64 protein-coding genes, 2 tRNA genes and 1 other RNA gene (2 of these 67 cut by a window edge) are annotated in these 55,910 nt (G+C 49.7%); 50 read left to right on the top strand and 17 right to left on the bottom strand.

Annotated features, from left to right (window positions below):
* The 8 genes from EDM60_RS23295 to EDM60_RS23260 all read left to right on the top strand — a co-directional run.
* Positions 1-1,003, top strand: partial view of an ABC transporter substrate-binding protein gene (locus EDM60_RS23295; protein WP_122966079.1) — the 3' portion only. Its footprint begins 95 nt before the window's first position; 1,003 of the gene's 1,098 nt are visible here — the last part of the coding sequence; its start codon lies off the left edge, out of view; it ends in the stop codon at positions 1,001-1,003.
* Positions 993-1,832 carry an alkaline phosphatase family protein gene (locus EDM60_RS23290; RefSeq protein ID WP_122966078.1) on the top strand — a complete coding sequence of 280 codons (840 nt, stop codon included), beginning with the start codon at positions 993-995 and terminating at the stop codon, positions 1,830-1,832. The genes EDM60_RS23295 and EDM60_RS23290 overlap by 11 nt, the downstream gene beginning before the upstream one ends.
* Before the next feature lie 36 nt (positions 1,833-1,868).
* Positions 1,869-2,714, top strand: coding sequence for an ABC transporter permease (locus EDM60_RS23285; RefSeq protein ID WP_122966077.1), 846 nt, complete (start codon positions 1,869-1,871; stop codon positions 2,712-2,714).
* A complete protein-coding gene (locus EDM60_RS23280) occupies positions 2,711-3,499 on the top strand; it encodes an ABC transporter permease (RefSeq protein WP_063230261.1) in 789 nt (262 codons plus the stop codon). Before EDM60_RS23285 ends, EDM60_RS23280 begins: the two co-directional genes overlap by 4 nt.
* Complete coding sequence (locus EDM60_RS23275; protein WP_122966076.1) at positions 3,499-4,521, top strand: ABC transporter ATP-binding protein; 1,023 nt, start codon at positions 3,499-3,501, stop codon at positions 4,519-4,521. Before EDM60_RS23280 ends, EDM60_RS23275 begins: the two co-directional genes overlap by 1 nt.
* On the top strand, positions 4,505-5,305 hold the full coding sequence (locus tag EDM60_RS23270) for a DeoR/GlpR family DNA-binding transcription regulator (protein WP_122966075.1): 801 nt from the start codon (positions 4,505-4,507) through the stop codon (positions 5,303-5,305). Before EDM60_RS23275 ends, EDM60_RS23270 begins: the two co-directional genes overlap by 17 nt.
* Positions 5,299-6,297 (top strand): histidinol phosphate phosphatase domain-containing protein, encoded by a 999-nt coding sequence (locus tag EDM60_RS23265; protein ID WP_122966074.1) that lies wholly within the window; start codon positions 5,299-5,301, stop codon positions 6,295-6,297. The genes EDM60_RS23270 and EDM60_RS23265 overlap by 7 nt, the downstream gene beginning before the upstream one ends.
* A 287-nt stretch (positions 6,298-6,584) precedes the next feature.
* A tRNA-Arg gene (locus tag EDM60_RS23260) sits at positions 6,585-6,661 on the top strand.
* A gap of 86 nt (positions 6,662-6,747) precedes the next feature.
* Here the strand turns inward: EDM60_RS23260 and EDM60_RS23255 are convergent.
* From EDM60_RS23255 to EDM60_RS28815, 3 genes are all read right to left on the bottom strand, one after another.
* Positions 6,748-8,130 carry an ABC transporter permease gene (locus EDM60_RS23255; protein WP_141254194.1) on the bottom strand — a complete coding sequence of 461 codons (1,383 nt, stop codon included), beginning with the start codon at positions 8,128-8,130 and terminating at the stop codon, positions 6,748-6,750.
* Positions 8,131-8,354: 224 nt separating this feature from the next.
* Positions 8,355-9,236 carry an ABC transporter ATP-binding protein gene (locus EDM60_RS23250; protein ID WP_122966072.1) on the bottom strand — a complete coding sequence of 294 codons (882 nt, stop codon included), beginning with the start codon at positions 9,234-9,236 and terminating at the stop codon, positions 8,355-8,357.
* Between the two features lie 313 nt (positions 9,237-9,549).
* Entirely contained in the window at positions 9,550-9,810 is a 261-nt protein-coding gene (locus tag EDM60_RS28815; protein ID WP_167470368.1) for a hypothetical protein, read from the bottom strand.
* A 40-nt stretch (positions 9,811-9,850) separates the two neighbouring features.
* Between EDM60_RS28815 and EDM60_RS28810 the strand changes: the two genes are divergently transcribed.
* Positions 9,851-10,990 carry a hypothetical protein gene (locus EDM60_RS28810; RefSeq protein ID WP_167470367.1) on the top strand — a complete coding sequence of 380 codons (1,140 nt, stop codon included), beginning with the start codon at positions 9,851-9,853 and terminating at the stop codon, positions 10,988-10,990.
* 88 nt (positions 10,991-11,078) lie between these two features.
* Here EDM60_RS28810 and EDM60_RS28805 read toward each other — a convergent pair whose 3' ends face one another.
* The gene (locus EDM60_RS28805; RefSeq protein ID WP_167470366.1) at positions 11,079-11,246 is read right to left on the bottom strand and encodes a hypothetical protein; all 168 of its coding nucleotides are present in this window, start codon (positions 11,244-11,246) and stop codon (positions 11,079-11,081) included.
* A gap of 48 nt (positions 11,247-11,294) precedes the next feature.
* Between EDM60_RS28805 and EDM60_RS28800 the strand changes: the two genes are divergently transcribed.
* Positions 11,295-11,951: a hypothetical protein gene (locus EDM60_RS28800; RefSeq protein ID WP_233454141.1), complete on the top strand. Its 657-nt coding sequence runs from the start codon at positions 11,295-11,297 to the stop codon at positions 11,949-11,951.
* Positions 11,952-12,005: 54 nt separating this feature from the next.
* Here the strand turns inward: EDM60_RS28800 and EDM60_RS23230 are convergent, their stop codons facing one another.
* On the bottom strand, positions 12,006-12,416 hold the full coding sequence (locus EDM60_RS23230; protein WP_122966069.1) for a DoxX family protein: 411 nt from the start codon (positions 12,414-12,416) through the stop codon (positions 12,006-12,008).
* A 200-nt stretch (positions 12,417-12,616) separates the two neighbouring features.
* On the opposite strand from EDM60_RS23230, the gene EDM60_RS23225 reads away from it, so the two are divergent.
* Complete coding sequence (locus EDM60_RS23225) at positions 12,617-12,964, top strand: winged helix-turn-helix transcriptional regulator (protein ID WP_122966068.1); 348 nt, start codon at positions 12,617-12,619, stop codon at positions 12,962-12,964.
* 120 nt (positions 12,965-13,084) lie between these two features.
* On the opposite strand, the gene EDM60_RS23220 is transcribed toward EDM60_RS23225, so the two are convergent.
* Positions 13,085-13,447 (bottom strand): helix-turn-helix domain-containing protein, encoded by a 363-nt coding sequence (locus EDM60_RS23220; RefSeq protein ID WP_122966067.1) that lies wholly within the window; start codon positions 13,445-13,447, stop codon positions 13,085-13,087.
* A gap of 167 nt (positions 13,448-13,614) precedes the next feature.
* Here EDM60_RS23220 and EDM60_RS23215 point away from each other — a divergent pair, with 167 nt between their 5' ends.
* Positions 13,615-13,833 carry a helix-turn-helix domain-containing protein gene (locus tag EDM60_RS23215; protein WP_122966066.1) on the top strand — a complete coding sequence of 73 codons (219 nt, stop codon included), beginning with the start codon at positions 13,615-13,617 and terminating at the stop codon, positions 13,831-13,833.
* A gap of 371 nt (positions 13,834-14,204) precedes the next feature.
* On the opposite strand, the gene nagE is transcribed toward EDM60_RS23215, so the two are convergent.
* The 6 genes from nagE to EDM60_RS23180 all read right to left on the bottom strand — a co-directional run bounded on the left by nagE (position 14,205) and on the right by EDM60_RS23180 (position 20,196).
* Positions 14,205-15,644, bottom strand: coding sequence for an N-acetylglucosamine-specific PTS transporter subunit IIBC (gene nagE, locus EDM60_RS23205; protein WP_122966064.1), 1,440 nt, complete (start codon positions 15,642-15,644; stop codon positions 14,205-14,207).
* Positions 15,645-15,795: 151 nt separating this feature from the next.
* Positions 15,796-17,505: a phosphoenolpyruvate--protein phosphotransferase gene (gene ptsP, locus EDM60_RS23200; protein ID WP_122966063.1), complete on the bottom strand. Its 1,710-nt coding sequence runs from the start codon at positions 17,503-17,505 to the stop codon at positions 15,796-15,798.
* A 27-nt stretch (positions 17,506-17,532) separates the two neighbouring features.
* Positions 17,533-17,796, bottom strand: coding sequence for an HPr family phosphocarrier protein (locus EDM60_RS23195; RefSeq protein WP_063230279.1), 264 nt, complete (start codon positions 17,794-17,796; stop codon positions 17,533-17,535).
* Positions 17,797-17,836: 40 nt separating this feature from the next.
* Entirely contained in the window at positions 17,837-18,334 is a 498-nt protein-coding gene (locus EDM60_RS23190) for a PTS sugar transporter subunit IIA (RefSeq protein WP_063230280.1), read from the bottom strand.
* Positions 18,335-18,480: 146 nt separating this feature from the next.
* Positions 18,481-19,341, bottom strand: coding sequence for a glucose PTS transporter transcription antiterminator GlcT (gene glcT / locus EDM60_RS23185; protein ID WP_122966062.1), 861 nt, complete (start codon positions 19,339-19,341; stop codon positions 18,481-18,483).
* A 351-nt stretch (positions 19,342-19,692) separates the two neighbouring features.
* Entirely contained in the window at positions 19,693-20,196 is a 504-nt protein-coding gene (locus EDM60_RS23180; RefSeq protein WP_217365347.1) for a ribonuclease H-like YkuK family protein, read from the bottom strand.
* A 279-nt stretch (positions 20,197-20,475) separates the two neighbouring features.
* Between EDM60_RS23180 and tadA the strand changes: the two genes are divergently transcribed.
* Entirely contained in the window at positions 20,476-20,955 is a 480-nt protein-coding gene (gene tadA, locus EDM60_RS23175) for a tRNA adenosine(34) deaminase TadA (protein ID WP_208715245.1), read from the top strand.
* A 61-nt stretch (positions 20,956-21,016) separates the two neighbouring features.
* On the opposite strand, the gene EDM60_RS23170 is transcribed toward tadA, so the two are convergent.
* Positions 21,017-21,736: a pseudouridine synthase gene (locus EDM60_RS23170; protein ID WP_122966061.1), complete on the bottom strand. Its 720-nt coding sequence runs from the start codon at positions 21,734-21,736 to the stop codon at positions 21,017-21,019.
* 159 nt (positions 21,737-21,895) lie between these two features.
* Between EDM60_RS23170 and EDM60_RS23165 the strand changes: the two genes are divergently transcribed.
* The 11 genes from EDM60_RS23165 to EDM60_RS23110 all read left to right on the top strand — a co-directional run bounded on the left by EDM60_RS23165 (position 21,896) and on the right by EDM60_RS23110 (position 31,207).
* Positions 21,896-21,984: transfer RNA gene (locus EDM60_RS23165), tRNA-Ser, on the top strand.
* Positions 21,985-22,483: 499 nt separating this feature from the next.
* Positions 22,484-23,182 carry a hypothetical protein gene (locus tag EDM60_RS23160; RefSeq protein WP_122966060.1) on the top strand — a complete coding sequence of 233 codons (699 nt, stop codon included), beginning with the start codon at positions 22,484-22,486 and terminating at the stop codon, positions 23,180-23,182.
* Positions 23,183-23,243: 61 nt separating this feature from the next.
* Positions 23,244-24,878: a prenyltransferase/squalene oxidase repeat-containing protein gene (locus EDM60_RS23155; protein ID WP_122966059.1), complete on the top strand. Its 1,635-nt coding sequence runs from the start codon at positions 23,244-23,246 to the stop codon at positions 24,876-24,878.
* A gap of 1,004 nt (positions 24,879-25,882) precedes the next feature.
* A complete protein-coding gene (locus tag EDM60_RS23145; protein ID WP_122966057.1) occupies positions 25,883-26,467 on the top strand; it encodes a sulfurtransferase TusA family protein in 585 nt (194 codons plus the stop codon).
* A gap of 14 nt (positions 26,468-26,481) precedes the next feature.
* Positions 26,482-27,633: an MBL fold metallo-hydrolase gene (locus tag EDM60_RS23140; RefSeq protein ID WP_122966056.1), complete on the top strand. Its 1,152-nt coding sequence runs from the start codon at positions 26,482-26,484 to the stop codon at positions 27,631-27,633.
* Between the two features lie 22 nt (positions 27,634-27,655).
* The gene (locus EDM60_RS23135; protein ID WP_122966055.1) at positions 27,656-27,880 is read left to right on the top strand and encodes a sulfurtransferase TusA family protein; all 225 of its coding nucleotides are present in this window, start codon (positions 27,656-27,658) and stop codon (positions 27,878-27,880) included.
* 324 nt (positions 27,881-28,204) lie between these two features.
* Positions 28,205-28,993: a sulfite exporter TauE/SafE family protein gene (locus EDM60_RS23130; protein ID WP_122966054.1), complete on the top strand. Its 789-nt coding sequence runs from the start codon at positions 28,205-28,207 to the stop codon at positions 28,991-28,993.
* Between the two features lie 92 nt (positions 28,994-29,085).
* Positions 29,086-29,568 carry a DsrE/DsrF/DrsH-like family protein gene (locus EDM60_RS23125; RefSeq protein ID WP_122966053.1) on the top strand — a complete coding sequence of 161 codons (483 nt, stop codon included), beginning with the start codon at positions 29,086-29,088 and terminating at the stop codon, positions 29,566-29,568.
* Positions 29,569-29,663: 95 nt separating this feature from the next.
* The gene (locus EDM60_RS23120; RefSeq protein ID WP_063230289.1) at positions 29,664-29,930 is read left to right on the top strand and encodes a metal-sensitive transcriptional regulator; all 267 of its coding nucleotides are present in this window, start codon (positions 29,664-29,666) and stop codon (positions 29,928-29,930) included.
* Between the two features lie 21 nt (positions 29,931-29,951).
* Positions 29,952-30,341, top strand: coding sequence for a rhodanese-like domain-containing protein (locus tag EDM60_RS23115; protein ID WP_063230290.1), 390 nt, complete (start codon positions 29,952-29,954; stop codon positions 30,339-30,341).
* A 230-nt stretch (positions 30,342-30,571) separates the two neighbouring features.
* The gene (locus tag EDM60_RS23110) at positions 30,572-31,207 is read left to right on the top strand and encodes an NAD(P)-dependent oxidoreductase (RefSeq protein WP_122966052.1); all 636 of its coding nucleotides are present in this window, start codon (positions 30,572-30,574) and stop codon (positions 31,205-31,207) included.
* A 91-nt stretch (positions 31,208-31,298) separates the two neighbouring features.
* Here the strand turns inward: EDM60_RS23110 and EDM60_RS23105 are convergent, their stop codons facing one another.
* Positions 31,299-31,607 (bottom strand): DUF4870 domain-containing protein, encoded by a 309-nt coding sequence (locus EDM60_RS23105; protein WP_122966051.1) that lies wholly within the window; start codon positions 31,605-31,607, stop codon positions 31,299-31,301.
* Between the two features lie 241 nt (positions 31,608-31,848).
* Here EDM60_RS23105 and EDM60_RS23100 point away from each other — a divergent pair, with 241 nt between their 5' ends.
* Both EDM60_RS23100 and EDM60_RS23095 read left to right on the top strand, forming a co-directional pair.
* Positions 31,849-32,436, top strand: a complete 588-nt coding sequence (locus EDM60_RS23100) for a class I SAM-dependent methyltransferase (RefSeq protein ID WP_122966050.1) — start codon at positions 31,849-31,851, stop codon at positions 32,434-32,436.
* A gap of 25 nt (positions 32,437-32,461) precedes the next feature.
* Positions 32,462-33,118: a DedA family protein gene (locus tag EDM60_RS23095; RefSeq protein ID WP_122966049.1), complete on the top strand. Its 657-nt coding sequence runs from the start codon at positions 32,462-32,464 to the stop codon at positions 33,116-33,118.
* Positions 33,119-33,172: 54 nt separating this feature from the next.
* Here EDM60_RS23095 and EDM60_RS23090 read toward each other — a convergent pair whose 3' ends face one another.
* A complete protein-coding gene (locus EDM60_RS23090; RefSeq protein ID WP_122966048.1) occupies positions 33,173-34,063 on the bottom strand; it encodes an EamA family transporter in 891 nt (296 codons plus the stop codon).
* 226 nt (positions 34,064-34,289) lie between these two features.
* Between EDM60_RS23090 and EDM60_RS23085 the strand changes: the two genes are divergently transcribed.
* The 10 genes from EDM60_RS23085 (at position 34,290) to EDM60_RS23040 (ending at position 42,999) form a co-directional block, all read left to right on the top strand.
* Positions 34,290-36,068 carry an HD domain-containing phosphohydrolase gene (locus tag EDM60_RS23085; RefSeq protein WP_122966047.1) on the top strand — a complete coding sequence of 593 codons (1,779 nt, stop codon included), beginning with the start codon at positions 34,290-34,292 and terminating at the stop codon, positions 36,066-36,068.
* 45 nt (positions 36,069-36,113) lie between these two features.
* An RNA gene (gene ffs, locus EDM60_RS23080) (signal recognition particle sRNA large type) lies at positions 36,114-36,378 on the top strand.
* 249 nt (positions 36,379-36,627) lie between these two features.
* A complete protein-coding gene (locus EDM60_RS23075; RefSeq protein ID WP_122966046.1) occupies positions 36,628-38,058 on the top strand; it encodes a PAS domain-containing sensor histidine kinase in 1,431 nt (476 codons plus the stop codon).
* A 129-nt stretch (positions 38,059-38,187) separates the two neighbouring features.
* Positions 38,188-39,912: a DNA polymerase III subunit gamma/tau gene (gene dnaX / locus EDM60_RS23070; protein ID WP_122966045.1), complete on the top strand. Its 1,725-nt coding sequence runs from the start codon at positions 38,188-38,190 to the stop codon at positions 39,910-39,912.
* 40 nt (positions 39,913-39,952) lie between these two features.
* Complete coding sequence (locus EDM60_RS23065; RefSeq protein WP_063230366.1) at positions 39,953-40,264, top strand: YbaB/EbfC family nucleoid-associated protein; 312 nt, start codon at positions 39,953-39,955, stop codon at positions 40,262-40,264.
* A 28-nt stretch (positions 40,265-40,292) separates the two neighbouring features.
* Complete coding sequence (recR, locus tag EDM60_RS23060; RefSeq protein WP_005830525.1) at positions 40,293-40,889, top strand: recombination mediator RecR; 597 nt, start codon at positions 40,293-40,295, stop codon at positions 40,887-40,889.
* A 67-nt stretch (positions 40,890-40,956) separates the two neighbouring features.
* A complete protein-coding gene (locus EDM60_RS23055; protein ID WP_122966044.1) occupies positions 40,957-41,451 on the top strand; it encodes an SRPBCC family protein in 495 nt (164 codons plus the stop codon).
* A gap of 50 nt (positions 41,452-41,501) precedes the next feature.
* A complete protein-coding gene (locus EDM60_RS23050; protein ID WP_122966043.1) occupies positions 41,502-42,476 on the top strand; it encodes a CPBP family intramembrane glutamic endopeptidase in 975 nt (324 codons plus the stop codon).
* A gap of 13 nt (positions 42,477-42,489) precedes the next feature.
* The gene (locus EDM60_RS23045; RefSeq protein ID WP_063230301.1) at positions 42,490-42,720 is read left to right on the top strand and encodes a DUF2508 family protein; all 231 of its coding nucleotides are present in this window, start codon (positions 42,490-42,492) and stop codon (positions 42,718-42,720) included.
* A 12-nt stretch (positions 42,721-42,732) separates the two neighbouring features.
* Positions 42,733-42,999, top strand: a complete 267-nt coding sequence (locus EDM60_RS23040) for a pro-sigmaK processing inhibitor BofA family protein (protein WP_063230302.1) — start codon at positions 42,733-42,735, stop codon at positions 42,997-42,999.
* Positions 43,000-43,008: 9 nt separating this feature from the next.
* On the opposite strand, the gene EDM60_RS23035 is transcribed toward EDM60_RS23040, so the two are convergent.
* A complete protein-coding gene (locus EDM60_RS23035; RefSeq protein ID WP_122966042.1) occupies positions 43,009-43,536 on the bottom strand; it encodes a hypothetical protein in 528 nt (175 codons plus the stop codon).
* Between the two features lie 235 nt (positions 43,537-43,771).
* Here EDM60_RS23035 and EDM60_RS23030 point away from each other — a divergent pair, with 235 nt between their 5' ends.
* The 12 genes from EDM60_RS23030 (at position 43,772) to rsmI (ending at position 52,580) form a co-directional block, all read left to right on the top strand.
* Positions 43,772-44,794, top strand: coding sequence for a hypothetical protein (locus tag EDM60_RS23030; RefSeq protein ID WP_233454142.1), 1,023 nt, complete (start codon positions 43,772-43,774; stop codon positions 44,792-44,794).
* A 60-nt stretch (positions 44,795-44,854) separates the two neighbouring features.
* On the top strand, positions 44,855-45,037 hold the full coding sequence (locus tag EDM60_RS23025) for a sigma factor G inhibitor Gin (protein ID WP_005830511.1): 183 nt from the start codon (positions 44,855-44,857) through the stop codon (positions 45,035-45,037).
* Positions 45,038-45,166: 129 nt separating this feature from the next.
* A complete protein-coding gene (locus tag EDM60_RS23020) occupies positions 45,167-46,639 on the top strand; it encodes an aminotransferase class I/II-fold pyridoxal phosphate-dependent enzyme (RefSeq protein ID WP_122966040.1) in 1,473 nt (490 codons plus the stop codon).
* A gap of 47 nt (positions 46,640-46,686) precedes the next feature.
* Positions 46,687-47,328: a dTMP kinase gene (tmk, locus tag EDM60_RS23015; RefSeq protein ID WP_122966039.1), complete on the top strand. Its 642-nt coding sequence runs from the start codon at positions 46,687-46,689 to the stop codon at positions 47,326-47,328.
* Between the two features lie 128 nt (positions 47,329-47,456).
* Positions 47,457-47,786, top strand: a complete 330-nt coding sequence (locus EDM60_RS23010; RefSeq protein ID WP_007719896.1) for a cyclic-di-AMP receptor — start codon at positions 47,457-47,459, stop codon at positions 47,784-47,786.
* A gap of 137 nt (positions 47,787-47,923) precedes the next feature.
* A complete protein-coding gene (locus EDM60_RS23005; protein WP_122966038.1) occupies positions 47,924-48,370 on the top strand; it encodes a YaaR family protein in 447 nt (148 codons plus the stop codon).
* Between the two features lie 16 nt (positions 48,371-48,386).
* Positions 48,387-49,367, top strand: coding sequence for a DNA polymerase III subunit delta' (gene holB / locus EDM60_RS23000; RefSeq protein WP_063230308.1), 981 nt, complete (start codon positions 48,387-48,389; stop codon positions 49,365-49,367).
* A 3-nt stretch (positions 49,368-49,370) separates the two neighbouring features.
* A complete protein-coding gene (locus tag EDM60_RS22995) occupies positions 49,371-50,186 on the top strand; it encodes a PSP1 domain-containing protein (RefSeq protein WP_063230309.1) in 816 nt (271 codons plus the stop codon).
* Positions 50,187-50,214: 28 nt separating this feature from the next.
* A complete protein-coding gene (gene yabA, locus EDM60_RS22990) occupies positions 50,215-50,586 on the top strand; it encodes a DNA replication initiation control protein YabA (protein WP_122966037.1) in 372 nt (123 codons plus the stop codon).
* A 95-nt stretch (positions 50,587-50,681) separates the two neighbouring features.
* Positions 50,682-51,449, top strand: a complete 768-nt coding sequence (locus EDM60_RS22985; RefSeq protein ID WP_122966036.1) for a tRNA1(Val) (adenine(37)-N6)-methyltransferase — start codon at positions 50,682-50,684, stop codon at positions 51,447-51,449.
* On the top strand, positions 51,424-51,699 hold the full coding sequence (locus EDM60_RS22980; RefSeq protein WP_233454143.1) for a GIY-YIG nuclease family protein: 276 nt from the start codon (positions 51,424-51,426) through the stop codon (positions 51,697-51,699). The genes EDM60_RS22985 and EDM60_RS22980 overlap by 26 nt, the downstream gene beginning before the upstream one ends.
* Positions 51,696-52,580, top strand: coding sequence for a 16S rRNA (cytidine(1402)-2'-O)-methyltransferase (gene rsmI, locus EDM60_RS22975; protein ID WP_122966034.1), 885 nt, complete (start codon positions 51,696-51,698; stop codon positions 52,578-52,580). Before EDM60_RS22980 ends, rsmI begins: the two co-directional genes overlap by 4 nt.
* 115 nt (positions 52,581-52,695) lie before the next feature.
* On the opposite strand, the gene EDM60_RS22970 is transcribed toward rsmI, so the two are convergent.
* Positions 52,696-52,947 carry an AbrB/MazE/SpoVT family DNA-binding domain-containing protein gene (locus EDM60_RS22970; protein ID WP_007776347.1) on the bottom strand — a complete coding sequence of 84 codons (252 nt, stop codon included), beginning with the start codon at positions 52,945-52,947 and terminating at the stop codon, positions 52,696-52,698.
* Between the two features lie 742 nt (positions 52,948-53,689).
* Between EDM60_RS22970 and metG the strand changes: the two genes are divergently transcribed.
* A complete protein-coding gene (gene metG, locus EDM60_RS22965) occupies positions 53,690-55,714 on the top strand; it encodes a methionine--tRNA ligase (protein WP_122966033.1) in 2,025 nt (674 codons plus the stop codon).
* Positions 55,715-55,741: 27 nt separating this feature from the next.
* Positions 55,742-55,910, top strand: the beginning of a protein-coding gene (locus EDM60_RS22960) for a TatD family hydrolase (RefSeq protein ID WP_063230315.1). Its footprint extends 602 nt past the window's final position; the window shows 169 of its 771 coding nt (coding positions 1-169); the start codon lies at positions 55,742-55,744; its stop codon lies beyond the right edge, outside the window.

Below are 55,910 nucleotides of genomic sequence, written 5' to 3'. Positions count from 1 at the left end.
TGCTCTGGATGCGTCGCAATTGACCCTGGATCAAATCGTAGAAAAAGCGAAGAAGGAGGGCGAAGTCAACTCTGTAGGGATGCCGGACACGTGGGCAAACTGGGGGGAGACTTGGGGCAATCTCCAGAAGGAATACGGCTTGAAGCATATGGATACCGACATGTCGAGCGCAGAAGAATTGGCCAAGTTTGAAGCAGAAAAAGATAATGCCACAGCAGACATCGGCGATGTGGGCATCGCTTTTGGACCGTTAGCCAAGCAAAAAGGGCTGACGCTGCCTTACAAAACCTCTTACTGGAACGACATTCCCGCCTGGGCAAAAGATGACGAAGGGCATTGGGTGCTAGGCTATACCGGAACGCTGGCTTTTCTCACCGACAAGACAAAAGTGCAAAATCCTCCGAAATCCTGGGCTGATTTGAAAAGTGGAAACTACAAGATCGCGATCGGCGATGTCATGAAGGCGAATCAAGCGCAGTTTGCCGTGCTGGCTGCTGCTTATGCCAACGGGGGAGACGAGAAAAATATCCAACCAGGCGTCGACTTTTTCGCTGAACTTGCCAAAAACAAGCGACTCAGCACGAGCGACCCTAGCCTGGCCAACCTGGAGAAGGGCGAAGTCGAAGTCGCTATCTTGTGGGACTTCAACGCACTCGGGTATCGGGACAAAATCGACAAAAACCGTTTTGATGTCCTCATTCCGGAAGAAGCATCGGTCAGCAGCGGGTACGCTACTTTGATCAATAAATACTCCAAGCATCCGCACGCTGCCATGCTTGCTCGTGAATACATCCTCTCCGACGCAGGCCAGTCCAATTTGGCTCGTGGCTACGCCCGACCTATCCGCGCGAACGCCAAGCTCGATGAATCTGCCAAAGCGAAACTGCTCCCGGAAGATATGTACAAAAATGCCCGTCCTGTGGGTGATCTGGCTGCGTGGGAAGCGACGGCCAAAAAACTGCCGCAGCTTTGGCAAGAGCAGGTGTTGATCCATGTCCGCTAACAACAAGCTGGCCATGATTGTGCTGGACGGACTGAGATTCGACACAGCTGTCTCGCACATGGGGTATATGCATCATCTGGTCGAGTACGGCATCGCGGCCCGCTTTCAGGTACGCTCGGAATTGCCGAGTCTCTCTCGTCCTTTGTACGAAGTGCTGTTGACGGGAACTCCTGCGTGGAAAAATGGAATTTCCAGCAATCAGGCGGCGCGGCTTTCGCACCAGGAGAGCCTTTTTCACCTGACGCGGAAAAACGGGATGTCCAACGCGGCTGCCGCTTATGGCTGGGTAAGCGAGCTGTACAACAAAGCGCCGTTCAGTCCGTTTCACGACCGAATCCAGCTGAACACGGACAGTCCGATCCAAAACGGGATGTTTTACTGGGAGGATCATTACCCGGATACACACTTGTTTGCTGACGCCAACTTTTTGCTGAATGGATACCGTCCGGATTTTCTCTACGTCCACTCCATGAATATCGATGATGACGGTCACAAGTATACGGCTGATTCTGCGCAATATCGTAACCGCGTTCTGGCGGCAGATTCCATCCTGGCAAATGTGCTTCCTGCGTGGATGGATGCGGGTTATCAAATCATCGTGACAGCCGATCACGGGATGACAGCGGATGGGAATCACGGCGGCACCTCCAGCGCTGACCGGGACGTCCCTCTGTTTGTCATCAGCAACCAAGTATCTCCCGGCATTCGCGAGGAGGTCATCCCGCAATTGCAGGTGGCTCCGCTTGCCTGCCAATTGCTAGGCATCTCCCCTTCGGAAGCGATGCAGCCATTGACCGTATGCGGGCAGAGTAGTAAGACGTCTCCCTGAGGGGGCGTCTTTTCCTCTCAGAAAGGAGCTTTTGCGATGAAACGATTTGCCAGCATGCTTTTGGTCACGACAATTCCGTTCTTTGCGATGATCGCTCTGTTTCTGCTCGTCCCGTTGCTTTCCATGATCGAGGGGAGCTTTCAGGCCGAGGGGGGCGGCGGTTTTACGATCAGTCACTATCAGGAGATTTTTTCCAATCCATATTACTTGCAGGCTTTTGAAAACAGTGTGCTCATCTCGTTCCTGTCGTCTCTTATCGGAATCATCGCTGCTGTTTTCGCTGCCTATGCGATTACCCGTTTCCCGCAGTCTCTGCAACAGCGAGTGCTTGTCATTACCAATCTAACCTCGAACTTTGCGGGGATTCCGCTCGCTTTTGCCTTCATTGTTCTGTTGGGGAATAGTGGTCTGTTTGTATTGCTTGCGAAGCAGCTGGGGATTGATTTTGGCCAGTCCTTTACTCTGTATTCGTGGAGCGGTTTGACGCTTGTTTATGTTTATTTTCAACTGCCTTTGGCAGTGATGCTTTTGTATCCCTTGTATCACGTCATTCAGAAGCAGTGGATGGAAGCGGCCGAGCTGCTCGGGGCAAGTCCCTGGCATTTTTGGCTGCGAATCGGTTTCCCGGTACTGTTTCCGGGCATCGTCGGCACATTCAGCATTTTGTTTGCCAACGCAATGGGTGCCTATGCTTCGGCCTACGCGCTCACGGGCAGCAACTACAACCTTGTGCCGATTCGGATTGGCGCGCTTGTCTCCGGCGACATTTTTGCCAGACCGGAGCTGGGTAGCGCTCTCGCCGTACTGCTCGGCCTGACGCTTGCCGCCGCCCTGGTCGTGAACGAGTGGCTGACGCGGAAGATTCGGAGGGATTTGTCTTGAAGCGAATTGGTTTGCCATCCTTGTCGTTTGCGTTGGTCATGCTGTATTTGTTTTTGCCTGTAGCGGCTACCGTACTTTATTCGCTGGCAACCGAGTGGAACAGCACGGTTTTGCCGGAAGGGCTCACGCTAAAATGGTTCGCGGAGCTGTATGGCGATCCCCGATTTTTGCAGGCATTCGGGCGCTCTTTTGTGCTGAGCTTTTTGACGACAGTTGTTGCTGTCGTGATTATCGTCCCGGCCGTTTTCTCCATTGTCGTTTACGCTCCCCGGATGGAGAAACTGGTTCAACTTTTTGTGATGCTGACCTACGCTGTACCTGGCGTCATTATGGCGGTCGGCTTGATTCGTACTTATTCAGGCAACGGGATTCCGATGATCGTTATTACAGCCGGGGCGTATCTGGTCGGTCTGCTTCCGTATCTTTATCAAGGAACGCGAAACAGCCTGCTTGCCCTGCACGCCCGTTCGTTGATGGAGGCGGCCGAGCTGCTGGGTGCGAGTCGCTGGCAGGCGTTCGTCCGGATTATCGTGCCGAATATTATGTCTGGAATTTTCGTATCGGCGCTCCTGTCGTTCTCCATCCTGTTCGGTGAATTTGTCCTGATCAACATTCTCGTGGGAGGAAGATACGAGACCCTGCAACTGTATTTGTACAACAAGCTATCGGCAAGCGGGCATGTCGCCAGCGCGATTACTGTCACTTATTTTGTCCTGATGGCGATCATCACCAGCCTGATTGTCAGATTCACACGCCGAAGCTTCGCACGCAAGGAGGTCTCCTGATGAGCTACGTCCAAATCGAACACATGTCCAAAACTTTTCACGGCCAGCACGTGTTGAAGCAACTCGACCTTGCGATTGAAAAAGGCGAGCTGGTTACGTTGCTTGGCCCTAGCGGGTGCGGCAAAAGTACGCTGTTGCGCATCCTCAGCGGTCTGACTGCCCCTGACACGGGCAAGATTTACATTGACGGCAAAGATGTGACTGACGTGTCGCCAAAAAACAGGGAGATCGGCATGGTGTTCCAATCGTATGCGCTTTTTCCCAATCTTACGGTCAGTCAAAACATTGCCTTTGGCCTGGAAATGAACAAAGTCCCGAAAGCGGATATTCGGCTGCGTGTCCAGGAAATGATCGAGCTGGTCGGGCTTGCGGGAAAAGAGCAAAACTATCCGCGCGAACTGTCTGGCGGCCAGCAGCAGCGTGTAGCCCTCGCCCGTTCGCTGGTTACCCGGCCAAAAGTGCTTTTGCTCGATGAGCCGCTCAGTGCCCTGGATGCCCAGATTCGCAAAAACTTGCAAAAACAGCTGCGCACCATCCAACGCGAGCTGAACATGACGACTGTGCTGGTTACGCACGATCAGGAAGAGGCCATGGCTGTCAGTGACCGCATCTACATCATGAACGGCGGCCGTATCGTGCAGCACGGCAGTCCTCATGAGATTTACACCCAGCCACACTCTGAATTTGTCGCTCGCTTCATTGGAAATTACAACGTGCTGAGCGCCGAGCAGCTGAACCAAATCGCGCCTGATCTGTCCATTCGGGAGGTAGCCGAGCGGTTCGCCATCCGGCCCGAGACATTTCGTGAACAGCCTGTAACTGCGGAAGACATCCGCTTGACCGGGAAGATTGCTCATGTATCCATGCTCGGCAACGTTACCCGTTACGAACTGAACATTGGCGATGTTTCTGTACTGGTGGACACGCTGCACATGTCCTTCGAGTCCGAGCAGACAGGCACAACCAAAACATTGTATTTATGTCCCAAGGATGTGATTCCGCTCTATGACACTATTGCCTGAAGAACGACAGCAAGTGATTCTGGACGAACTGAACCGACACGGTAAAATTCAGGTGATGAATCTGGCAAAAAGCCTGGCAGTAACACCAGAGACCATTCGACGCGATCTGGACCAGTTGGAACAGCAACGCATGCTAAAACGGGTGTACGGCGGAGCGATCCCTTATCATTTGCCAAAACGAGAGCCGCATTTTGAAAAGAAACAAGCGATCCAACAGGCGGCAAAAACGAAAATCGGCCAAATCGCGGCAGAGCTTTTGGCTGACGGAGACACGATCGCGCTCGATGTCGGAACGACAACACTGGAGCTGGCACGTGCCATCAAGGGCCTCAACCAACTGACGATCGTCACCAATTCGCTCCCTGCTGCCGCTTTGTTGAACGAGTTGCTGGAAGCAAATCAATTCAACGGCCAGGTGATTATGCTGGGGGGTCTGACCCATCCGGCTCAACAATCGGTTGCCGGGGCGTTTACTTGCGAGCTGCTCTCGCGCTTTCATTTTGACAAAGCTTTTATTTCCTGCGGAGGAATCACCGCTGATGGCTTCACCGACTACGACATGGAAGAAACTTTGTGTTCGACCATGATGGTACAGCGCTCGGAGCAAGTTTATGTTTTGGCAGACACATCGAAAATCGGTCAAACGCAATTTTCCCGTATATGCGGCTGGCCGGATGTCAGCGCGGTCGTTTGTGACCAGCCGATGCCGGATGAATGGCTTTCGTCAGGCATTCAAACTACCTGGATAAGCGAACATCCGCTAAGGAGAGACTTCACATGCTGATTGACTATCATCTTCATCTGGAAGAAGGGCCCTATTCACTGCGCTGGCTCGACCGCACCAATGCGGCCCTCGATCACTTTCATCCATTAACCCAACCTCGACATACCCGTGCCTGGCTGCTGGACAGCATGGCGCGATTAAATAACCGCTTGTCTCGCGGGGCATACGACCCGGCCTGGATCGATCTGTATTTGCGTGAGGCACTGAACAAAGGCTTGAAAGAAGTAGGGATTGTCGATCATTTATACCGTTTCCGCGAAGCGCGCCCTTACTTTGAACGGTACATGGAGCTGGGCGATACCGATTTGGGTCGCTTGCAGCGCACTTGGCTTGATCAGGTATGCACGGAGAGCCTCAGCGACTTTTGCGCGGCGATTGAGGCAGCAAAGCCGCATTGGTCGGCAAGCGGCGTGGAGTTGCGGCTGGGGATCGAAGCGGATTATTTTATCGGCGGGGAAAAAGAGTTGGAAAGCTTGCTGACTGGCGCTTCGTGGGATTATGTGATCGGCTCTGTCCACTTTTTGCACGGGTGGGGCTTTGATAATCCCGAGACTCGCCAGTTGTTTGAGCAGCATGACCTGAAACAGCTGTACGCGGACTTTTTCCACACGGTTGAATGTATGATCAGGAGTGAGCTGTTTGATTTTGTCGCCCATCTGGACAATTTGAAAGTGTTCTCCTATCGGCCTGTGGAAGCGGAGCTTGTGCCCCATTACAACAGGATCGCGACTGCTTTGAAAGAAACGAATACAGCGACCGAAATCAATGCGGGCTTGTATTACCGCTATCCCGTTCAGGAAATGTGCCCCAGCCCGGCTTTTCTGGACGTTCTGGTGGCGCATGACGTGCCGCTGACGCTCTCGTCCGATGCGCATTTTCCCGACGATATTGGAAAGTATGTGGCAGCGAATTTGGATACGATTCGTTCGCTGGGGGTGGCGGAGGTTGCTACTTTTTCTGGGCGTCGACGGATTATGAAGGCGATTAGGTAAGTGGCAGGTATTGCAGGCTGCAGGTGAGAGTTGCTTGTAGGAGTTGGAATGGGACAGATGGGATAGGTTGGTGTTTTGGGTTTGGGGTGGTCGCTGGTCGTATATATTGTCTGGATATGACTGGCGGCATGTTTTGATCAGGATCATTTTCGGGATGCGAAAAAACCTTGGAAAGCCAAGGTTTTTTTGCATGGAATTTGCCAAAAGATGTGTACCTGCATATAATAAGAAGGTAGGTGAGGCGTCAGAAGAAGGCTCTTTGCCGCTTTTTGAAACAGTCCATACTTGTCCCCGTAGCTCAGCAGGATAGAGCAACGGTTTCCTAAACTGTAGGTCGGAGGTTCGAATCCTCTCGGGGACGCCATGCAGATGAAAAGCCTTGATTTCTCAAGGCTTTTTCTTATTGAACATGCTATGCCGGTTAAATGCTCACTTCAACTCCTGTAAAACCTACCGCCTAACCTGCCTTCCCCGCCCCCAAACAACCAACACAAGAAGCCCAACCGTCACCATCAAAAAAACATAAGGCACCCCCGCCTCAATCGTCCCGTCAACAACGCCCATGAAATCCATCCACATCTCCTTGTTCAACGTACCAGTAAACATAATCAGCAAATAAAACGCCTCAAATGCCTTATTACTGCGGGTCCAGACACCCATTGCAAGAGCAAGCGAGGGAATAAACAATGCACCAATTCCCCAGGCCAACAACCCGCTCGCATCGCCTTCCACCATATACCGCACGGCAAGACCGCTGCCTGTCAAAACAGCAACGATCAACCCCGCCAGCCACGAAACAGGGATTTGCCTTTGCAGAGGGGCTGGGCTGGAAAAAATGATATCCCTCGTGTTGTAGCGTATCTCTCTAACCCCCATGTTCGACCAAAGCAACACGGGCCAAAGCCAAGCGAGGGGAGCGATGATTCCTTTTGCCAATGGAAGCGGTGCAAACAGCGTAAGAACAATGAACAAAAAGGCAATGGCATACCACCACAGCGGTTGGCCTTTGAGCATGAGCTTTAATTCTACCTTCAACATATCCCATGCATGAAACCGCATCGTTACCTTGCTTAAAGCAGCCACGCGCCCATTTGACGATTCAATCCATTTATTTTTGTCATTTTCCACATCGCTGCTGACTTCCTTGCGAGAGAAAAAGCCAAGCTGCCATTTGCCCGATTTTCTTATTGGTTTATCGAAGCCACGAAATGCCACAGCAGCCAGCAGGAGCAACGGAATGGCGATGATGATCCAAAAAATCCGGCTGATAAAAATATCCCAACTCCAGTTCACGCCGCTCCAGAGGAATGTTTGTAGCGGCTCCTCTACTAACACGACGCCGTCTGACAGAACTCCTGGCGCTTGGGGAAACAAGTGCTTATAAGATTCACTGATGCTGTCTTTAAAAATTTCTCTTCCGGTAAAGCTGCTGACAGGGAGGCCGAAAATATCAAAGGTGGGGATGCTGATCAGCACAGTAGGAGCCCAGATGCAGAAGAAAAACAAGATGTTCCCAAAGCCGGTTCGAAGCACGGGGAGTGTTTCGAAAAGTACGGCAAGTGCGGATAAAGCAAACATGCCAGGCAAAATGATAATGACCATCGGCAAAACAAACGAACCAAGGTCGATAGTCAGGTCTTCCTGACGCAGCAGCTGCATGACGATGGCCATCGTAAACGTCAAAATGACAATGATCGTCAGTATCGCAAAGTTGCTCAGAAACTTGCCAGCCATATAGTCAAGCTTGCGGAGCGTTGTCGTTGAAATGATTTGGCCGACTCTAGTTTGCCGATCGCGCTCGATCGTATTTTTTATCAAAAAGAAGCCAAACATCGTCAAAAAGCTCATGACGGAAATGGAAACGGCTGCTCCGATCCAGGCAGAATTAAGGACACCGCGATATTGGTCTATTAACAACACGGCGTATGTCGCCTGACTGTTGGGAACGAACAGAAAGGCGCCGATGATGGAAAGAAACAAGGTAACCAAAAATCCATAGCCGCGGGTGCGCTCTAACAGGTCAGCTCGTGCGATATGATAAACTTTGCGAATCCTGCTCATTGCCGCACCTTCCCGTGGCTGGAAATGCAGTGCAGATAGGCGTCCTCCATACCGGGCGAAACTAACTGGGCGTCATTCGACGGCGACTCGTCCGAGACAATGCGGAGCAAAACACCGCCACCAGAGCGAACCGTACTGCTGATCATCCATTTTTTGCGCAGCTCCTGAACTTCGGACGAGCTAACGTTCCATTCCCATACCTTGCCTTGCACAGTTTCCAGCAGCTCATCCGGCGAGGAATGATGCAGGAGGTGCCCTTTTGACAAAATCGCTATGGATTCGGCAGTAGCCTCCACATCGGACACAATATGCGTGGAGAAAATGACGATGCGATCACCCGAGAGGTCCGACAACAAGTTTCTGAAACGTACCCTTTCTACGGGATCAAGCCCGACAGTCGGCTCGTCTACGATTAAAATTTTCGGATCATTGAGCAGCGCCTGGGCAATTCCGATACGTTGCCGCATTCCTCCCGAATAGCCCCCGATTGCCCGTTTGCGCACATCGTACAAGTTAACGACGTGCAGCAATTCTTCAATCCTAGTCTTGGCTTCTTTCCTGTGGACCCCTTTGATCGCTGCCATGTATTCGAGAAATTCCACGGCATTGAGGTGAGGATACACGCCGAAATCTTGCGGTAAATACCCGAGATTTTCACGAATTGCATCAGGATTTTGAAAAATATCGACGCCGTTCCATAAAATCGTGCCGGTCGTTGCGCTCGTAATCGTCGAGATGATGCGCATCAAAGTGGACTTCCCCGCACCGTTTTCACCAAGCAGCCCGAGTACGCCTGGTTTCAACTGCAAACTGAAATCTTTAAGTGCCCAAAAATCTTGGGAATACTGCTTGCTGACACAATTCAATTCCAGTTTCAAGCTCCGATCCCTTCTCTCTGTATACTCTCCACTCCAAAAGACATTTGATCGATAAAAAACAAAGTATTCAGGGGTGTTTTTAATGATATAGCAAAGCTGTTTTGCAAGCAATTGAAAGCTGAAAGGGCGTTGTTTTTGTTTGTCATGGTAGAGGAAAACACAATTATGCAAGTTTTGTAAAAATATGTAGTATTACGTCGGAGGGGGATGGTAATATCTTCTTGTTCTAATATGAATGACAAGTTTTGGTCTGGAAAGGCAGGCATTACATGCGAAAACAGATGATAGTAATGTTGGCGGGAGCACTTGTGGGTCAATTAGTCATCGCGGACGGGTACGCGGCAGCAGGGTCGTCTTCTTCTAGCAGAGGTTCCAGCTCCTCGGGCAGCAGTTCTTCAAGCAAAAGTTCCAGCTCCTCGGGCAGCAGCAGTTCTTCTAGCAAAAGTTCCAGCTCCTCGGGCAGCAGCACCTCCAGCAAAAATTCCGGCTCTTCAAGCGTCAAATCATCGAGCAACAGCAAAAGCTCGTCCTCGAAAAGCACAAAAAGCTCAAAAAGCACCTCTAAATCGAGCAAAGTAAAATCCAAAACATCGAAGAGCGCAACTCCTTACTACGTGGATCACGACGACGATGATGATGACGACGATAATTACTACGAATACAACGCGGAGGAAGATACAGGGGAAGCAGAATGGAGCAGCGAAGAGGAGAGCGAAGCCGATGCTAATGCCGACGCCAATGCTGCTTCCGAAGAAAGCAGCTCCGCCTCCAATAGCCAACCAGCACCTCCTGAGGAAGCGGTCAGGAAGGATCTGATCCAGTTACTGCCTGCGAATGCCCCTTTTTCTATAGACCTGCAGGCAAATATTTTGGCTGACATGAAAAAGCATCAGTTGCTGCCGAACCAGATTTACCGTATCTGGATTGACGGGCAACACCGTTACTTTTTGCTGCAAAAGAACGGGAAGGTCGAAGAAGTGAGTGGAAACCAACTGCAAAAGCGCCAGCTTCCGGTATACGATTTGGCACTTTTGTCTGTGTCATTGCTCGATTATTACAGGGACAAGTTCACCAGCCACAACCTCCCGACCAACCAGATTTACACAGTGGAAGAGGATGGCGGGCTAAAAGCCCATCTGTTCCTGCAATCGAACGGAGCGCTGGCATTCTTTCCTGCGTATGAAGCTGTCAAAAAGAAAGTTCCGATCGTGGAGGCGTCTTCGCTGCTCGTTTCCGATGAAATCCTTTATTCGTACATCAAGGAGATGAGGGAAAATCAATTCCCGCTCAACATGGCTTACCGCAAAAAGATCGGCTCCATCGAAAGATACATCTACCTCGACGAAAATGAAAACGCCAAGCTGATCAGCACCACAGAAGCGAAAAAGCACCAGGTGGCAGACTACGAGCAGATGCTGATTCCCCAAGCAGCTATAGAGAGCAGCAAGCTTGCCATCATGCAGTCAGGAGTCCCGGCGCAAAAAGTTTATGCCATGCAAGTGAATGGCTTGCCCAAGCTGTTTCATTATAAGGACAACCAGACGGTAGAGTTGATCACCAGAAGTAGCGCAAGCAAGTATGAAACTATACCATTCGATCAGGCCGTCCAGACGGTTCAGGAAGAAGAAGAGAAACAGCTCTTCTTTGAGAGCGTAAAAAAATGGTCGATGTTTGGTCTTTTTGTCCTTCTTCTTGCACTTATCGGGCTTGTGCTTTTCTTGAACAAAAAAGGAATCGTTGCGCGCAAGAAATAAACGCGATGAGGCAGCGCTCCCCAGTAAAAAAATGGGACTTCGTTCATCTCTATGCTGGTAACGTAACAAGCATTTACAGCGTCTTACTTTACATAGGATCATCGCGATTTCTTGGGTCGTAGCCCTCGTCGATCGAGTGATTTTTGTCCTTGTCGATGAGCAAGGTTTGTTTCTTCCTTTTTGCACGCCAGTCAATCAACACTCCAACCAGCAAGATAGCCACACAAATGATTGTGAACAGCAGCCAGAAACGCATTAGTATCACCTCAATTTTTTATGTGAAGGAATACAGGAGGAATGGCAGTTGAAACGATTTATTTATGTGGCGATTGCAGCGAGTATGTTGGTAATCGGCTGTTCGCCCGGGGCAAGCGAGCCTGTCGCATCGAAAGACACACCGTCAGCAGGGAAGCAAGAGCAACAGCCGAATCCGGCCCCTCAAGATGAAGGGACAAAAACGGAGCAGGGATCAGAAGAAGCAAAAGAAGGAAATGAAACAACAACAGATGACGCACCGAATGGCTCCAAAATCATTATCGATGGCAACTTTTTGAAGCAGCTCGCCAGTAACGAAATCAACGGTTTCGACATAGCGATCGGGATGACCAAGCAAGAGGTCATCGAGCTTTACGGGCGTGTAATCAAAGAGGATTATTACGATGGCGGACGTTATCAAGCTTTTGAAAATCTTTCCGGCGGCATTGTTTATTTTGATGGGAAAAACCGCGTCTATGCGATCGATCTGGCCGGGGAACACTTGAATCAGACTAACCTCAATGTGATTCGCCAGCAGCTGGGAACGCCCGTTGCCCAAGGACAAAGCATGGTAGACGAAAAATTTGACCTGTACTATGAAGCGGGGGAAAACTCCGTATTTATCAGTGCGAAGGACGAACACTCGCCTGTAGAGAAAATCAGGATCATCAACAAAAAAATGCTCGATGAGTCTCCACAGGATTAGGATAGCAAAAAAAAGCAAAGCCAGCAGGAAGCAGTTCTTCCGCTGGCTTTTTCATTATTCTACAGATCGTTTTCCAAACAGAATGTGATCGAGCCCAAACTTCGAGCTGCCGCTAATGCTAAGCGCAATCAAAATCGCAAAGAGAGCCAGCTCCAGCTCATAGCCAGCGCCACTTTCTCCGCCCATGAAGCCGGCCGCCAGCTTGGCTTTGGCAATGGCACCGATCATGACAACAGCCAAGGCGGCAGAGAAGATACGTGTGCCAAGTCCCGCAATCAGGGCAATCCCGCCGACGACTTCAAGGAACGCAACCAAGTAAGCGATAAAGGCAGGCAGACCGAGGCTGCCAAAGAATCCGGCGACATTGTCCAAGCCCATTTGGAACTTGGCAATCCCGTGGATAGCAAAAGTAAGACCTACCACAATTCGTAAAATCAAAGCGCTCCACTCAAAACGATTTTCCATGTATAATGACCTCCGATTTAGTTTATATCAGTAACGTAGTTACTTTTTGTTAGTAAGTATACATTAATTATTATTTATGTCAATACGATCTGGAAAATTTACAAACGTTGGAAAGTGCAGATTATTAGGTACAAAGTAATCATTCATTTTGATGGAATGCAGAAAGAGCGGTATACTGAAAGGAGAATGAGGTGATACCAATGAAACAGTCTTCCCTCTGTCCTAAGTTTGAAAAAGGGATGCAGCTGCTGGGGAAACGGTGGACAGGGCTAATCTTATACCAGCTGCTTTCTGGACCACAGCGCTTCTGTGCGTTGGAAGGGGCCTTGCCCGTAAGCGGAAGGCTACTTTCTGAACGGCTGAAGGACTTGGAGAAGGAAGGTCTTGTACATCGGCAAGTGTTTACGGACTCAGCTCCGGTGCGGGTAGAATATTCGTTGACGGAGATGGGGAAGGCTCTGGAGCCAGTGATCAAAGGGATCGAATCGTGGGCCCAGAGCTGGATCGAGCTTGATGCCGCAGATATGGCAGATCACAGCGTAGAGTAGAGCAGAATATACACAGTTGCAAAGCAAGACCTTGTCCAAGCTGTTGACGGGGTTCAGGTTGCACTTACCGAGATACATGCAAAAAACCCCTGAATCCAGGGGTTTTCTTCTTATGTGCGTCTAGTTGTCTTCTTGTGTCTCACTTTGTCTTGACTTCCACTTTATAAATTCGATGTGCCGTTTGATCTCAACAAGCTCCTCTTCCGTTAGCCCGTCAATATCCAGAAAAGGGACGGGCGTCTCCCGAACGGATGCTTGCCGCCAGAATGGCGTCGGGTTATCTGTTCTTCCATGAAGGTAATCGGTCGAGACATCAAACAGGTCAGCGACTTTGGAAATCAAGTGAAAATCTACGCCTTTCTTTTCGCCCGATTCAATTCGCGACAAAACTGTGTTATGGATGCCGAGCTTTTCAGCCAATTGAATTTGTGACCATTGCCTTTGCTCGCGCAGCCACTTTATGCGTTGACCGACTATGGACATCGTGAAACCACCTTTTTGTTTTTGGCAATTTCATTCTAACAATTTTCCATAACGGAAAAAACAATATTGCTAAAATGACAAATAATGTGTTGACTTTGCTGAAATTGAAACGATATCATGTAACTATAAATATTTGCCATTTCTGCAAAGAAGGAGGGAAGCTGGATATGGAGCGTCTGAACCTCCCCTTTATCGCAAAACGACGAAGTGAGTGTAAGCTTACGCTACAAGAAATGGCGGAATCACTTGGTTTTCGCAATGCTTCCACGTATTTGAAATACGAAAAAGGCGAATACGACTTCAAGGCGAACCATCTGCCTATTTTGGCAAAGAAACTCAAGTGTGGCTTGCACGAGTTGTTCATGATTATCTTTTTGTTATTTTAGCAAAGATACATTAGATAAGGGGTGGGTAGATTGGAAGCGCGGGAGGCGAACAAGAGGCAGCTGGAAGTATGGAAAAAAACGCTGGAGTACGAAATAGAGATGATGGCACCTTACAGCAAGTCGGCGTGCACAGCGTTTATGGATCGGTTGGTACGATTTGAGTTGGAGCTGGAGCAACAAGCGATGTTCCCCCCAGAGAAAGTGCTCGTTAGCTCCAATGTCCCACATTATTAAAAAAGGTATGCCTCTTGTGTCGGGTTCATAAGGCAGGACTTATCAGACTTCATCATTCATACGAGGAGGCTTCATGCCCATAATAAAAAGCCCGGTACGGCAGATGCCAGCCCCGGGCCTATTTTATTGGTTCGACGTTACAGTTTCTTGATTTCGTCCTTCAACAGCTCGGACTGTGTTCCGAATACGACTTGCACGCTGCCTTGACCCAGCTTCATTACGCCTGCTGCGCCAATATCTCTCAGCCCTTTTTCATTGACGATCTTATCGTCCTTCAGCACGAGACGCAGGCGGGTAATGCACGCGTCAACACTGATGACGTTTTCTTTTCCGCCGATCAGAGCGAGTACCCTTTGCGCCTTGTCTTGCGTCGAATTGCTGCTGGCAGTTGTAGTTTCAACAGCGTCATCGTCTTCTCGTCCCGGCGTTTTGATGTTGAACTTGACGATCAGGATGCGGAACAGGAAGTAGTAGACGACGGCGAACGCCAAGCCGATCGGGATGATCGACCAAGCATTGGTGGAGAGCGGGAAGTTCAACCCGTAGTCAATCAGACCAGCGGAGAAGCCAAATCCGTGCTTGATTCCCATTGCCGTTACGATATACCCGGAAACCCCGGTCAAAATCGCGTGAAGCACGTACAGCGCTGGAGCAGCGAACATAAATGCAAATTCAAGCGGCTCGGTAATCCCTGTCAGGAACGAAGCGAGCGCGGTACCGATGAAAACAGAAGCGATTGCTTGGCGCTTTTCCGGCTTGGCAGAATGAATGATGGCAAGCGCGGCTGCTGGCAATGCGAACATCATGATCGGGAAGAAGCCTGTCATGAACATGCCGGCAGATTTGTCTCCGGCGAAGAAGCGATGCAAGTCGCCATGTACGACTTTGCCAGTTGCATCGGTAAAATCACCGATTTGGAACCAGGCAATGGCGTTGAGTACGTGGTGCAGACCGAATGGAATAAGCAAACGGTTAAAGAAGCCGAACAGACCTGCTCCAAGAGCGCCAAGGCTTACAATCCAGTTACCCATATTGTTGAGCGCGTCCTGGATCGGACCCCAGATGATCCCGAAAACAAGACCGATGACGACCATGCTAAGCGAAGTGACAATTGGTACAAAGCGTTTGCCGCCAAAGAATCCGAGCCATTCCGGCAGCTTGATGTTATGGTAGCGGTTGTAGCAATAGGAAGCGACTCCGCCCGCCAAAATACCGCCAATGACACCCATGTTCAGCTTGACGTCGTCTGCGATGAACGGCATGGCTGCAGGGACTTTGGAAAGTACGGTGGTCAACACCATGTAGGCGATCACAGCAGCCAGGGCGGCTACGGCATCCCCAGCGAGTCCGATCGCAACACCGACAGCGAAGATCAGCGGCAAGTTGTCAAAAATCGCAGATCCGCCTGCAAACAAAAATGGCGCGATATACTGGTTCAAAAACCCACCAATCGATTCTCCGAGATGAAACTCGGTCACGTAGTTGATGGCGCCGAAGCGGAGCAAAAGCGCCGCAGCAGGCAGTGTGGCGACTGGAAGCATGAGTGCTTTCCCAATCCGTTGCAAAAAGGCGAGCATAGGAAAAACCTCCTTAGAATGAGATGTCTATCAAAAAGCTGCTCTCCGGATGAATGCAAGAGATGAGGGCACGAGAATTGGCCGGAGAGAAGCTGTTCTGATCAAGAAAATGAATTTGAAATCGCTTTCAAATAGGCAGGGACAAAACCGTTTATTCGGTTTTGTCTTGCAAAAGCGCCACAACCTCTTCCACAGTCGCAAGAGCAAGAACTTGCTCCGCCAGCTGCTGCGCTTTTTCCATACTGGTGTTGCGAATGCGCTCTTTGACCTTCGGCATAACCGAAGCGGCACCACTGAACTCGTCGAGGCCCATGCCAAGCAACAGCTCGGTAGCGAGCGGGTCGCCAGCCATCTCTCCACATAGCCCCGTCCAGATTCCTGCCCGGTGGGAAGCGGCGATGACGTTGGAGATAAGCCGCAGTACCGCAGGGTGGTAGTAGCTGTAGAGATCGGCAACGTTCGCGTTCATTCTGTCGACCGCAAGCGTGTATTGCACGAGATCGTTGGTGCCAATGCTGAAGAAATCGACTTCTTTGGCAAAAGCGTCAGCTTGCAGGCAGGCACCGGGAATTTCCATCATCATGCCGACTGAGATTTGCTCGTCAAAGGCGACGCCTTTTTCCCGCAGCTCGGCTTTTGCCTGTTCAAGCAAACGTTTGGCTTCCCGCAGTTGCCCCAGGTGGGAAATCATCGGGAACATGATCAGCAGCCGTCCAAAAGCACTGGCGCGCAATAGCGCTCGTAGTTGAACCAGGAACAGTTCCGGGCGGGCCAAGGAAATGCGCATCGCTCTGAAACCGAGAAACGGATTGTCTTCCTGGGGAAGCTCAAGCGCTGGCAAATGCTTGTCGCCGCCAACATCGAGAGTACGAATAATGACCGGCTTGTCGCCAAAGGCTACAGCAACTTGCTTGTAGGCGGCAAACTGCTCTTCCTCGTCGGGCAAAGTGCTGCGATCCATGAACAAAAACTCGGAGCGGAACAGGCCGATGCCTTCTACGCCAGATGCGGCAAGCGCGTCTGCTTCTTCGGGAACCGCCATGTTGGCCATCAAGTGAACGCGGTGTCCGTCAGTCGTTTCCGCAGGCAAATCCTTCAATGCCGCGTAGGCAGCGCGTTCAGCTGCTTCCTTGGCGGCCTTTTCCTCGTAGCGCGCCAACGTTTCCGTGTCGGGCGAAACAATCAGGTCGCCTGTGGCACCATCGAGGATCAGCAAGCTTCCGGCAGAGACTTTTTCCATCAACTGTTCTCCGGCTCCCATGACCGCCGGAATCCCCAAAGAACGAGCCAGGATAGCCGCGTGCGAGGTCGCGCCCCCTTTTACCGTGACGATGCCTCGTACAGATGCGAGCGGGAGTTGAAGCGTCTCCGAAGGGGTGACATCCCACGCCGCCAAAATAAACGGTTCCTCCGGGAAAACTGCCTCCTCGTCTGTGCCTGAGAGGTTGCGGATCAAGCGGCGGCTTACATCGCGGATATCGTCTGCCCGTTCTTTCATATAGGCGTCATCCATGCTTTCGAACAGGCCGACGAACTGGTCAGATACTTGCTGCACAGCAGCGGTGGCAGCCAACTGTTTGTTTTCGATCAGCGAGGACATTTCCCCGACAAAAGCCGGGTCTTCCAGAAAAGCCATATGCGCGGAAAGAATCGCTGCTTTTTCTGCGCCTAGTTGCTCTTCTGTTTGTTCTCTCAGCTTTTCCAGCTGCTCGCGCGCTTGCTCGACGCTTCTGGCGAGCAGCTCCAGCTCTTTGCTCGTGTCTGCTGGCGCAGTTTGCGCGGGAGCGGACGGGGCAGCGTGTGCCAAAATGACGACTGGGGCGATCGAGATGCCGGAAGAAACCGGGATTCCTTTTAACATGTTTGCTTCACCTTCTTTCGCTGCGAATTAGCTCTGAAAAGATTGCTCAAACAATTGCTGAATGGAAGCTGCCACCGTTTCCTCGTCAGCGCCGTCCACGGATACGAGCAGCTTGTCGCCCTGGGTTGCGCCCAAGGTCATGATCCCCAAAATGCTGCGGCCATCCACTTGTTTCTCCCCTTTGTTCAGGGTGATTTTCGATTGGGTTTGCGCCGAGCGATTGACCAAAAGAGCGGCGGGACGAGCGTGAAGCCCGCCCTCGACCGTGACTGTTACTTCAAACTGAATCATGTGTACCTCCCCCAAACAGATGCTTCTTTGTCCAATCCGGTTATTTCAGGACGACTGTCATCAGCGGCTGCTGGCCAGCTGCGACATTTCCTTGCGCCACGACGTTCTTTTCCGCAACGACATCGCCGTTGGTAATGACAATCGGGGTAACGATCGGGCATCCGGACTCTTGCAATACGGCGATATCAAATTGAATCAGCTTGTCGCCCGCTTTTACCTGGTCGCCGACAGAGACGAAGGGGGTAAAGCCTTTGCCCTGCAATTTCACGGTATCGATCCCGATATGCATAAGCAGCTCCAGACCGCTGTCGGTCGACAAGCCAATCGCATGATGGGTAGGGAAGAGATGGGTGACTTTTGCGTCAACCGGAGCGTACAAGACGCCCTCAGTAGGCAAAATCGCTGCGCCGTCGCCTACGACTTTCCCGGCAAATACGGGATCGGGTACTTCCGACAAAGGGACAACACTTCCGGTCAAAGGAGCCAGGAAGGTGATTTCTTGTTGTTGTTTTTTACGGGAAAACAGATTGCGTAGCATAAGTTCCTCCTTTTGCGTCTGAACGAAAATAGGCATGAGACGGTCTGAGCATACGACGACATACTTACTATGTCCGTATGATCTCACCGCTCATGCCTAGTCGAGCTAGTAACACGCAGGATTATCATCGATTTTGAGTTGTTGATTCAAGGCTGTTGCTGCAACAACCGATAAACATGCAAGGCCATGTAGCCGACTTCGTCTTCCGGGACTATGACTTCCAGCCGGTTCGAGATATAGGCAGCCAACTCGGACGCCAGTTCGTATGCTTCCGGAATCGTGGTTTGGACCCGGTCCAGCAAGGGGTTGTGAATGGTCTTTTGCTGGCGAATGCGCTCTACAGCAAAACGCAGATGAGTAATGAGGCGGACGTAATCGACCGTGCTTCGCTCGATGGTTCTGTCTGTCCGCTGCTCGATCATGCTGACCAGTTCGCTGATCACATTCGTGAACTGAACGGCCTTTTTCACTGGCAGGTAGCTGATCGCCGAATGAATGTGCAAGGCGAGAAAACCGATTTCGCTATCTGGAATATCCAGGTCGAATGCCTTCTTGATCATGTCCGCAGCCCGTTTTGCCAGCGTGTACTCTTTGGTGTAGAGCGTCTGGATTTCAAACAGGAACGGGTTCACGATCTCCATGCCATTCCGCAGGCGGTAAATGGCGAACTGGATGTGGTCGGGCAGGGCGACGTGGACGTGTTCGTTAAGTTGCGGGGTAATTTCACTGGCGATAAGCGCGATAATCTCTTCGGCTATTCCTACCACGGCAGGATCGACCTGACTGAGTATCGTTTGGTACTGTTTCTGATGGTTTTCATTTTCCAGCCTGAAGCGCTTCTCCACACGCGGGTCATGGGCGGGGATGGTGTTCCCAGGCTTTGCGCCAAATCCGATTCCTTTTCCGAACAGCACAATTTCCAGCTTGGTGCCGGGTTCTTCCACAAGTACGACATTATGGTTCAACACACGCGTAATCGCATATGTTTTTTCCTGTTCACGGGACAAGCCATTCCACCACCTTTAAACAAAAAAGAGCCGAAAAAACCTTTTTAACAATTAAAAAGATCTTCTCGGCTCATGCCTGCATTACCAGTAACACGCCTTGTGAAAACGCTTCAATTAATGCTTATAATAGCTCAGCTTCACAAGCGTTGTCAATCACCCTGTTTGCATCGGAAAGTTATGGTTGAGTATAGAAGAGAGTATATGTATTTTCGCTGATTCTGGCAGCAGGATTTCCCCCTGCTTGTCCAGAAGTACGTGAACCGCCTATGGAAAAGAACTCAAACAAAGCGGGCGGATGCGTCCGAAGCAGTCCGCCTGCACGCTTTGTTCAAGGAAGAATCAAGATCTTCACTACTTGGTAAACTTGTCGGCAATCGTGGAAGCACAGAAAGAATTTGGCTTGATTTCCGCCCGGAAGTGATTGGTTTCAGCCAAACTCAGCAACGCCTGGATAAACTTGCGGGTAGGCCCGTTGGCACCGATGTCAAAGTGCAGACGTATCGGAGTATCGAGTTGATGATCGCGCAAATATTGGCGGACTTCAGTTGCCAAGCCTACCGCGTACATGGCTTCCTGGAAAATGCGCTGCTGCAAGGATGAATAACGGCGTTCCTGAAACTTGTGATAAAAGAAGGTCCCACCGTGTCCGGGTCGAATAACCGTGATGACCAGGGCGAAAAAGGTTCCGCGACTTTTTAGCTGGGAATCGGCACCCACAATAATCTCGAATGGACCTGCCATCGACGAGATGGTTTGTTCAATGTGGGAAAATACGTCTTCTTTTGCCAGCTGTCCTCTCGTCGGACTGTGAAAACGATCAAACAACGTGCTTGCAGAGGTTAAGCCCACTCGCATCCCTCCAGATAGAGGCTATCTGTGAATTACAAACATCTTCCGTACATCATTAATGTATGTAATCTGGCAGAGAGTATGTGAACAGGTATGGACAAAAACTTCGCGAATCAACATTTTGATCGGCACGCGTCTGTTTTTATGCGGCGAATGTCCGGCGAATGGAATCGCGCTTGTGGCGCCTTGCCTGCGAGCAAGCTGAGAATTGACCGGGAAAAAGAAAGCGGCTATTATGTGTGGCTGCAATCGGAAAACATCTATAAAGGAGTTTTTACAATCGTGATGGAATCAGGTAAACAAGAAGAATATATGAGAGCGGCGATGGAAGAAGCACAAAAAGCAGCCGCGATCGGAGAAGTGCCAATCGGGGCAGTCATCGTCCGCAACGGGGAAATCGTCGGCCGCGGCTTCAATTTGCGGGAAACGCAAAAAGACCCGACTTTGCACGCGGAAATGATCGCGATCCGCGAGGCGAGCGAGCGACTGGGCGGCTGGCGGCTGATCGGCTGCACACTGTACGTCACGCTGGAGCCTTGCCCCATGTGTGCGGGTGCCATCGTGCAGAGCCGCATCGAGCAGGTCGTGTACGGCGCAGGCGATCCCAAGGCAGGATGTGCCGGGACATTGATGAACTTGCTTGCTGAGCCGCGCTTCAATCATCAGGTTCCGGTGGTGGAAGGAGTCCTGGCAGACGAGTGCGCCCAGATGCTCAAAGATTTTTTCCGCGGCTTGCGCAAAAAAAGACAGTCAGATCAAAAGTGATCCAACTGTCTTTCGGGCATCGCCCGGTACGGTTTCTTACGTAACATGCCGGGCAGACGTATTATTTGTTTACATTTTGCAGCAGGTTCAGTTCTTCTTCGGTCAGCTCGCGGTATTCGCCGGGAGCGAGTGCCGGGTCGAGATGGAGCGGGCCCATGCGAATGCGTTGCAGATAGGCGACATGCAGACCGAAGGCGGCAAACATCCGTTTGACCTGATGAAATTTTCCTTCCATAATGGTGACGCGAATCTCGGAGACTTCCCCGGACGAGAGAATTTCCAGCTTGGCAGGCAAGGTAGTGAAATCCTCCAACTCAACGCCTTTGGCAAATTCCCGGACGTGTTGCTCGGTAACGATGCCATCAATGCGGGCAAAATACTCCTTGTCCACTTTTTTCTTCGGGGAGAGCAGGCTGTGGGAGAGCTGTCCGTCATTGGTCAAAAGCAAAAGGCCCTCTGTGTCGATGTCCAGTCTGCCTACCGGGTGAACCTTGACCGCCCACTCGTAGGGAAGCAGGTCGACTACAGTTTGATGCACGTTATCTTCAGTAGCGGAAACTACCCCAGGGGGTTTGTTCAGCAGGACGTACACCCAGCGCTTGAAATTGATCGGCTCTCCGTCCACGGTAATTTCCTGCTCTTCGGCTACGACGTGCATGCCAGGATCGGTTGCGACTACGCCGTCCACAACAACCAGCCCTTGCTTCACCAGCGCTTTCACTTCCTTGCGCGTGCCAAACGCCATATTCGCCAGCACCTTGTCCAAACGTTCTCGTTTCATGTATGTTCCTCACTTTTCCTCTGGTCAAAAAAACCTGACTCGTGTTGTTAATAGTTTGGCCTAATGCGGCGAGCAAATCAAGGGGAAGCGTACAAGTTGAGTCTTGCACTTTTCGCGCAGATTTGCTATAGTTAATAATGTTTCTGACAAACCATTCATGGAGAGATACCCAAGTGGTCATAAGGGGACGCACTCGAAATGCGTTAGGCGTCGTGAGGCGTGCGTGGGTTCGAATCCCACTCTCTCCGCTTACAAGTGGCTCAACGGATAATTCCGTTGGAAAAATTAAACCATGAGTTTGCCTGATTGGCAGATTTGTGGTTTATTTTTTATAAAATCTGATTCTTGAAGAATATCTTTTCTTGTTATAATGCCTCATTTACGTAGAGAAGTAGACTTTCTCAAAGGTTTAATAGCATGAATATTTATCGAAAAAATCTGAATTTTATGTAATTAAACCGGTGCATTTTTTCAAAGGTGAACTGTTTGACCGTAAGCAAGAGATGATTGAATTGGAAAAAATATACATGAAGGGATCTCAGCTAGTGAGACAAGGCTAATATGATCTCTACTCTACAAATCTAACCTGTTATGTATGCAATGAAGTATAGAAAGAAACAAAAATCGTTATTTATATACAAATTCCAGATGCCCATAATTTTTACTGAATTGAATTACCATATATTGATATATAATAAAAATTATGGTATTGTTTATATGTAAAATAATTCAAAGGAAGTGTATTTAATGAAAAAAGCAATGTTTTTAGCAAGTAGTAGTTTATTATTATCCTTTTTGGTAATTTCTCCTGCATTTGCTATTAATAAGTCAGAAACAACTGATAAAGCAACTGATACGACAATTACAACCACACATAAGAATGGCTATACTACTAAGTCTTATAGTGGTGGGAAGGAAAAGATTACTCCAAATGTTGAAAAGAAAGTTTCGGCGTTATCTACTAGTAGTTTTTCAATGAAAAGAGGGAAATATGCAGATTTTTATGATGAGTCTTTGAAATCTTATAGTGATGGAAAATTAAAAACTTTTTCTAGTATAGATGTCGACTATACCGATACGAGCATTTCGACAGATTATATTTCTATCAAGGGATACACAAAGGCACATTGGAGTGGAGGTAATCCATATAATGCCGATAGAATTACTGTTCTTCCTGCTCAAACCATAAGCGCTTCTGGTGCTGCTACAGCATATAGTTATCCAGCTGCAGTATCAGTTAATTCTACATCTGGAGCACTGCAATTTTCGTGGCCATCCGAATATGATGATAATAGCTACGGTTTTGAATATGATTGGGATAAAATTACATCAAGAGTTAAAGGTAGCGGGAAGTTTACAGGAGTAATCGTAAATGACGTTTCAAATTTTAAATTCGGTTCAAAAACAACTTCTGTTTTAAATACGTTAGATATTTCTATTAACTAGATTATTAAAGGTAAGTGGAAGGTGATTTCTTTCACTTACCTTATTCATTCAGGAGTAGAACATGAATAAACAAATTTTTAAGCTATTACTATGCTCATTAGTGTTTATTTTGATGGCTTGTAGTATAAAAAATGAACAGGAACAGATAGCGTCAGAATGGGATAAGAATACGATAAATATGATTATGGAAGCAAAAAATGATGACGGTGGCTATACTATTTTGAATAGTGAAAGACCCTATTCCATATATGAAACGCGATATGCAGTAGAAATATTTAAGAAAGCTAACCAACCAATTCCCAGAAATAAAGAACTTGCAGGCTATGTGCATTCTTTTTTAAAATCGGAGAAAATCCAACTTAGGGATGAAAACGATTTAATAACTTTAAAATATGTTACGGATATTTCAAAAATGTTAAGTCTATCCTTAGATCAACAAGTGAAAAACCGTATAGTTAACAAGATTTCTGAATTAAAAGGAGAAAATGGATATTACTATTTTCCTTCCATGAATAAATTACTCGATAAAATAACGACATCAGAATTAGTCACAGATATATATGACAACTTGAATGTAAAATTTGAAAATCAAGATCTAGAGAAAAGTATACTTAACTGCCTTGAAAACAATGAAATAGAAGGAATAAACAGTAATTACAAGTACTCAATTTATAATAGTGCTATAAATATTTTACAAAAAGCAGGTTTCAATAAGCTTGAAAGTCTGGGTAGTATTAAAAAACTTGCAAGTGAAATTGAATCAGCTGGTTTTCCTACACCCAATGATCCCCTTGATCTTTATAATGTTGTCGCTAAAGTGAACATACTACAATCGCTTGGAAAACAACCAGTAATTTCTGCAGATTTTATTCATTACTTGGATTCTATAAAACTCAAGGATGATGGATTTAATTTTATTGATAATCAAGTGTCTGATCTTCAAGCAACTGTAGATATATTAAATTTTTATCACGATGCAGTGAATTTGCATCAACTAACCATAAATTTGAAGAAATATCAGAAAAGTACAGGTGTATTTGTCGTAAGGACTCCAATAAAAAAATCTAATATAACTACAACCATAATGGCTAACGCCGTATTAATGCATTTTGGGTATAATTCACTTAATGAGACAAGTACCTTTTTACAAAGGTTTAAAACTGATATGTCTGATCAGGATATGTTTTATTTGTCCGAGACTAACGAAGAGTTATTTAACACTATCAAAACGAATAATGACAAAATAATTATGAACGATGAGTATTACAAATTAGCTTTTTCAAGAACGAATATTGAGGAAAAAAGAAGAATAATAAATCAACTAAATGATAGGTTTTGGTTGGATATGAGTCTAAGAAATGTATATCTAGTTACTAAATCAATCAATTGTAAAGATTTATCTATTAAATTTGATTTCGATGTGTTTAAGTTATGGCTAAAATCCAATCAAAAACCGGATGGAGGGTATGCAATAAAAGGTGATGAATCAGATTTGATTGACACTTATGATACATTGTTACTGATGAAGGAATTAGATATGTCGCCTATAGATATACAAGGTATTACTAATTATGTTGATAATTTGAAAATTCCTGGCGGTGGATATGCATTTTTTGAGGGTGGAGAGCCGACGATGCTAGCAACTTTCTATGCTTTAGAATGTAAGAAATTAGTTACTCTTTTAGATAATCACTGAATAGTTTAATAAAGAAGGGAAGTTATTGTATGTTGGACTTTGGATCAGATTACCTGAGTTTTATTTATCCGTTTTTTCCGTTATTTTATTTCCTTTTTGTAGTATACGTTGCCCTAAAGATCCTGACTTATATGAAGAAGAAGGAGCAAGTTAGTCGAGAAATAAATGAACAATTAAAGGAAATTCTACTTTTGTTAAAATCTCGTAATAATAGTTAGATTCTCTTAATAATTAATAAAAAAATTGGTATTATTACTTAAATAAGAAGAGCGCCCCTCACTTAAATTAATAGTGGGGGATTTTTTTGGGCTTTATGTAAATATGGAAATTAAAAATATAACTTTTTATTTCCGGTGATAAGTTATCAAATGAAAAGATGTGTCTGAATCCCTCCAGCAAACGTTCTCGGTTCTGAGACTGAAAAGCCCGGAAGTAAAACATATGCTATGAGCGATTAGGGAACGAGATATGGTAAGATAATAGTTCTCCCTAGATATTTAAGCGGTGCTTCATGGCTGATCTAGGTTTGGTCTCCAAGGGCTTTACCGCAACATCATATGTTTCTAATAACTGATGTTTTCGTTGAGGAAATAAACTATTTTAAAAGTTTTATTATCCTGTAAACAATCGCATTGTAGGGTTCTTTGTGATCTGGAAATAAGGTGGGCCCCAGCTTATCAGAAAAATGAAAACGATATACGAAGAGATGCAGCTGTGGTACGCAGGCAAAATAGTGCTACGTATGGTCTTAAACTTTGAAGTAGCCTACCGTTACAAAAACAAATTCGTTCAAATAACGCCTGTTTATCATGGAGATAGACCTGTAATGTTTTTAGAGAAGGGATGTTTGCAACAAGATTAATTGCTGCTATCAAGAAGTTGAAAATCTTGTTGACAAGGAAACTTTCGATGCATAACATAATACATATAGGGGTATGCGTATAAAACAAAACTGGCAATTATACCACTTTTAATCATCCCAAATCTTTAGGAGGGAACACAACATGTCTGCGACACAACCGAGCTTTTCCGTTGATAAAATGTTGGACTGCAAAGGCTTGGCTTGCCCGATGCCTGTCGTTCGCACCAAAAAGGCGATGGAGCAACTCGCTCCCGGCCAGGTTCTGGAGGTGCAAGCGACTGACAAAGGCTCGCTGGCTGACATGAAAGGCTGGGCAAACAGCACAGGGCATCAGTATTTGGGCACCGTTCAGGAGGGAGAAGTCTTGAAGCATTTCCTTAGAAAAGCAAGCCAGCAGGAGACGAAGGCCGAGACGAAATATCCGCATACGATCACGAACGAAGAACTTCAAGCGAAGCTACAATCCGGCGAGCCGTTTACGCTTATCGATGTGCGGGAGCCTGCCGAATATGCCTTCGAGCGTATTTCTGTGGCCAAATCGATACCTATGGGGGTATTGGAGCAGCGATTGGCTGAGTTGCCGACCGATCGGGACATTTTTGTCATCTGCCGTTCCGGCAATCGCAGCGATCTCGCTTGCCGGCTGCTTGCCGACAAAGGCTTTTCACGAGTAAAAAACGTCGTGCCGGGTATGGCCCGCTGGGTTGGCTCGGTAGAAAAACAGTGAGGAGGAGATAAGCAATGAGCAACCAACAAGGAAAGGTACAAAAAATGTCGGCGCATGATTTGACTGAATTGCTGTTTGCCCAGGAGGAGCTGTTTATTCTTGATGTGCGCAACCAGGAGGATTACCAAGACTGGCGCATCGAAGGCCATCGGGTAGACTCCATCAATGTGCCGTACTTCGAGCTGATCGATGGAGTCGAGGCTGTCGTCGGGAAGCTTCCTGCCAGCCAAAAAATACTGGTCGTTTGCGCCAAGGAAGGCTCCTCGATTTTTGTAGCGGAGCAACTGGCGGATGCCGGACTTCATGACGTGTACTACCTCGAAGGCGGGATGAAGCAGTGGAGCGAGCATCTCGCGCCTGTCAAAGTGGGGGATTTGCGCGACGGCGGGGAAATTTATCAATTCGTCCGGATAGGCAAAGGCTGCTTGTCCTACATGATCGTCTCCGGTCAGGAAGCTGCTGTCGTTGACTCGGTACGCATGACAGACGTGTACGAAGCTTTTGCCAAAGAGCGTGGCTTGTCCATCAAACATACGATCGACACTCATTTGCATGCCGACCATATTTCCGGTGGCAGAAAGCTCGCCGAAAGCACAGGAGCTACTTACTGGCTGCCGGAAAAGGACGCGGAAGAAGTCGTTTTTGCCTACAAAAAGCTGGAGGAAGGAAAAAGCATTCAAGTCGGCAGCACGAGCATCTCCATTTTGCCGATCTATTCCCCGGGACATACGATTGGGAGTACGTCGTTGATTGTAGATGACACCTACTTTTTGACAGGCGACATTTTGTTTGTGGCATCGATCGGGCGGCCGGATTTGGCTGGCAAAGCGCAAGATTGGGTGGGAGACCTGCGTGACACCCTGTATAATCGTTATCAGGAGCTGTCAAAAGATCTCCTGGTACTGCCCGCGCATTTTGGCAGCTATGTGGAGCTGGGAACAAACGGCGTTGTCTCAGCACGTTTGGGCGATCTGTACCGCAACAATCCGGGGTTGAACATCGCCGATGAAGGCGACTTCAGACGCACGGTTACCGAGGAGCTGCCGCCGCAGCCAAACGCCTATCAGGAAATTCGTCAAGTAAACATGGGCAGATTGAAGCCTGATGAAGAAGAACAGCGCGAGATGGAAACGGGACCGAACCGTTGCGCGGTTCACGATAAATAAAATCAACAAGGGGGAAAACGACATGGCAGATGTTGTTGTGGATACAAAAGGTCTTGCTTGCCCGATGCCGATTGTCAAAGCGAAGAAAGCGCTGGATACGTTGCAGCCAGGACAGACCATGGAAGTGCTCTCTACCGATAAAGGGTCGCTCCATGATTTTACGGCATGGGTGAAGCAGTCGAAAAACGAACTGGTGTCTCATGAGTTGGAGAACGGCGTATACAAGTTCCTGGTGAAAAAGCTGTAAGAAAAAGACTAAGCGGGCACGATGCAGAAGTGTTCGCTTAGTCCTTATTTTCATATACAATGCGAACGCCGAGGTCGGGGTAGGTTTCTTCGCGAAAATGGCCGTTCGGGCAAATCTTTTCACAAAGCAAGTGGCTTCGCACAGAACGCAGAGGTTCTTTGCAGACAGGGCAGCGATGTTGAAAAATGGCTTTTAAATAACGAACCATTTAAATCACCTTAATCATAGTTATTTACTTGGTTTTTATTGTACCTGAAAAATGCGCATTTGAAAAGTGGCTACGGCATTCTTGTGCGATTTGGGCGGAGAATGCGGGGAGGGCATATGGACGTCTTGCTGTATTTACTCATGATTTCTCTAGGATTTGTCGGTTCCTTTTTCTCCGGGATGCTGGGGATTGGCGGAGCGATTATCAATTATCCATTGCTGCTGTTTGTTCCGGCGGGCCTTGGATTGGCTCATTTCTCCGCTCAGGAGGTGTCGTCGATCTCGATGTTCCAGGTCTTTTTTGCCTCGCTGTCAGGGGTAATCGCTTTTCGCAAGCGAAATGGCAAAGGGTCGCCCCTGGTGCATAAAGGACTGGTCAGAGATATGGGAATCGGCATCCTGGCAGGAAGTTTGTTGGGTGGCCTGGCTTCCAAATACATGTCTGGTGACAGCATCAACCTCGTTTACGGTATATTGGCTGTCGTAGCGGTCATTTTGATGCTGAAAAAGAACAAAGGGACTCAGGAACAGGCAGCAGAGATCGTCTACAATCGGTTCGTCGCCATCCCGATCGCTTTTGTGGTAGGCGTTGTCTCCGGAATTGTCGGAGCGGGAGGCGCCTTCATCCTGATTCCGATCATGCTGACGATCCTCAAAATTCCTACGCGCGTCACGATTGCCTCGTCACTCGCTATCGTATTCATTTCCGCCATCGGTGGTGTCGCAGGCAAATTGTACGCGGGACATATTCCGTTGGTTCCGGTCCTGTTTACGGTCATTGGCAGTGTCCTGGGTGCGCCTTTGGGCAGTGTGGTCAGCGCCAAGATCGATGTCAAATATTTGCGGTACGGTCTGATCGTGCTGATCTGCGCTACGGCGATCAAAGTGTGGAGCGATATTTTGTAAGTGAGAAAAGAAGCATGGAGAGTCGAGAGCGGCTTCTTTTCGCTCATTTTTATACCTATAGGAGTAACAGTATTTAACGGGAGGGCTTAACGATGGAAAACCAGAAAGAGAAAACGACGATTGTTCTTTTCAGCGGCGATTTGGATAAAGCGATCGCGGCTTTTATCATAGCGAACGGGGCTGCTGCCTACGATCACGACGTCACGATCTTTTTTACCTTTTGGGGCTTGAACACGATGCGCAAGGACGAGATCGTCAAAGTCAAAAAAGGCTGGCTGGAGAAAATGTTTGGCTGGATGATGCCGAGAGGGGCGCAGAAGCTGGGGCTGTCCAAAATGAATATGCTGGGGATGGGCCCGGAAATGATCAAGCATGTCATGAAAAAGCACAATGCCCTGACGCTGCCCCAACTGATCGAGCTGGCGCAGGAGCAAGGAGTCAAGCTGGTTGCTTGCACGATGACGATGGATTTGCTGGGCTTGCAGCAGGAAGAATTGCTGGACGGAATGGAGTACGCGGGCGTGGCAGCCTACTTGGGCGATGCGACACAGGCGAAGGTGAACCTCTTTATTTAAGAGGTGAAAAGCAGACAGGCTTGCTTGACAAAGCCTGTCTTTTGCATAATATACCTGTATACGTATCCGCGATCCTAAAAACGGGAGGACTTCACATGGATTACAACTACGGTGACGATATTAAAAGACGTTTGCGAAAAATTGAAGGACAAATCCGTGGCGTGTTGAGAATGATGGACGAGCAAAAAAGCTGCAAAGAAGTAGTCGCCCAGCTGTCTGCTGTCCGCAACGCGTCTGACAAGGCAATCGCGCAGATCGTAGCGGAGAATTTGCAGCGCTGTCTGTTGGAGGAGCAGGCACTCGGAGGCGACACAAGCAAGATGGTAAAAGAAGCGGTAGAGCTGTTGGTGAAAAGTCGCTAATTCACTAGGAAGGATGTTCAAATGGACTTCACGACGATTTTGCTTATTATTGTGTATGCATTGACAACTTGGTATTTGATTTCCCGCTTCATGCCTGTAAAAGGGCTGGAAAACCTGCGAGCCGAGCAATTCAAGGAGCGGGTGAATCAAAAAAGCAGGGTGATGCTGATTGACGTGCGCGAGCCACACGAGTTCAAGAAGGGTCACATTCCTACAGCCGTCAACATCCCTCTGTCCCAGTTGAACAGCCGGGTGAAGGAAGTTTCCCCGAAAAACGATATTTTGTTGTACTGCCGCAGCGGGATGCGCAGCAAGCAAGCGGCGAAAATCCTGAAAAAACACGGCTTTACGCAAATGGCGCACCTTCAGGGTGGACTGGTCACCTGGCAAGGACCGACCAAACAAAAGTAACGAAAAAAGAAACGAGCATCTGCGAAAGCGGGTGCTTTTTCATTTGCACAAAAAATACATGCTTGACAGATGATTTGGTTGTAACTAAAATGATTACAACAAGATAAGCAAGCCCAGGCCATTATTTTTTGCAACTGATGTAACTTGTTTAGTTACAACTAAAATGGCGGCCTATCATTCATAACCCGAGTTTTGGTGACTCAATCTAAATACATGGAGGGAATAGAACAATGAAAATCGCAATCGTAGGCGCAAGCGGCAAAGCAGGAAAATGGATCATGAAGGAAGCGTTGGATCGCGGCCATCAGGTGACAGCGGTTGTTCGTGACGCATCCAAAATCGACGAACCGAAAGCAGCTGTTCTGGAAAAAGACGTGTTCGCTCTGACAGCAGCCGATTTGAAAGACTTTGATGCAGTAGTCAATGCATTTGGCGCTCCTGCCGGAAAAGAACACCTGCACGTCGAGGCTGGCAACGTATTGATCGAAGCGATGAAGGGAGCACCTTCGACTCGTCTGCTTGTGGTAGGGGGAGCAGGGAGCTTGTTCGTAGACGAAGCGAAGACGACTCGTGTCATGGAAACTCCTGATTTTCCGGGAATCTACCTGGCAACAGCGCAAAACCAGGGAGAAAACTTGCGCATTTTGCAAGAAACGACGGGGATTCAATGGACCTTTATCAGTCCATCCGCTTTCTTTGATCCAGAAGGAGCCAGAACAGGCACTTATCAGCTTGGCAAAGATCATTTGCTCGTCAATGCAAGCGGACAAAGCTATGTCAGCTACGCGGACTACGCCATTGCCGTTCTTGATGAAATCGAAAATCCGCAACACCTCAACCAACGATTCACCGTTGGGTCCAACTAACAAAATAGAGTCAGGCATGCAGAAAAGACCAGCCATCCCGGATCGGGCGCGCTGGTCTTTTTTTGTGTGCGAAACGGCTGTCTCGCTGTCCTTATCTGACAATAGAGCCGATAATTGGGTAATGGAACGGTCGTCCTTGCAAGGAGTAGATGATCCCTTTGATCGGGTAGTAAAGCGCCATCAGGCCAAATACGATCAGGAACGGGATTCCGATCAGCACGAAAACGAAAAACCAGGAGATGCTGATGAGAATACTCATAAACAGATGGAACAGCAAGGCTTGGAGAGCCATATTTTTCGCCTCACGATCTTGCATCAGCAGCCAGACTACGATTGGCACTAAAAACGGTGCGAAGAATGCACTGGCGTGGGTAATTGCTTTTACACCTCTATAATCCATAGAATAGTCCTCCTCGTCGTGTATGACGAATGATGTTGTTGAAGCTATTGTAACGCACAAGCAGAGCTGTTCGTAACCATCAAAAGCGTGATCTCTTGCTCCGACTATAGACGGAGGTGTTTTGATTTCCAATCGTTTACTGTTATAGTATTAAGAAAATCTTTCGTTTTTGGAAAGATAATTCTAAATGTTTTTTGGATATGATGAATGATAAGCATACAACGAAGGGAGCGTTTGAAACATGATGATCGATTGTCATCATCCGGTTAGCATCAAGGATCGGTTGATGTTCTTCTACAACTTTTTACAGTCACCTGGGCAAGTAGGCAGCATCACACCTAGCTCCCGAGCGTTGGCAAAGCAAATGATGAATCCGATTGATTGGAGTCAGGCCAATACGATTGTGGAGCTGGGCGCGGGCACAGGTATTTTTACGACCTGGATTGAGCAGATGAAGCGACCGGAGGCCACACTGGTTTCCTTTGAAAAAGAGAGCAAGATGCGCCAAAGGCTGGAGACGCTTTTCCCTAACGCCCTTTTCCATGAGGATGCCGTCGATTTGACGCGTGTACTCGCCGATGCCGGCTTGGGCAAAGCGGACTGTATCGTGTCGGGGTTGCCTTTTGCCAACTTCCCGCAGGAGCTGCGCGATCAAATCATGGCAGAGGTTTACGCTGCGCTGAAGCCGGGCGGGGTATTTGTCGCCTTTCAATACTCTCTCCAAATGAAGAAGCAGCTGTCCACCGTCTTTGAAAACGTGACAGTAAAGCTGGTGCCTCTCAACCTTCCGCCGGCATTTGTGTATGTATGCCGCAAAGAGCGCGGGTAGCCTGCCCGTATAGGAGGATAACGTGATGATCGTGGATATGCTGACTGAATCAGTTGGTCAGTTTGGGTATTTTGCTCTTTTTTTCATGCTCTGGCTAGGAATTGTCGGTATGCCGATTCCTGACGAAGTGATTGTCCTGTCTGCGGGAGTATTGACCTCGCTCGGGATTTTGCATGTTTTTCCGGCTTTTGTCGCGACTTATCTGGGGGTTGTTTCCGGGCTGTCGCTAGGATATGTGCTGGGGAGATGGCTCGGTGCTCCGGCATTGAACTGGATTGGCAAGAAAAAAGGAATGAACAAGTACGTGGACCGGGCGCAGGCGCTGCTCGACCGTTATGGCAGCTACGCCTTGTGCATCAGCTACTTTTTGCCGGTCGTCCGACATGTGGTTCCGTATTTGGTCGGCATTGGCAAGATGACGTTTCGCCGCTACGCGCTGTTTTCCTACACGACCGGGCTTGTCTGGACACTGGTTCTGTTTTTTGCCGGGAATTTGATGGGCAACAATGTGGAGAATCTCAATGCATTTGTCGGGATGTTCAACCAGACGATGGTCGTCACCGCAGTGGGACTGGTCATACTGGCTGCCATCAGCTATTACGGATATACGCTTTGGAAAAGGCAAAAGAGCGAGGCTTCAAGCGCGCGCTCGCTGACGGTCGAACGCGAAGGGAACGAATGAGAAAACCCATCCACTTGCAGAAAAAGGCTGCAAAGGATGGGTTTTTTGGCATGCTTAGCTGAGCGAAGACTTCAGGCGCTTGTGACGTTGGCGCAACCATTCCGGGAGGATCATGCCCAGCAGGATGACGACCACACCTGTCACTTGCAGCGCCGACACGGTTTCACCGAGAATGATGAACGACGAGAATACAGCCATCGGCAACTCGGCAGCTCCCAAAATCGCGGCCATTCCCGGCCCTGTATGCGGAACGCCGAAGTTGAAGAAAACAGTCGGAATGAAGATCCCGAAGAAAGCGAGCAGGAAGACGTAAGGGAACAATCCGTCCAAGAGTGCGCCGTTCCAGAGGAACACGGGCGTGTAAACCAGTCCAGCCAGCAAAAAGGAGCCGGTAGACATGCTCGCGCTGCGCACCCAAGGATTGACGCCGATCGCCGCCTTGCCGCTAAACAGCAAAAACATGGTGTAAGAGACGGCAGACAGCAGGCCAAGCACGACACCCGCGATATGAAACTGGGCGATTCCGTCTGTTTCAAAAATTCCGCCGGCAAGCAATGTGCCGAACAGGAGCAGCACGAGCGAGAGCAGCGTAGGTTTGTCGGGCATCTGTTTCGTCATGATCGCCTCGGCCAAGACCCCCATCCAGGTGAACTGGAACAACAAGACGATGGCGATGGACGCCGGAATGAACCGGAGGGCATTGTAGTACAAAATCCCCGTCGAACCGATAGCCAGACCGACGCTGACTAAAAGCAGCAGTTGTTTTTTCCCCGGTTTTGTCCGCAAGAAAAAGAGAGCAGGTATCCAGGTGAGCACAAGCCCGAAGAACATTTGTCCGCCGATGACCTCTGCTGGCGAGTACCCCTGCCCGTAGGCAAGCTTGACAATCGTCGACAAAATCCCGTAGCTGCACGCTCCTAAAAATACGAGAAGGATATATTTCATTCATGTATCTCCTTACATATAAGTAAATGACCCTTAGCTAGGATAATATGTGCAGGACGACTTTGTCCATTTGTCCAGTGTAAAGAAAAGCGGCAAAAACCCCAAAATAAGGTTTACCATTGGTCCTAGCGCGGTAATAGGGAAAAGGACACGAAATAAGCATACCCAACAGCAGAAGGTATAGCTTTGACGAGCGCGATCAACCAGAGGAAAAGGGGGGAGGCTTGTGTTGTTGAAGTTGAAAGACCGATTGTTTGCGACCTTTTTATTGCTGAGTCTGTTCCCCATCCTGCTCATCTGCTTCCTGTTTTATCAGGAGGCGCAAAAGGCCGTTCTAGAGCAGTATGAGACGAGCATTGGGGGGCATCTTGATTCCGTTGACAGGCGGCTGAATACTTTGTTTCAAACGATCCAACACGATACGAATCAGTTGGCAAACGACCCGGTCTTGCGAATGACAATGCCCAAGTCTCTGGAGAATCGGTTGGACCCTCTCGCCAAAAGCGAGTGGACAGCTCATCAAAGCAAGATACGCGATGCTTTTGATCATTTTACTTACTTCCGCGACCTGATCGGCAACGTTCATTTTTTGCGCGATGATTCGCAAGTGATATCGTTGCGGAAAGAAGCAGGTTGGGACGAAAAGGAACGGCCGATATCGCTGCAAAAAGAGCCGTGGGGAAAAGGCGAGGGCCAAATCTGGCTGCTTAACCGTTCCGATGAAAAAGGCAATCCGAAAGCGTTATATTTTTCGCAGCGAGTTGAGGATGAAACCAAGCAATCGTCAGGACTTTTGCTGGTGGAGCTAAAGCTGGACGCACTGGCTAACTGGTTGAACAAAAGCTCGCTCCCCAAGTACAACAATCTGATGGTGGTCATGCCTTCCGGAAAAATCCTGATTCACCCGGATGCGGATCGGATCGGGATGAACGTATCCGCTACTCCTGACCAGGAGATTCTGAACAAGCACTTACTCGGTTTCGAGGAGGAAACGGTGTTTGCCGCCACAATCAACAGCGAGAGTGTCTATGCGTACCATCAGACTTCTGCGGCGAGCGGGATCACCTATCTGGAATGGTTGCCGGGCCAGGATATCGCCAATCGGCTGGACCGGATGAAGTTTATTTTATGGTGCACGATTTGTCTCGTCGTCATCTTCTCCGGCTATGTGGCTCACCGCATTTCCCGGTGGATTGCCAAGCCGATCTACACGTTGGTTGATGCCACTGACGCTTTGGTAAAAGGGGATTTTTCCATACGCGTACCGATTGAGGGCATGCAGGAAATCACGTTCCTGGAGAAAAAGTTCAACATGATGGCAGCACAGATGCAGTCTTTGATCGAAAGGGAGCGGGAATATTCCCAAAAGGGACTGGATCAGATTGTGCGCAGCTTTTATTTGGCGGTCGAAATGAAGGACCCGTACACAGCCGGCCACACGGAGCGAGTGACCCATTACGCCCTAATCATGTATGATCACATGACGGAAAAAGAACAACTGGAATTTACCCGCGATGACTTGCGCTATGCGGGCCTGATGCACGACATTGGCAAAGTGGCGATTCCTGATCATGTGTTGCTGAAAAATGGAAAGCTGACTTTCGACGAATACGAGTTTATGAAAAGGCACCCTTCGATCGGGGCAGACATCGTGGAGCAGATTGAAAGTCTGTCCCATGTCAGTCCGGGCGTACGGCATCATCATGAGCGGTGGGACGGGAAGGGCTATCCGCACCAGCTCCAGGGTGAAGAGATCCCGTTGATCGGACGGATACTGGCCGTTGCAGATACGTTTGATGCCATGACCTCTACGCGCTCTTACCGAAATGCCATGTCTGGCAAAGAGGCGTACGAGGAAATCATACGCTGCAAAGGTACGCAGTTTGACCCGGCAATCGTTGCTATTTTTCAAGAAGCGTATTTGAGTGGAGCGATTCAAGTGACACAATCAAAGGACAGTTGTGTCATTCTTGTCAAAGAAAAGACAGCTACCAGTATTGGATAGGTTTGCAGCTTGCTATCAGCCATTATCTTTGGTATTCTTATCGTACCGTGCTAGACGGGGAGGTTGCGGTGCCCTGTAACCTGCAATCCGCAATAGCAGGGTTGAATTCCTATCCTAGGTTTTCTTATGTGAGGCTGCCTTATGGCGGCGGTGTTGAGGAGCGGGTCCTGTGCAACGCGAACCCATGAACCTGGTCAGGTCCGGAAGGAAGCAGCCATAAGTGGATCATCGCGTGTGCCGCAGGGTAGCCTGCTCTGAGCTGCTACCATGAGTAACGCTTGGATGAGAATTATCGAAGATAGGTGCACGGTATCTATTTGAACGATCAATAGCATGTTTCCTTCGGGAAGCATGCTATTTTTAGTTTGTCCGCGATTTCTAATTTGCCGATCGATATATTTTTTGTTGTAATTTGACGATAACTAGCGAAACATTTCTCTGCTCATAAGTGCCTAAAAGGGCAGGTTTTGAGCACTTTTTCACGAAGTTTCATAATAGTTGAGAAATGCCATGGGTTTCTTTGCTCATGAAGTACGTCATAGGCCAGGAGGGACAAGCTGTGAGTGCACCTTTTTCGTTACATCTCGTTGGCTCGTCCGGACGATTGCAGCGGTTCATGCATCAACTGCCTACTGCCGTTTTATTGGTGAATCAATCGGGTAGTATCGTGGAAGTAAACGAACAACTGCTTCGTGTAACCGGATATTCACGCGATCAACTGATCAAGCAACCCATCTCCACTATTCTCCCTTATCAAGGCTCGATGGAACAACTGTACGAAGAGCTTTTGCAAAGAGAAGAAGAGTCGGGAGCAAATGTCGAAGTAGAGTGGCGTGATCAACAGGGGAAAAGCAGGAAGACGCCTGTGATGATACTGGTACAGCAAGCAGAGAATCCCTTGTATTTGGTTCATTTTTACCAATTGGCTAAAGAAACCGACCAGGTCTTGTCTCAGCGCCTTTTGACCAAGCTGACCTACGATACCAGTTTGGGTCTGTTTATTCTGGATGAACATTCGCGCATTATCGAGGCCAGCCAGACTGCCTGCAAGCTTTTGGGAATGGAGCGGCTCAATGTCATCAACAAACACGTCGATCACGTATTCAGCGGGATTCCCGAGCCGCATCGGCTGATCAAAAAAGAGCTGTTGGAAGGCGTGAAGCTGCAAAATGTCGCGACTTCCTGGACGAATGACAATCAGCGCTTCGAGTTGATCGTCGATGCCAATACGCTGCAGGACGAGTCGGGAAAAACAGTCGGCGCGTTCATTTTGTTCAAGGATATTACCAATCTGCGCTCGTTTGAGCAAAAAATCGAACGGAATGAGCGATTGGCGATGATCGGTCAAATTGCGGCGGGCACTGCTCACGAAATCCGCAATCCGTTGACCTCGATCAAAGGATTTTTGCAGATGTTCCTCAAATCATTCACCGACAGCGGGATGGATCGGGAAAAGACGTATACCGAAATCATGCTGACGGAAATCAATCGTATCAATTCCTTGGTCAGCGAGTTTTTGCTCCTGAGCAAGCCGCGCGATATACAGTACGCGATGGTTGACCTCAATACGGTTTTTGAAGAAATCATGCCAATCGTGGAGTCACAGGCGATTTTGTACGGGATTGACGTACGCTTCCCTTCGCGCGGAAAGCTGCCGATGGTTGTGGGCGATACGGAGTTGCTCAAGCAAGTGTTTATCAACATTTGCAAAAATGGCATTGAGGCGATGGGAGAGCAGGGAACGCTGCAAATTTCCCATCATCTTGACCAGGATGGAGACAAGATGAGCATCGATATCCACGACACAGGCCCCGGTGTTCCACTCTACATCATCGACAAAATTTTCGATCCGTTTTTTACGACGAAGGAAGAAGGGACAGGGCTTGGCTTGTCCGTCTGTCAAAAGATCATTCACGACATCGGCGGTCAAATTCGCGTATCGTCGAAAGGGTACGGAACGACCTTTCATATCATGCTGCCGTACCTGTAGCTGTCCCGGTTTGGATGAAGCGTCCCGCGCACTTGTGAACGGGGCGTTTTCTTTGTACGAACGGTGTCAATCGTGTATAATGAATAGGATATGGAAGAGGACTGTGCAGATGGGGAGTGTCACACGAACATGGCTTATACCGCGCTATACCGCGTATACCGGCCGCAGACGTTTCAGGATGTAGTCGGACAAGAACATGTGACGATAACCTTGCGTAATGCGTTACGCGAAAATAGGCTTTCTCATGCTTATTTGTTCAACGGTCCCCGAGGTACGGGAAAGACAAGTGCAGCCAAGATTATGGCCAAGGCAGTGAACTGCGAGCAGCCAATCGACGGCGAACCATGCAATCAATGCGATACATGCAAAGCGATATCCAATGGTTCTGTAACTGATGTACTGGAGATCGACGCCGCTTCCAACCGCGGGGTTGAGGAAATCCGGGACATTCGAGATAAGGTGAAGTTTGCTCCGAGCGATGTCAGGTACAAGGTGTACATCATTGACGAGGTGCATATGCTGACGACAGAGGCATTCAATGCCCTGTTGAAAACGCTTGAGGAGCCGCCTTCCCACGTCATCTTTATTTTGGCGACGACAGAGCCGCACAAGCTGCCCGCGACGATTATATCGCGTTGCCAACGCTTCGATTTTCACCGGATTCCGTTAAAAGTGATGGTCGATCTGCTTCAGCGGATTTGCCAGTCGCAGGGAGTCCAGGTCGAGGAGCAGGCGCTTCAACTGGTTGCCAAAATGGCGGAGGGCGGGGCGCGCGATGCGCTGAGCTTGCTGGATCAGGCAATCAGCTACAGCAAGGATGAGGTTCGTGCCAGCGATATTATGCAGATCACGGGTACGGTCGCCCAATCGTATTTTTCCGTCCTGGCAAGACATATCGCCGAAAACGATGTGGCACAAGTGATGGAGCAATTTGATCGGGTAATGGTTCAGGGAAAAGACCCTGAGCAGTTCCTGCACGATTTTCTCTACTACTACCGCGACATGCTGCTGTTGAAGACAGCCCCTCAACTGGAGGAGATCGTGGAACGCACCATGATTGACGACCAGTTCCAGGAGGTCGCCAAGCTTTACTCCTTGCCGGCTTTGTATGCCGCGATCGAGACGTGCAACCAGTCGCTTTCCCAGTTGAAATGGTCGACGTATGCGAGAGTGCTGGTGGAGCTGACACTGGTGAAAATGTGCCAGTCAAGCGCTGCAAGCTCTCCAAACACCCAGACTACAGCAGGCGGTGGTGGAGCAGCGGCAGCAAGCAGTGAGGAATGGACAGCTATGGCTGCCCGTCTGAACGCTCTGGAGGAGAGGCTGAGCCAGGTACTGCAAGGGCAAATCAGTCTGCCAGGCCAGCAAAAGACCGAAGAGCCGCGCAAAAGCGAGCCAAGGCGCGTGGTTGCGGCAGCCGCAGGCGGTGGTTCACGGACGTCGATGAATCGCGTCAGGGAAGTAGCCAAGGCGCTTGATGAAAACTTGACCAGACAGGTTCGGGGACAGTGGAGCCAGATTTTAAATGAATTGAAAAAGGTCAAAATACAGTATCAGGCGTGGCTGGTGAACGGTCAGCCTGTAGCCGCCGGAAACGATGCTGTTATCGTCACTTTTACAAGCGCCATCCATTGTGATAAAACGATGGAGCCGGAGTTGAAAGGTGTAGTGGAGCGGGTCATGTCTACTGTGCTGGGAAGACCTTTGCAACTGTTGTCTGTCATGGAAGAAGAGTGGCAAAGCGTCGATCAGCAGACCGCACAAAAGGACGATCCGGGCGGGGAGCAGGAAGACCCGTTTCTGGCAGAGGCGATCAAGCTTGTAGGTGAAGGACTTATAGAAGTAAAAGACTAGCAGTCAAAACCAAAACAGGGAGGACACCTCAATGAAAAACATGCAGCAAATGCAACAAATGATGAAGCAAGTGAAGAAAATGCAGGAAGAAATGCAAAAAACGCAAGAAGCTTTGAAAGATAGAATCGTGGAAGGCTCTGCTGGCGGCGGCGCGGTTGTCGTCAAAGCTGACGGACACAAGCAAGTACGAGACATCGTAATCAAGCCAGAAGTGGTTGATCCGGAAGACGTGGAAATGCTGCAAGACCTGGTGCTGACAGCGGTAAACGACGCGCTGCGCAAGGCAGACGAAATGATGGGCAAAGAAATGGGCAAATTCACCGGAGGCATGAACATCCCGGGCCTGTTCTAAAATCGGGCAGGAAAAGAGGAATTACGCGATGTTCTATCCAGAACCGGTTTCCAAGCTGATCGAAGGTTTTATGAAACTGCCCGGCATTGGTCCGAAGACCGCTGGGCGGCTTGCCTTTTTTGTACTGAACATGAAAGAGGACGACGTGCTTGATCTGGCAAAAGCGTTGGTCAACGCAAAGCGCCAGCTTCATTACTGCTCCGTCTGCAACAATATTACCGACCTTGATCCGTGCCATATTTGCCGGGACAAGCGTCGGGATGGCTCGATCATTTGCGTGGTTCAAGAACCGCGCGATGTCGTCGCGATGGAAAAGACGAAAGAGTTCGAAGGCTACTATCACGTGTTGCACGGTGCTATCTCGCCAATGGACGGGATCGGGCCGGAAGATATCCGCATTCCTGACCTGCTCAAGCGCCTTGGCGATGAACAGGTGAAGGAAGTCATCCTGGCGACCAACCCGAACATCGAAGGGGAAGCGACCGCCATGTACATATCTCGTTTGATCAAACCGTTTGGCATTCGCGTGACGCGCATTGCTCACGGCTTGCCAGTGGGCGGAGATTTGGAGTATGCGGACGAAGTGACCTTGAGCAAAGCGTTGGAAGGCAGACGCGATCTATAGAGCGAAAAAGAAGACGGGGGAAATGCCTGTCTTTTTTTTCGTTTAAGAGACAAGAGGGGGAGCAAGGATGCCCGTCATTCGCATGGAGTTTACGATTCAGGCACCGCAACAGATTTGTTTTGATGCGGCGAGAAGCATTGATTTACATATGGAGTCCACCGCGCGTACACGCGAAAAGGCGATTGGCGGAGTGACCAGCGGTTTGATCAAGCTGGGAGAGTCGGTTACATGGGAAGCCGTTCATTTTGGCATCAAGCAAAATTTGACCGCCAAGATTACCGAGATGGAAGAACCGCGCTATTTTGTCGATGAGATGGTGAAGGGCGCGTTTAAACGTTTCCGACATACGCATGAGTTTGTCGTGCTCGGGGAACATTCGACAAAAATGCTGGACATTTTCGACTATTCTTCTCCTTTTGGCATCGTGGGAAAGGTGTTTGATTGGTTGGTACTGGAAGCGTACATGACTCGCTTTTTGCGGACACGAAATGAATACATCAAAGAGGTTGCCGAGGCGAAGGCGCAGGAGTTGCAGCACATCGCAAAGAAATCGCAGGAGTGACGGACTTTTTTTCGTGGACGAGACATAGAGTGAAGTAGGAGTGTGAGGAAATGCTGACAGGACCAGGACTGTCGCTTGCGAGTTGGGCTGGGCGACAAAAGTCCACTCCGTGGGCGATCATGCTATTCATCGGGTATTGGCTGATGTTTGCGGCCGAGTTTTCCATGATTCGGTTTCATCTCGGGGAGGACGGAAAGTGGGTTGCTTCTACTACAGACGTGCCCGAGGCGTGGATGGGATTGGTCGTCTTCGCAGTGGCAGCGCTTAGCCTCGTCGGAGCGATCGGTTATATGTACAGTCTCACCCGCGAGAGCAAGCAGACTTTGTGGTTATGGGGAAATCACGAGCTGACAGGCAATGATGTGGTGCACATCGTGGCGTGGATGCACGTATTCCAAACCATTGTGCTGGTTGTGTACGGGTTGGTGCTGGAGGACACGCTGTTTGCAGTAGGGACGGTTGCAGGCACGCTGGAATCGGCTGTCTTTCAATTGTTTCTGCTGATCCTGATCCCGCTCTGGTTTCGCGGCAGGCTAGGGGAAATCGGGGTACGTCGTCCTGTCCGGATCAAGCAGATGCTCGTTTTGCTGCTGTTGCTTTTTTTATTGATTGCACTGCTTTTGGACGTGGTGGTGACCAATCCGATAGCCGATTGGTTTGGGCTTTCCTTGTCATCGGAGCGAGAGCAACAAATCGAAAAAGAGATTGTGACGGCAAAAGATACGGATATGCTCGCGGCGGTGGCATCGCTTGTGGTCATTGGGATCATGGTTCCGATTGCGGAGGAGATTCTGTTTCGGGGCGTGATTCAGACTTATCTGGTTCGGCGCATAGGTGCCGTGGCCGGGATTATTCTCAGCAGTCTCTGGTTCGCCCTTTTGCATATTGATGTGGCATTGTTTGCGCCTCTGTTCGTCATCGGATTGGGTCTGGGGTTTGTGCGACACCGTTACCAATCCATCTGGGGAGCGGTTGTGCTGCATGCGGTCAATAACATGATGGGGGTTTTGTACTACTTTAACTGAGGAGGATTTGCAGGTGAGCAGGTGGGGAAAAAAAGAACGGGTTGTCATCGACTGGGATGCCGAGAGTCTGGATGTAGCGGTAAATCAGGCTCGTGAGGATTGGCAGCACGCCCGCCATCTTGTCGAAATCAGCGAGCCGGATGGCGGTCTGGAGGATGTCATCTATTATCTGCACGTTACCGAAAAGCGGTACATGTACTTGCTGGCGCAGGCAAAACGAGAGCGCCATCGCAAGCACGCGTAGGAGGGGGCGTTCATGGCTACGGGATGGATCATTGCGCTGATTATTGTCGGGATTTTGCTTTTGACAGCGGCAAGCAAGTCAGTGGCTACTCCCATCAGGTGGATTGGTTTTGGCGTCATGCAAGTCGTCATTGGTGCCATTCTTTTGTTTTTTACCAATCTGGTTGGCGAGCTGGCCAGTTTCCATATTCCGATCAACCCGGTCACAGCTTTGGTCGCCGGATTTCTCCGCCTGCCAGGACTCGCTGCGCTGATTGTCATCAAGCTATGGATCATGTGAACGGATTGATCAACCGTCTGTCTTCAAAAAGGCAACTCCGCGATTCTCGTATTTAACCCGGCTCCAGCCAGGCTGACGCAACGAGGCGATCAAGGCGATCAGGCGCGGCAGTGATACGACGGCCACGCCGCCGAGCAACGTAAGTCCATAGCCCGCCGACAGCCAGACGAATGCTCCCGCAGCCAGGAGTGCGGTGCCGACCAATACGGTACTTTCGCTGGCTCGATAAACAGATAACGGAACGGGAAGCACGTAGCCAGCCCCCCACCATGGTGAGACGAGCATGTCAGCGGTTGTCTGAGGTTTTTGCGAGCGCAGCTGGGCGTAGAGCCGAAAAATGATCAAATGGCAGATCGGTATGACAGGCAGGATCGCCAATGTGACGACAAGCGAGGCCACAGGTACTTGCAACAGCATGGAGCTGCCGATCAGGGACAGGCCAATCAGCAAAAGCTGAAGCAAATAGCCGATAAGTCCCCAGCGAAATCGGTAAAGCAGCTTGTAGCTGTAGATCGTATGTTGGGCTTGTCCCTTCATAGAAGTCACATCCTTCGCAGTTCTTTGTCTATTATCGCACAGTCTCCAAGCGGGAGAAAGTTGCACCTTATGCAAAAAAGCCGTTGGTCCGCGCCAAGACTGACGGCTTTTTCGCATGTCCGGCTGGCGGCGATTGTTGCGAAAATGTGATGGACTTGCGGTTTATGGGCAACGATAAAAAGGAACGAAATGGAATCGGCATAAGACTTTTGCCCAAGAAAGCGGGGGAGGAGATGTGCGAGAGCAGCGAATGACGTTATGGGCCGCGTCCGAACAAATCGTGCGCAGCTTGGGCGGTTCTCTGCGCGAATGCGGGATCGATTTGGCATCTGAGCAAACAGGACTTCCGCCAGAAGGCGTCGACGGATTTCTTGTAACCGGGCATGACGATTACAACAAGCTGCGGGCAGCGGATAGAACAAGCATGCGTCAGCAAAACGATGCGGACCTGTTGGTGATATACGGGGATGAGGCGCCATATGCCTGGGCGGATGAGTTGGCGTTGTCGAGCGAGGCTGGTGATGATGCGAGGAAATGGGAAGTAATCCGCTTGGCATTGTGGTCGGGCAACGAGCGCGCTTTGATCGGGGGAAATCCGTCCGGCAAGTATATGCGCCTGGTTTGCCGACTGCTTGCCGAATACGGCAAAGTGTCCATGATTTGCGGCCGCCGGGAAGTAGATGAAGCGATTCGTCAGCTGCCGCGTTATTTGGCGTGGAAAGAACGCTTTTATTGGGAGCTGGGCGAGTGGTGCGATACCCGGCAAGTCTCGCTCAGGCAAGTGTCGCGAGCTTTAGGTTTGGATACGCGGATCGGGCAGGGCTGGCTTTTTGCGGAGCGTCGGGATCACTCGCATGTTTGCAAATGGCTTGAGCGGGAATGCCAGCTCGTTCTGGAAAAGGCGAAGATCAGGCGAGTAGCGCTGATCGGTTCAAACGCTTTGTGGGACAAGATGCCCCAAGGCTGGCTGGCGAAAATGGACGTAGCTGTCTACACCGGAGCGGACGGGCAATATCCGAACGAGGTACACCCCGACTGGCTGCACGGCGATTCGTGGAACGCCGTATTGCAGGATGCCGATTTGCTGGTGATCGGAGACAGGCTCGGTATTGTGGACGAGCTTTCCCTGCAAGAAGTGGCAAAGGTGATGCGCCAGTCGTTGGTCGTGGACGCGGCATCCTGTTTTCCAACCCAGGAAGCCCAGCTTTTTTTCAAAGGTTACCGAGCTATCGGCGAAAAGACGAACGTTTGGGAATGATGCGGATTATAATGGGGTATAATGGTTGGTAGATTGAGGAAAAGGGCAGGCGTTTGCACTATGGAAAAAGTTGCTCAGCGATGTATCGTCTGTGAACAGGAGCAGAACGACGGGATCGCCATTTGTGAGCAGTTTATTTGTCAAAAATGCGAACAGGAAATGGTAAATACCGACGTCCAGGACGAAAAGTATCCGTTCTTTATCCACCAGATGAGACGAATTTGGCTGCGAAAAGATGCGTGACGGAAAAAGGCATCGGCATCCCCGGTGTCTTTTTTCATTTGCCAAAAAGCTTGGCGAATTTCCGTTTTCCTCATGTCAAATCATGCTAAAATAATGGGTAATATTCATGACAAAGGACGTGAGTCGCGCGTGCTTATGAGAGATGCTGAATTTCGGGAGCGACAAAAGCGTGCGCCCCTGTATGAACAGCTGGAACGGCACGCCAAGCATCGCCCGCATCCGTTTCATGTGCCTGGGCACAAAATGGGCCACAGCTTTGACAGCCACGCCAAACATCGTTTTCAATCCGTATTGGAGCTTGATTTGACTGAAATTAGCGGGACCGATGATTTGCACCAGCCTCAAGGCGTGATTGCGGAAGCACAGTCTTTGGCTGCGGAAGCTTTCGGTGCGGAAGAGTCGAAGTTTTTGATTGGCGGCAGCACAGTCGGGAATCTTGCCCTGATCATGACGGTATGCCGACCGGGTGACAAAATTCTCGTGCAGCGAAATTGCCATAAATCGGTTTATCACGGGATCATCATGGCCAGAGCGGAGCCGATTTTTCTGGTGCCTGCCGTGGATTTGGCAACAGGTGTTGCCGCCGGGGTCAGGCGCGAGGATGTCGAGCGTGCCCTGCAGACACATCCGGATGCCAAGGCAGTCTTTTTGACGAATCCCACCTATTACGGCATGGGCATCGACTTGGCGAAAATGGCGGCTACGGTGCATCGGCACGACATTCCGCTTTTGATTGACGAGGCGCATGGTGCCCACTTTGGCTTTCATCCGGCTTTTCCTCGCTCGGCGATGCAGTCGGGTGCGGACGCTGCCGTACAATCCACACATAAAATGGCTTCGGCCATGACGATGTCCTCCATGCTGCATCTGCAAGGCGGGCGAATAGACAGGGAACGATTGTATCGGCATCTAGCCATGCTCCAGTCGTCCAGCCCTTCGTACATACTGATGGCTTCGCTCGATCTGGCCCGGCGTCATCTGGCGCTTGAAGCCTGTGAAGAATGGGAGCGACTGCTGCCGCTACTGGACAAGCTCCGGGAGAGAACAGGCAAGCTGGAATGGCTGGAATGGCCGCAGCTTTCTGCGAACTGCGTATATGCGACGTTTGATCCTTTGAAGCTGTTTTTGCACTTGCGCACGGGACAGACGAGCGGATTTGCGTTGCAGGAATTAATGGAAAGACATGGAATCTTTCCTGAGTTGGCTGATGATTCTCACGTACTGCTGGCAGCATCGGCAGGAACGACTCATAAAGACTTGGAAGCCTTGGCCCGGTTGCTGGAATCGCTCTCGCCCCAAGTCGAAGCGGAAGCGGAGCGGATTCTTTTGCACGGCGTTGTCTCCTCGCACTATTTGCGCAAGCAGGCTGTGCCGATGCACGAAGCGGTTGACCGCCCGCGGGAGACGATTCCGCTCGAACAGGCAACGGGACGAATCGTGGCCGAGATGGTCATTCCTTATCCTCCAGGTATTCCGGTACTCGTTCCGGGTGAGCGAATGGATGAGGAAGGATTGGAAATGCTCGCCGAGTTGCGGCGGGGGCGCACTCGCTTTCACGGGGTGCAGGACGATCGTTTGCATACCATCCAGGTGTTGCGTTAGTTACAGATAGGAAGCAAGTGGCCTGCTACAACAGGTGCGGAAGGAGCATGCAAGTGACAACAGGAACAAAAGGCCGTTTTATTACTGTCGAAGGTGGCGAAGGGGCGGGCAAATCGACTGTCATTGCCAAGCTGTACGAGGAATTGCAGGCGCGTGGCGTGGATGTGCTGTTGACACGCGAGCCGGGCGGTATCGATATTGCGGAAAAAATTCGGGAGATCATCCTGAATCCGGCGCATACGCAAATGGACGAGAGAACGGAAGCATTGCTGTACGCCGCAGCGAGACGCCAGCATTTGGCCGAAAAAGTGTTGCCTGCCTTGCAAGCCGGCAAGCTCGTGCTTTGCGATCGCTTTATCGACAGCAGTCTTGCTTATCAAGGCCATGCAAGAGGGCTTGGCATAGAGGCAGTCTATGAGATCAACCGCTTCGCCGTCGGTGACTGCATGCCGGAACTGACGCTGTTTTTCGATATACGTCCCGAGGTTGGACTGGCGAGAATCAACAAAGCGCGCGGCAGAGAAGTCAATCGGCTCGATCTGGAAGGAATCCGCTTCCACCAGCTGGTAAGAGAAGGGTATCAGCTTGTCATGGAAAAAGACCCCGATCGCTTCGTCGTTATTGATGCCGAGCAGCCGATGGAGCAGGTGTACGAATCGGCATTGCGCGTATTGCTGGACAGATTGTAAGGTTCGCAGTACCGCATGTACAGGTACATACTGTATAATATGTTTAGGCGAAATAGCGTACCAAGCCTACATGTTTTTCATACAATAAAGCACGTGCGGGATAATTCTTGCGGAAAGGGTGATAGCCGATGAAAATGGTAGTTGCGGTCGTCCAGGACAAAGATAGTGGTCGTCTGTCTCAACAACTGGTAAAGAAAGGGTTTCGTGCGACGAAGCTCGCCAGTACCGGCAGTTTTTTGCGAGCTGGCAACACAACGTTTTTGATCGGTACGTCTGACGAAAGCGTGCCGGAAGTAATCGACATCATTGCACACAACTGCAAATCCCGCAAGCAAATGGTCACTCCTGTTTCCCCTCTCAGCAATGCAGTGGATTCGTTCATGCCTTACCCGCTGGAGGTACAGGTAGGCGGAGCCGCCGTGTTTGTACTGGATGTAGGAGAGTTCCACTCTTTTTGACATATGATGCGCAAAAGTGAAGAGCATCCTCATTCTCATCTGCAGGTTAGTTCATGCTCTCTTTTTTCGCCGCTTTCGTTTATACTTGATGTAACGGGGGGTTTATCCCCTACTGATCGGGCCTGTGGGGTGGCGAGATGAAAATCGGCGATGGGCTTAGACCTAAGCTGGACATGATAAAAACGGCAGATTCACGTAGAAATCCTCAGCTCGAAAAGCTGAATTTTGGCACGATGGTGCAAGGAGAAGACGAGCGCATGTCCCAGGAGCTGATCAATCGGCTGCTCGGCGACATCGACAGGATGGGGCAAGTTCTTGCCAGATCGCGCTCTGTTCGCGATTTTTATGCATATAAAAACCTCGTCAAGCAATTCATGGAGGAAGCCGTCAAATACGGGGTTGCCCTGGATGACAGACGAGGAATCAATCGGCGAGGCCGCAGCAGGCTGTACAAAATCGTCAAGCAGGTCGATGAGGAGCTTTTGCGTCTGACAGATGAGCTTTTGAGCGACCAGGCGCCGACGATTGATTTGTTGGCCCGGATTGGCGAAATCCGCGGCATGCTGATCAACTTGTATTTTTAGTGGGTGTGAAACCATTATGACATGGACCCGTTTTTCCCAGCAGCCGAGAGCTTCCGAGCTGCTGTATCATAGCCTGCTCAACAACAGATTGGCACACGCCTATTTATTGGCTGGTCCCAAAGGAGCGGGTAAAAAGCAGATGGCCCTGCATCTGGCGAAGTCCCTTTTTTGTCCGGAAAGGGAAGCGGACGCCTGCGGGGCCTGTCTTACATGCAGGCGGATTGAAGGGGGAAACCACCCCGACGTCCTGTTTATTACACCTGATGGAGCTTCTATTAAAATCGACCAGATTCGCGCGCTGCAAAAAGAAATGGCCATGCGTGCGGTAGAGTCCAAGCACAAGGTGTACATCATCGAACACGTCGACAAAATGACGACGCAAGCTTCCAACAGCCTGCTGAAGTTTTTGGAGGAACCGCCCGCTGGTGTACTGGCCTTGCTTCTGACGGAACATAGCCACTCGATCCTCCCGACGATTTTATCCCGGTGCCAAATCGTGCAATTCTCTCCACTTTCTGCCGAAGCCATTGCGGCACAGCTGCGGTCAGACGGCATTTCCGCCGGGATGGCGCAGATTGCCTCCCACATTACGACAAATGTGGAAGAGGCCAAGGCACTCAGCCAATCAGAATCGTTTGCACAGCTAAGAAATCTAGTGATACAATTGAGCCATGAGTGCAAACAGCGTAATTCGTCTGCGCTCTTCACCATCCATGATATGTTGCAAAAGAGCGACAAAATCAAAGAGGAACTACCCCTCTTTTTAGATTTGCTCATCCTTTGGCTGCGCGATATCCTGTATGTGCAAGTAGGCAGGCATGCCCATCTCATTAACAGCGACCAACAGGATGTGCTGCAAGGACAAGCACTGGTATGGACAAAAGCTGAGCTCTTGCACGGGATAGATTTGGTCATGGATACGAAAAATCGGATAGAGCGAAACGCCAACGCACAGTTGGCTCTTGAGCGGTTGGTTCTTCAATTCCAGGAGGGATAACCCTTGTATGAGGTTGTTGGGGTCCGTTTTAAAAAAGCGGGCAAAATATATTACTTCGACCCTGACCGACTGCCGATAGAGAAAGATTGCACTGTAATCGTCGAAACGGCGAGAGGGGTCGAATATGGCAAGGTCGTCATCGGCAAAAAGGAAGTCGCTGAGTCCGATGTGGTGCTGCCGTTGAAAAAGGTCATTCGCATGGCTGACGATAAAGACGCTAAGCAGGTTGATGAAAACAAGCAAGCTGCGAAAAATGCCTTTTCCGTGTGCCAGACGAAGATCAAGGAGCACAAGCTCGATATGAAGCTGGTCGATGTGGAATACACATTTGACCGCAACAAGATCATTTTTTATTTTACCGCTGACGGCAGGGTTGATTTCCGCGAGCTGGTAAAAGACCTCGCTTCCGTGTTTCGCACCCGCATTGAACTGCGTCAGATTGGCGTGCGCGACGAAGCAAAAATGCTTGGCGGCATTGGTCCCTGTGGCAGGCTGCTGTGCTGTTCGACATTCCTCGGCGATTTCGAGCCAGTTTCGATCAAAATGGCCAAGGATCAAAACCTTTCGTTGAATCCAGCAAAAATCTCCGGTCTGTGCGGCCGTTTGATGTGCTGTTTAAAATACGAGAATGACAACTACGAAAGCACGCGTGATGAAATGCCGGATGTCGGCAAGGTGGTCACTACCCCGATGGGAAATGGACGAGTCGTTTCTGTTAACGTACTGGATCAGTCCGTTCAGGTGGAGCTTTCGATCGACAAACGCATCACGGAATTTGGATTGGATGAGATTGCGATAGGGCTCCCCACCTATGAATAAAGTGTGGGGGTAGGGGAGAGGTGAGCTAGTGGACAAACGGGAAATCTTCGTCAAGATGGCGAGCATTGAAGAACGAATTGGGGACCTGTACAAAGAGATCGGTGAGTTGAAAGACGTCATCGTTGTTTTGATGGAGGAAAATGCCCAATTACTCGTTGAAAACCAGCATCTTCGCAACCGACTGGACAAGAAAAAGACTGGCTCCCAGGCAAAACAAAAAGGAACAAGCATTGTTGCCAAGGAGAAAGCCAAAAAGGCCGTGGTCGGGGAAGGGTATGACAACCTTGCTCGTCTGTATGCGGAAGGGTTTCATATCTGCAATGTGCATTTCGGCAGTTTGCGTAAAGAAGGGGATTGCCTGTTCTGTCTCTCGTTTTTGAGCGGCGGCCCTCAAAAATAAAGGTGACGAGCGATCACCGTATGGAGAAAGCGACCTGTGCCACGTGTCAGGTCGCTTTTTCCAAGACAAGGACAAAAAGGAGTAGGAAATAAAGGATGGAACCTGTCACCAACGTGCCGCTCTACGATGCGGAGCGCATTGACGATTTATTGACACACGAAATGAAAATCATCCAGAGCCACGAGGTGTTCTGTTTTTCCATGGATGCTGTGCTGCTTGCGCGGTTTGCATCGGTGCCAAAGCGCGGCAGGGTGCTTGATATGTGTACGGGCAACGGGGCGATTCCGCTGATCATGACGACAAGGACGCCGGAAGCTCATTTTGATGGAATCGAAATTCAGCCGCGTTTGTACGACATGGCGAGTCGAAACGTACAGTTGAACGGGCTTACAGAACGGATCGAGATGCACCATGGAGACGTCAAAGAGGCTGTTGCCCATTACGGTCACGGCAAATTCGATCTGATTACGTGCAATCCGCCATATATGCCTGCGACGAGTGGCGAGAAAAACACCAGCGAGCACTTTGCGATCGCCCGTCATGAGATCTTGCTGTCGTTGGAAGATGTCATCCGGGTCGGCAGCCAGCTGTTGAAAAATGGGGGCAAGCTCGCACTCGTCCATCGGTCGACGCGACTGATTGATATCATTTCCTTGATGCGTCAATACGGAATCGAGCCGAAGCGGATGCGCCTGGTTTATCCGCGCAGGGATGCGGAGCCGAATATGGTACTAATCGAAGGAATGCGGGGCGGAAAGCCGGAGCTGAGGATTCAACCGCCATTGATTGTCTATGAGAATGGTGAGGAATACTGTGAGGAACTTCAGGAAATTTATTTTGGCAGAAGAGATTCCCTCGCATAAGAGCCACTTTGTCTACATGCTTTCCTGCGCAGACGGTTCCTTGTATACCGGCTATACGACGGAGCTGCTGCGCCGACTGGCGAAGCACCAGGAGGGAAAGGGCGCGAAGTATACCAGAGGACGCGGGCCGTTGGCGCTTGTCTTTTGGGAAGAGGGGCCTGACCGTTCATGGGGCTTGAAGCGGGAGGAAGCGATCAAACGGCTGAATCGCAAGCAAAAAGAAGACTTGATTGGAGGGACGCCGCAATGAATATACAGCGCAGCTTTGCGCAGGAGGAAACAGGTGTCCTGTATTTGGTGGCTACGCCAATTGGCAACCTCGATGACATCACGGTCCGGTGCTTGGAAACACTGCGCGCGGTCGATGTGATTGCCTGTGAAGATACGCGGCAAACAAGGAAGCTGCTGAACCATTTTCAGATCGAGAAGCGCACAGTGAGCTATCACGAGCATAATAAGGAAGCAAGCGGTCAAGGGCTGTTGCAATGGTTGGCAGAAGGAAAGCGAATTGCCTTGGTGAGCGACGCCGGACTGCCGGCTATCTCCGATCCGGGGGCAGATCTTGTGCGCGATGCAGTCGCCGCCGGATATCCTGTCGTTCCGGTGCCAGGTGCCAATGCCGCACTGACAGCTTTGATTGCTTCGGGACTGCCTACAGACCGTTTTGTTTTTTGCGGATTCATCGGGCGGGAAAACAAGGAGCGGCGCGAGGAGCTGGAACGGCTCAAGCGTTATCCGGAGACGTTGATTTTTTACGAAGCTCCGCATCGGATTGCAAAGACGATTGCCGCGATGCGGGAAGCGTGGGGAAATCGCCGGGCTGTTTTGGCTCGGGAGCTGACCAAGCGCTACGAAGAGTTTGTTCGCGGCACTTTTGACGAACTGCTGGAATGGCTGGACAGCGGGGAAGTGCGCGGGGAATTTTGCGTCATTGTCGAAGGCTACACAGGCGCTGTCGAAACAGAGGAAGCTGTTGACTGGTGGCAGCAAATGAGCGTCGTTGGGCATGTCGACCATTACTGTGAGCAGGGTCTGAGCAAAAAAGAAGCCATCAAGCAGGCGGCTGATGACCGCGGCTTGCCCAAACGGGACGTTTACAACGAGTACCATCGCGATCAGGAAGCGGAATAAGGAGCTGGCCTTAGCAGGTCGGCTTTTTTCTTTTGCTCAGAAAACACAAATAGCCTTCGCATAGCTTGTCCCTGTGCGAAGGCTATTTGTATGTAAATCGGTTTTTTATCAAAAATTAGCGTTTTACAACTGGCATCTCAGTCAGGCAATCTTGGCAAACGATTTTACCTTTAAAATGAGATACTTTATCAGCGTTTCCACAGAAGATGCAAGCAGGCTCGTATTTTTTCAGGATGATGCGCTCACCATCTACGTAAATTTCCAAAGCGTCTTTTTCGGCAATGCCGAGTGTGCGGCGCAATTCGATTGGAATAACGACACGACCCAATTCATCTACTTTACGAACAATCCCCGTTGATTTCATCATTGTAAATTCTCCTCCTAAAAATTCATATGTCGATGCTATTGTTAAACGCTCATCATTAATCGTCAATATTCGACATTTTCTGTTGGGATTATCATACCAGCGATTCCCAAAGGTGTCAACATGATTTTGACAAATCTTTGAAAACCAAAGTGTTTTTTGAAAATAAGAAAGTTGATATATCAGCGTTTTGTAGGAAACTGGAAAGTGTATGGAAATTTTTATGGATAAAATTTACTGGGATTAATGCATGTCGAAACAGTCACTTTATGTCGAATGAAACCGCGCCTATTCGACAAAAAAGCCTACTTCTCTCTGCTTTCCCTTTTCCTTACATTTGAAAATAATTCGGGAAAGATGGTGCTGGCTGGATGTTTACAAAACAGGTCGGTCGTGTACAATAGAGGATAAATGAGGGAATGCACAGCAAAAGCAAACGACCATGATGGGAAGAGTAAGCCGATCCTCCTTATTCCAGAGAGCCGGGGCAGCTGAAAACCGGTATAAGCGAGCAAGCCGAACATGGACCCAGAGTCTTGCAGATGAACAGCCGCGACCAAACCGTCGTGCCCAGTAGTCTGTGACGTTGACCCGCGTTAAGGGTAGAGTCTGTTTTGGACTCACCAAGTCCGTTTTCCGCGAGGGAGACGGAGCATTTGGGTGGTACCGCGAGTTAGAGCTCGCCCCAATTTTTTGGGGTGGGCTTTTCTATTTTTCTACATGTTATTAGGAGGGGCTAGGTTGCATGAAACCAACATACTACATCACCACACCGATTTATTATCCAAGCAATAAGCTGCACATCGGAAATGCCTACACGACAATTGCTTGCGATGCACTGGCGCGCTACAAACGTTTGCGCGGCTACGACGTCTACTACCTAACAGGTACGGACGAGCACGGTCAAAAGCTACAGGAGCGCGCGGCCGAAGATGGCAAGCAGCCATTGGAATTTATCGATCCTGTCGTAGACTGGATTCGCGACCTGTGGCAGAAGCTCGACATCTCGTACGATGATTTCATCCGTACGACACAGCCGCGCCACAAAGAAGTCGTGCAAAAAGTGTTCCAGCGTCTGCTTGACCAAGGCGATATTTACCTCGGCGAGTACGAAGGCTACTATTGCGTACCAGACGAGGCGTTCTGGACAGAAACCCAATGTAAAACCGACAAGGGTTACATTTGTCCGGATTGCGGCCGCGAAGTGAAGAAGGTCAAGGAGAAAAACTACTTCTTCCGCATGTCGAAGTATCAGGACAGACTGCTCGCGCACATTGAAGCGAACCCTGACTTCATTCAACCGGAGAGTCGCCGCAACGAGATGATCAACAACTTCCTGAAGCCTGGACTCCAGGACTTGTCCGTATCCCGCAGCACATTTGACTGGGGAATTAAAGTGCCGAGCGATCCTGAACATGTGATTTACGTCTGGATTGACGCGTTGACCAACTACATTTCTGCTCTTGGCTACTTGTCTGACGACGACAGCAAATATCGCCGTTTCTGGCCTGCCAACGTCCATATGGTCGGAAAAGACATTTTGCGCTTCCATACGATCTACTGGCCGATTTTGCTGATGGCGCTCGATGTTCCGCTGCCGAAACAAATTTTCGGTCATGGCTGGCTGTTGATGCCGGATGGAAAAATGTCCAAGTCGAAAGGAAATGTTATCGATCCCAAGCTGCTGATTGACCGTTACGGCTCCGATGGCGTTCGCTACTTCCTGTTGCGTGAAATCAACTTCGGGCAGGACGGCATTTTCACACCGGAATCGTTCGTACAGCGCCTGAACTACGATCTGGCAAACGATATCGGCAACTTGCTCAGCCGCACCGCTACCATGATCGAGAAATACTTCGAAGGCGTAGTTCCAGCTCCGCAAGATGCTGGCGAACCGGATGACAGCCTGATCAGCCTCGCGATGAAAACGAAGGCGCTGGTCGAGGAGCATATGGAAGAAATGCGTTTCTCCAATGCGCTTGCCCACATCTGGGAACTGGTGGGCCGCACGAACAAATACATCGACGAAACCATGCCGTGGAACCTGGCAAAATCGGAAGAAACCAAAGGACGTCTGGCGACAGTCATGTACAACCTCGCGGAAAGCATTCGCATCAGTTCCGTGCTGATTCAACCGTTCATGACCAAGGCGCCTGCGAAAATTTGGGACCAACTCGGCATTTTGGGCAACGAACAGGCGACAAGCTGGGAATCGGCTGGCGTATGGGGCGGATTGCCTGCCGGCAGCATCGTGAGCCGCAAAGAGCTTTTGTTCCCGCGTCTGGACGTGCAGGCTGAGCTGGCTTTCATTGACGATTCGACAGCAGAAGCACGCCGCCAAGCAGAGGAAAACAAGAAAAAACAAGACGCTTTGAAAGGGGAAGCACCTGTGAACGAAACAACGGCAAACCAGGCGGAAGCGACAGAAAAACCAGCGGATGCCAAAGAAGAAATCGGTATCGACGATTTTGGCAAAGTAGAACTGCGTGTTGCGCAAGTAGTGGAATGTGCGAAGCACCCGAACGCCGACAAACTGCTGATTTTGCAACTGGATCTCGGCTATGAAAAGCGCCAAGTCGTTTCCGGTATCGCGAAATACTACACGCCGGAAGACATGGTCGGCAAAAAAGTAATCCTCGTAGCCAATCTGAAGCCTGTGAAACTGCGCGGAGAGCTGTCGCAGGGCATGATTTTGGCAGCGTCCGCAGGCGATCAGCTGACGCTTGCGACAGTAGATCCGAGCATGCCGAACGGAGCGATTGTGAAGTAACGAGGGGCAGGAAAGGAAGAACCTATTTTGCTATTTGAGACACATGCGCACCTGAATGCAAAAGAATTTGATGAGGATCGCGAGGAAGTCATCGCCCGCGCGCGGGAAAACGGCGTCAGCACGATCGTGAACATCGGATTCAACGCAGAAACCATCCCGACTTGCATGGATCTGGCGAAAAACCACGATTTCATAT

The organism is Brevibacillus parabrevis, assembly GCF_003710905.1.
In the GTDB taxonomy this organism is placed as follows: Bacteria; Bacillota; Bacilli; order Brevibacillales; family Brevibacillaceae; genus Brevibacillus; species Brevibacillus parabrevis.
Note: the sequence above shows the minus strand (reverse complement) of the source record. Positions and strands in the feature narration are given on the sequence as shown.

Bases quoted from the DNA above. Each gene is read 5' to 3' on its own strand.
- EDM60_RS23290 (WP_122966078.1), top strand. From the start codon at position 993: ATGTCCGCTAACAACAAGCTGGCCATGATTGTGCTGGACGGACTGAGA.
- EDM60_RS23285 (WP_122966077.1), top strand. From the start codon at position 1,869: ATGAAACGATTTGCCAGCATGCTTTTGGTCACGACAATTCCGTTCTTT.
- EDM60_RS23275 (WP_122966076.1), top strand. From the start codon at position 3,499: ATGAGCTACGTCCAAATCGAACACATGTCCAAAACTTTTCACGGCCAG.
- EDM60_RS23270 (WP_122966075.1), top strand. From the start codon at position 4,505: ATGACACTATTGCCTGAAGAACGACAGCAAGTGATTCTGGACGAACTG.
- EDM60_RS23265 (WP_122966074.1), top strand. From the start codon at position 5,299: ATGCTGATTGACTATCATCTTCATCTGGAAGAAGGGCCCTATTCACTG.
- EDM60_RS23255 (WP_141254194.1), bottom strand. From the start codon at position 8,130: ATGTTTGGCTTCTTTTTGATAAAAAATACGATCGAGCGCGATCGGCAA.
- EDM60_RS28805 (WP_167470366.1), bottom strand. From the start codon at position 11,246: ATGCGTTTCTGGCTGCTGTTCACAATCATTTGTGTGGCTATCTTGCTG.
- EDM60_RS23230 (WP_122966069.1), bottom strand. From the start codon at position 12,416: ATGGAAAATCGTTTTGAGTGGAGCGCTTTGATTTTACGAATTGTGGTA.
- EDM60_RS23225 (WP_122966068.1), top strand. From the start codon at position 12,617: ATGAAACAGTCTTCCCTCTGTCCTAAGTTTGAAAAAGGGATGCAGCTG.
- EDM60_RS23220 (WP_122966067.1), bottom strand. From the start codon at position 13,447: ATGTCCATAGTCGGTCAACGCATAAAGTGGCTGCGCGAGCAAAGGCAA.
- EDM60_RS23215 (WP_122966066.1), top strand. From the start codon at position 13,615: ATGGAGCGTCTGAACCTCCCCTTTATCGCAAAACGACGAAGTGAGTGT.
- nagE (WP_122966064.1), bottom strand. From the start codon at position 15,644: ATGCTCGCCTTTTTGCAACGGATTGGGAAAGCACTCATGCTTCCAGTC.
- ptsP (WP_122966063.1), bottom strand. From the start codon at position 17,505: ATGTTAAAAGGAATCCCGGTTTCTTCCGGCATCTCGATCGCCCCAGTC.
- EDM60_RS23195 (WP_063230279.1), bottom strand. From the start codon at position 17,796: ATGATTCAGTTTGAAGTAACAGTCACGGTCGAGGGCGGGCTTCACGCT.
- EDM60_RS23190 (WP_063230280.1), bottom strand. From the start codon at position 18,334: ATGCTACGCAATCTGTTTTCCCGTAAAAAACAACAACAAGAAATCACC.
- EDM60_RS23180 (WP_217365347.1), bottom strand. From the start codon at position 20,196: ATGCGAGTGGGCTTAACCTCTGCAAGCACGTTGTTTGATCGTTTTCAC.
- tadA (WP_208715245.1), top strand. From the start codon at position 20,476: ATGGAATCAGGTAAACAAGAAGAATATATGAGAGCGGCGATGGAAGAA.
- EDM60_RS23170 (WP_122966061.1), bottom strand. From the start codon at position 21,736: ATGAAACGAGAACGTTTGGACAAGGTGCTGGCGAATATGGCGTTTGGC.
- EDM60_RS23160 (WP_122966060.1), top strand. From the start codon at position 22,484: ATGAAAAAAGCAATGTTTTTAGCAAGTAGTAGTTTATTATTATCCTTT.
- EDM60_RS23155 (WP_122966059.1), top strand. From the start codon at position 23,244: ATGAATAAACAAATTTTTAAGCTATTACTATGCTCATTAGTGTTTATT.
- EDM60_RS23145 (WP_122966057.1), top strand. From the start codon at position 25,883: ATGTCTGCGACACAACCGAGCTTTTCCGTTGATAAAATGTTGGACTGC.
- EDM60_RS23140 (WP_122966056.1), top strand. From the start codon at position 26,482: ATGAGCAACCAACAAGGAAAGGTACAAAAAATGTCGGCGCATGATTTG.
- EDM60_RS23135 (WP_122966055.1), top strand. From the start codon at position 27,656: ATGGCAGATGTTGTTGTGGATACAAAAGGTCTTGCTTGCCCGATGCCG.
- EDM60_RS23130 (WP_122966054.1), top strand. From the start codon at position 28,205: ATGGACGTCTTGCTGTATTTACTCATGATTTCTCTAGGATTTGTCGGT.
- EDM60_RS23125 (WP_122966053.1), top strand. From the start codon at position 29,086: ATGGAAAACCAGAAAGAGAAAACGACGATTGTTCTTTTCAGCGGCGAT.
- EDM60_RS23120 (WP_063230289.1), top strand. From the start codon at position 29,664: ATGGATTACAACTACGGTGACGATATTAAAAGACGTTTGCGAAAAATT.
- EDM60_RS23115 (WP_063230290.1), top strand. From the start codon at position 29,952: ATGGACTTCACGACGATTTTGCTTATTATTGTGTATGCATTGACAACT.
- EDM60_RS23110 (WP_122966052.1), top strand. From the start codon at position 30,572: ATGAAAATCGCAATCGTAGGCGCAAGCGGCAAAGCAGGAAAATGGATC.
- EDM60_RS23105 (WP_122966051.1), bottom strand. From the start codon at position 31,607: ATGGATTATAGAGGTGTAAAAGCAATTACCCACGCCAGTGCATTCTTC.
- EDM60_RS23100 (WP_122966050.1), top strand. From the start codon at position 31,849: ATGATGATCGATTGTCATCATCCGGTTAGCATCAAGGATCGGTTGATG.
- EDM60_RS23095 (WP_122966049.1), top strand. From the start codon at position 32,462: ATGATCGTGGATATGCTGACTGAATCAGTTGGTCAGTTTGGGTATTTT.
- EDM60_RS23090 (WP_122966048.1), bottom strand. From the start codon at position 34,063: ATGAAATATATCCTTCTCGTATTTTTAGGAGCGTGCAGCTACGGGATT.
- dnaX (WP_122966045.1), top strand. From the start codon at position 38,188: ATGGCTTATACCGCGCTATACCGCGTATACCGGCCGCAGACGTTTCAG.
- EDM60_RS23065 (WP_063230366.1), top strand. From the start codon at position 39,953: ATGCAGCAAATGCAACAAATGATGAAGCAAGTGAAGAAAATGCAGGAA.
- recR (WP_005830525.1), top strand. From the start codon at position 40,293: ATGTTCTATCCAGAACCGGTTTCCAAGCTGATCGAAGGTTTTATGAAA.
- EDM60_RS23055 (WP_122966044.1), top strand. From the start codon at position 40,957: ATGCCCGTCATTCGCATGGAGTTTACGATTCAGGCACCGCAACAGATT.
- EDM60_RS23050 (WP_122966043.1), top strand. From the start codon at position 41,502: ATGCTGACAGGACCAGGACTGTCGCTTGCGAGTTGGGCTGGGCGACAA.
- EDM60_RS23040 (WP_063230302.1), top strand. From the start codon at position 42,733: ATGGCTACGGGATGGATCATTGCGCTGATTATTGTCGGGATTTTGCTT.
- EDM60_RS23035 (WP_122966042.1), bottom strand. From the start codon at position 43,536: ATGAAGGGACAAGCCCAACATACGATCTACAGCTACAAGCTGCTTTAC.
- EDM60_RS23025 (WP_005830511.1), top strand. From the start codon at position 44,855: ATGGAAAAAGTTGCTCAGCGATGTATCGTCTGTGAACAGGAGCAGAAC.
- tmk (WP_122966039.1), top strand. From the start codon at position 46,687: ATGCAAGTGACAACAGGAACAAAAGGCCGTTTTATTACTGTCGAAGGT.
- EDM60_RS23010 (WP_007719896.1), top strand. From the start codon at position 47,457: ATGAAAATGGTAGTTGCGGTCGTCCAGGACAAAGATAGTGGTCGTCTG.
- EDM60_RS23005 (WP_122966038.1), top strand. From the start codon at position 47,924: ATGAAAATCGGCGATGGGCTTAGACCTAAGCTGGACATGATAAAAACG.
- holB (WP_063230308.1), top strand. From the start codon at position 48,387: ATGACATGGACCCGTTTTTCCCAGCAGCCGAGAGCTTCCGAGCTGCTG.
- EDM60_RS22985 (WP_122966036.1), top strand. From the start codon at position 50,682: ATGGAACCTGTCACCAACGTGCCGCTCTACGATGCGGAGCGCATTGAC.
- rsmI (WP_122966034.1), top strand. From the start codon at position 51,696: ATGAATATACAGCGCAGCTTTGCGCAGGAGGAAACAGGTGTCCTGTAT.
- EDM60_RS22970 (WP_007776347.1), bottom strand. From the start codon at position 52,947: ATGATGAAATCAACGGGGATTGTTCGTAAAGTAGATGAATTGGGTCGT.
- metG (WP_122966033.1), top strand. From the start codon at position 53,690: ATGAAACCAACATACTACATCACCACACCGATTTATTATCCAAGCAAT.